Annotated in this window: 44 protein-coding genes, 1 tRNA gene and 1 pseudogene (1 of these 46 only partly in view); 31 read left to right on the top strand and 15 right to left on the bottom strand. The window is 66.0% G+C overall.

Annotated elements, in window-relative coordinates; translation table 11 throughout:
* From L6Q67_RS08835 to L6Q67_RS08850, 4 genes are all read left to right on the top strand, one after another.
* Positions 1-53 carry the final stretch of an ATP-binding protein gene (locus tag L6Q67_RS08835; protein ID WP_296568188.1) on the top strand. The gene continues 3,367 nt to the left of window position 1, outside the view, so the window shows 53 of its 3,420 coding nt (coding positions 3,368-3,420); the start codon falls outside the window, past its left edge; it ends in the stop codon at positions 51-53.
* A 226-nt stretch (positions 54-279) separates the two neighbouring features.
* Positions 280-843 (top strand): alkyl hydroperoxide reductase subunit C, encoded by a 564-nt coding sequence (gene ahpC, locus L6Q67_RS08840; RefSeq protein WP_296568191.1) that lies wholly within the window; start codon positions 280-282, stop codon positions 841-843.
* Between the two features lie 89 nt (positions 844-932).
* A complete protein-coding gene (ahpF, locus tag L6Q67_RS08845; protein ID WP_296568193.1) occupies positions 933-2,486 on the top strand; it encodes an alkyl hydroperoxide reductase subunit F in 1,554 nt (517 codons plus the stop codon).
* 116 nt (positions 2,487-2,602) lie between these two features.
* Positions 2,603-2,679 (top strand) — tRNA-Val (locus L6Q67_RS08850).
* A gap of 60 nt (positions 2,680-2,739) precedes the next feature.
* Here L6Q67_RS08850 and L6Q67_RS08855 read toward each other — a convergent pair.
* Complete coding sequence (locus L6Q67_RS08855) at positions 2,740-3,660, bottom strand: class I SAM-dependent methyltransferase (protein WP_296568195.1); 921 nt, start codon at positions 3,658-3,660, stop codon at positions 2,740-2,742.
* A gap of 144 nt (positions 3,661-3,804) precedes the next feature.
* Between L6Q67_RS08855 and L6Q67_RS08860 the strand changes: the two genes are divergently transcribed.
* The 3 genes from L6Q67_RS08860 to L6Q67_RS08870 all read left to right on the top strand — a co-directional run bounded on the left by L6Q67_RS08860 (position 3,805) and on the right by L6Q67_RS08870 (position 10,746).
* Positions 3,805-4,128: a hypothetical protein gene (locus tag L6Q67_RS08860; protein WP_296568196.1), complete on the top strand. Its 324-nt coding sequence runs from the start codon at positions 3,805-3,807 to the stop codon at positions 4,126-4,128.
* 106 nt (positions 4,129-4,234) lie between these two features.
* Complete coding sequence (locus tag L6Q67_RS08865; protein ID WP_296568198.1) at positions 4,235-6,376, top strand: methyl-accepting chemotaxis protein; 2,142 nt, start codon at positions 4,235-4,237, stop codon at positions 6,374-6,376.
* 140 nt (positions 6,377-6,516) lie between these two features.
* Positions 6,517-10,746: a response regulator gene (locus L6Q67_RS08870; RefSeq protein WP_296568200.1), complete on the top strand. Its 4,230-nt coding sequence runs from the start codon at positions 6,517-6,519 to the stop codon at positions 10,744-10,746.
* A gap of 406 nt (positions 10,747-11,152) precedes the next feature.
* Here the strand turns inward: L6Q67_RS08870 and L6Q67_RS08875 are convergent, their stop codons facing one another.
* Complete coding sequence (locus L6Q67_RS08875) at positions 11,153-12,061, bottom strand: LysR family transcriptional regulator (RefSeq protein ID WP_054019079.1); 909 nt, start codon at positions 12,059-12,061, stop codon at positions 11,153-11,155.
* A 320-nt stretch (positions 12,062-12,381) separates the two neighbouring features.
* The gene (locus L6Q67_RS08880) at positions 12,382-12,660 is read right to left on the bottom strand and encodes a hypothetical protein (protein ID WP_211926124.1); all 279 of its coding nucleotides are present in this window, start codon (positions 12,658-12,660) and stop codon (positions 12,382-12,384) included.
* Between the two features lie 226 nt (positions 12,661-12,886).
* On the opposite strand from L6Q67_RS08880, the gene L6Q67_RS08885 reads away from it, so the two are divergent.
* The 13 genes from L6Q67_RS08885 to L6Q67_RS08945 all read left to right on the top strand — a co-directional run bounded on the left by L6Q67_RS08885 (position 12,887) and on the right by L6Q67_RS08945 (position 25,185).
* Positions 12,887-13,798 carry a LysR family transcriptional regulator gene (locus tag L6Q67_RS08885; protein ID WP_034080694.1) on the top strand — a complete coding sequence of 304 codons (912 nt, stop codon included), beginning with the start codon at positions 12,887-12,889 and terminating at the stop codon, positions 13,796-13,798.
* Between the two features lie 530 nt (positions 13,799-14,328).
* Positions 14,329-15,090: an ATP-binding protein gene (locus L6Q67_RS08890; protein ID WP_166737322.1), complete on the top strand. Its 762-nt coding sequence runs from the start codon at positions 14,329-14,331 to the stop codon at positions 15,088-15,090.
* Positions 15,091-15,208: 118 nt separating this feature from the next.
* On the top strand, positions 15,209-15,427 hold the full coding sequence (locus L6Q67_RS08895; protein ID WP_134240529.1) for an AlpA family transcriptional regulator: 219 nt from the start codon (positions 15,209-15,211) through the stop codon (positions 15,425-15,427).
* A 40-nt stretch (positions 15,428-15,467) separates the two neighbouring features.
* Positions 15,468-16,334 carry a ParA family protein gene (locus L6Q67_RS08900; RefSeq protein ID WP_034050658.1) on the top strand — a complete coding sequence of 289 codons (867 nt, stop codon included), beginning with the start codon at positions 15,468-15,470 and terminating at the stop codon, positions 16,332-16,334.
* Positions 16,318-16,554 carry a type II toxin-antitoxin system HicA family toxin gene (locus tag L6Q67_RS08905; protein WP_013982111.1) on the top strand — a complete coding sequence of 79 codons (237 nt, stop codon included), beginning with the start codon at positions 16,318-16,320 and terminating at the stop codon, positions 16,552-16,554. The genes L6Q67_RS08900 and L6Q67_RS08905 overlap by 17 nt, the downstream gene beginning before the upstream one ends.
* Entirely contained in the window at positions 16,547-18,205 is a 1,659-nt protein-coding gene (locus L6Q67_RS08910) for a ParB family protein (RefSeq protein ID WP_296568217.1), read from the top strand. Before L6Q67_RS08905 ends, L6Q67_RS08910 begins: the two co-directional genes overlap by 8 nt.
* Positions 18,206-18,224: 19 nt before the next feature.
* Entirely contained in the window at positions 18,225-18,785 is a 561-nt protein-coding gene (locus L6Q67_RS08915; protein WP_134240531.1) for a DUF2857 domain-containing protein, read from the top strand.
* A gap of 3 nt (positions 18,786-18,788) precedes the next feature.
* Positions 18,789-19,982, top strand: a complete 1,194-nt coding sequence (locus L6Q67_RS08920) for an STY4528 family pathogenicity island replication protein (protein WP_134240532.1) — start codon at positions 18,789-18,791, stop codon at positions 19,980-19,982.
* Between the two features lie 238 nt (positions 19,983-20,220).
* The gene (locus tag L6Q67_RS08925; RefSeq protein WP_166737323.1) at positions 20,221-20,973 is read left to right on the top strand and encodes an OST-HTH/LOTUS domain-containing protein; all 753 of its coding nucleotides are present in this window, start codon (positions 20,221-20,223) and stop codon (positions 20,971-20,973) included.
* A 188-nt stretch (positions 20,974-21,161) separates the two neighbouring features.
* Positions 21,162-21,950, top strand: a complete 789-nt coding sequence (locus L6Q67_RS08930; RefSeq protein ID WP_296568224.1) for a PFL_4669 family integrating conjugative element protein — start codon at positions 21,162-21,164, stop codon at positions 21,948-21,950.
* Positions 21,947-22,495 carry a DUF3158 family protein gene (locus tag L6Q67_RS08935; protein WP_096219552.1) on the top strand — a complete coding sequence of 183 codons (549 nt, stop codon included), beginning with the start codon at positions 21,947-21,949 and terminating at the stop codon, positions 22,493-22,495. Before L6Q67_RS08930 ends, L6Q67_RS08935 begins: the two co-directional genes overlap by 4 nt.
* Entirely contained in the window at positions 22,492-22,875 is a 384-nt protein-coding gene (locus L6Q67_RS08940) for a single-stranded DNA-binding protein (RefSeq protein WP_032959943.1), read from the top strand. The genes L6Q67_RS08935 and L6Q67_RS08940 overlap by 4 nt, the downstream gene beginning before the upstream one ends.
* A 294-nt stretch (positions 22,876-23,169) precedes the next feature.
* A complete protein-coding gene (locus L6Q67_RS08945; RefSeq protein WP_296568230.1) occupies positions 23,170-25,185 on the top strand; it encodes a DNA topoisomerase III in 2,016 nt (671 codons plus the stop codon).
* Positions 25,186-25,703: 518 nt separating this feature from the next.
* Here the strand turns inward: L6Q67_RS08945 and arsN2 are convergent.
* The 6 genes and pseudogenes from arsN2 to L6Q67_RS08975 form a co-directional block, all read right to left on the bottom strand.
* Complete coding sequence (arsN2, locus tag L6Q67_RS08950; RefSeq protein WP_296568271.1) at positions 25,704-26,204, bottom strand: arsenic resistance N-acetyltransferase ArsN2; 501 nt, start codon at positions 26,202-26,204, stop codon at positions 25,704-25,706.
* Positions 26,184-26,534, bottom strand: a pseudogene (gene arsC, locus L6Q67_RS08955) (arsenate reductase (glutaredoxin)); the annotation flags it as partial. The pseudogene arsC and the gene arsN2, both read right to left, overlap by 21 nt.
* Positions 26,531-27,622 (bottom strand): ACR3 family arsenite efflux transporter, encoded by a 1,092-nt coding sequence (gene arsB / locus L6Q67_RS08960; RefSeq protein ID WP_011829936.1) that lies wholly within the window; start codon positions 27,620-27,622, stop codon positions 26,531-26,533. The gene arsB and the pseudogene arsC, both read right to left, overlap by 4 nt.
* Positions 27,623-27,631: 9 nt before the next feature.
* Positions 27,632-28,129, bottom strand: coding sequence for an arsenate reductase ArsC (locus L6Q67_RS08965; RefSeq protein WP_296568235.1), 498 nt, complete (start codon positions 28,127-28,129; stop codon positions 27,632-27,634).
* A gap of 12 nt (positions 28,130-28,141) precedes the next feature.
* On the bottom strand, positions 28,142-28,606 hold the full coding sequence (locus L6Q67_RS08970) for an ArsI/CadI family heavy metal resistance metalloenzyme (protein ID WP_011829938.1): 465 nt from the start codon (positions 28,604-28,606) through the stop codon (positions 28,142-28,144).
* Between the two features lie 11 nt (positions 28,607-28,617).
* Positions 28,618-28,947, bottom strand: coding sequence for a helix-turn-helix domain-containing protein (locus tag L6Q67_RS08975; RefSeq protein WP_011829939.1), 330 nt, complete (start codon positions 28,945-28,947; stop codon positions 28,618-28,620).
* A 349-nt stretch (positions 28,948-29,296) separates the two neighbouring features.
* Here L6Q67_RS08975 and L6Q67_RS08980 point away from each other — a divergent pair, with 349 nt between their 5' ends.
* From L6Q67_RS08980 to L6Q67_RS08990, 3 genes are all read left to right on the top strand, one after another.
* Positions 29,297-29,533 carry a hypothetical protein gene (locus L6Q67_RS08980; RefSeq protein ID WP_296568238.1) on the top strand — a complete coding sequence of 79 codons (237 nt, stop codon included), beginning with the start codon at positions 29,297-29,299 and terminating at the stop codon, positions 29,531-29,533.
* Between the two features lie 25 nt (positions 29,534-29,558).
* The gene (locus L6Q67_RS08985; protein ID WP_003141051.1) at positions 29,559-29,951 is read left to right on the top strand and encodes a hypothetical protein; all 393 of its coding nucleotides are present in this window, start codon (positions 29,559-29,561) and stop codon (positions 29,949-29,951) included.
* Between the two features lie 249 nt (positions 29,952-30,200).
* The gene (locus tag L6Q67_RS08990; protein WP_296568240.1) at positions 30,201-30,917 is read left to right on the top strand and encodes an ABC transporter substrate-binding protein; all 717 of its coding nucleotides are present in this window, start codon (positions 30,201-30,203) and stop codon (positions 30,915-30,917) included.
* 133 nt (positions 30,918-31,050) lie between these two features.
* Here the strand turns inward: L6Q67_RS08990 and merR are convergent, their stop codons facing one another.
* On the bottom strand, positions 31,051-31,458 hold the full coding sequence (gene merR, locus L6Q67_RS08995) for an Hg(II)-responsive transcriptional regulator (protein ID WP_134240539.1): 408 nt from the start codon (positions 31,456-31,458) through the stop codon (positions 31,051-31,053).
* Positions 31,459-31,530: 72 nt separating this feature from the next.
* Between merR and merT the strand changes: the two genes are divergently transcribed.
* Genes merT through merA form a run of 4 tightly spaced genes read left to right on the top strand, consistent with a single transcriptional unit; the run spans position 31,531 to position 34,323 of the window.
* Complete coding sequence (gene merT, locus L6Q67_RS09000; protein ID WP_134240540.1) at positions 31,531-31,881, top strand: mercuric ion transporter MerT; 351 nt, start codon at positions 31,531-31,533, stop codon at positions 31,879-31,881.
* Positions 31,882-31,893: 12 nt separating this feature from the next.
* Entirely contained in the window at positions 31,894-32,172 is a 279-nt protein-coding gene (gene merP / locus L6Q67_RS09005; RefSeq protein ID WP_134240541.1) for a mercury resistance system periplasmic binding protein MerP, read from the top strand.
* A 15-nt stretch (positions 32,173-32,187) separates the two neighbouring features.
* Positions 32,188-32,610, top strand: coding sequence for an organomercurial transporter MerC (gene merC, locus L6Q67_RS09010; RefSeq protein ID WP_134240542.1), 423 nt, complete (start codon positions 32,188-32,190; stop codon positions 32,608-32,610).
* A gap of 27 nt (positions 32,611-32,637) precedes the next feature.
* Positions 32,638-34,323 (top strand): mercury(II) reductase, encoded by a 1,686-nt coding sequence (gene merA / locus L6Q67_RS09015; RefSeq protein WP_134240543.1) that lies wholly within the window; start codon positions 32,638-32,640, stop codon positions 34,321-34,323.
* Here merA and L6Q67_RS09020 read toward each other — a convergent pair.
* From L6Q67_RS09020 to L6Q67_RS09040, 5 genes are all read right to left on the bottom strand, one after another.
* Positions 34,283-34,630 carry a hypothetical protein gene (locus L6Q67_RS09020; protein WP_191985717.1) on the bottom strand — a complete coding sequence of 116 codons (348 nt, stop codon included), beginning with the start codon at positions 34,628-34,630 and terminating at the stop codon, positions 34,283-34,285. The two genes, merA and L6Q67_RS09020, sit on opposite strands and share 41 nt — an antisense overlap.
* 309 nt (positions 34,631-34,939) lie before the next feature.
* On the bottom strand, positions 34,940-35,917 hold the full coding sequence (locus tag L6Q67_RS09025; protein WP_296568251.1) for an arsenic resistance protein: 978 nt from the start codon (positions 35,915-35,917) through the stop codon (positions 34,940-34,942).
* Positions 35,917-37,173 carry an MFS transporter gene (locus L6Q67_RS09030; RefSeq protein ID WP_134240545.1) on the bottom strand — a complete coding sequence of 419 codons (1,257 nt, stop codon included), beginning with the start codon at positions 37,171-37,173 and terminating at the stop codon, positions 35,917-35,919. Before L6Q67_RS09030 ends, L6Q67_RS09025 begins: the two co-directional genes overlap by 1 nt.
* A complete protein-coding gene (gene dmeF, locus L6Q67_RS09035) occupies positions 37,170-38,156 on the bottom strand; it encodes a CDF family Co(II)/Ni(II) efflux transporter DmeF (RefSeq protein ID WP_296568252.1) in 987 nt (328 codons plus the stop codon). The genes L6Q67_RS09030 and dmeF overlap by 4 nt, the downstream gene beginning before the upstream one ends.
* A gap of 8 nt (positions 38,157-38,164) precedes the next feature.
* Positions 38,165-38,443, bottom strand: a complete 279-nt coding sequence (locus L6Q67_RS09040; protein WP_134240547.1) for a metal/formaldehyde-sensitive transcriptional repressor — start codon at positions 38,441-38,443, stop codon at positions 38,165-38,167.
* Between the two features lie 394 nt (positions 38,444-38,837).
* Between L6Q67_RS09040 and L6Q67_RS09045 the strand changes: the two genes are divergently transcribed.
* The 4 genes from L6Q67_RS09045 to L6Q67_RS09060 form a co-directional block, all read left to right on the top strand.
* On the top strand, positions 38,838-39,389 hold the full coding sequence (locus L6Q67_RS09045) for an STY4534 family ICE replication protein (protein WP_296568254.1): 552 nt from the start codon (positions 38,838-38,840) through the stop codon (positions 39,387-39,389).
* Between the two features lie 55 nt (positions 39,390-39,444).
* A complete protein-coding gene (locus L6Q67_RS09050; RefSeq protein ID WP_059400660.1) occupies positions 39,445-40,056 on the top strand; it encodes a DUF3275 family protein in 612 nt (203 codons plus the stop codon).
* A 90-nt stretch (positions 40,057-40,146) separates the two neighbouring features.
* Complete coding sequence (locus tag L6Q67_RS09055; protein WP_059400661.1) at positions 40,147-40,974, top strand: DUF932 domain-containing protein; 828 nt, start codon at positions 40,147-40,149, stop codon at positions 40,972-40,974.
* A gap of 28 nt (positions 40,975-41,002) precedes the next feature.
* A partial coding sequence (locus tag L6Q67_RS09060; protein WP_296568258.1) for a hypothetical protein occupies positions 41,003-41,247 on the top strand: 245 nt, incomplete at its 3' end.

Genomic DNA, 41,247 nt, shown 5'->3' on the forward strand with positions numbered 1-41,247 from the left:
AGGAGATGGTGCGGGTCATCCTGCACCATACCACCGGGCGGGCGCCCGGCTGACGCGACGGGCAGGGCTGCCGGCGCCGGCGGAGGGCGTCAGCGCCGGAGGGTGCTGGCCTGGGGAGCATCGTGGTGCCCCATCCCTGGGGGCCACGCCCTGTCCTGGTTCATAGGTATTTCGTATCGACTTCATTCCATCAATCAATTAGACCAATTTCCCGGGGTTTTCTAATATTCGTCCTGTCTGCTTCAACTTCATTCAACCAAGCACTCGGGAGCGCATCACATGGCCATCATCAACAGCACCGTCAAGCCCTTCGCCGCCACCGCCTACCTCAACGGCAAATTCGTCCCCGTGACCGACGCCGACCTGAAGGGCAAGTGGTCCGTGTTCTTCTTCTACCCGGCCGACTTCACCTTCGTGTGCCCCACCGAGCTGGGCGACATGGCCGACGTTTACCCGGAATTCCAGAAGCTGGGCGTCGAGGTGTACTCCGTGTCCACCGACACCCACTTCACCCACAAAGCCTGGCACGACGCCTCCGACACCATCAAGAAGATCAACTACCCGATGATCGGCGACCCGACCGGCGCCATCACCCGCGGTTTCGACGTGATGATCGAGGAAGAGGGCCTGGCCCTGCGCGGCACCTTCGTGATCAACCCGGAAGGCCAGATCAAGGTTGCCGAGATTCACGACCTGGGCATCGGCCGTGATGCCTCCGAGCTGCTGCGCAAGGTGAAGGCCGCCCAGTACGTGGCCTCCCACCCGGGCGAGGTCTGCCCCGCCAAGTGGCAGGAAGGCGACGCCACCCTGGCTCCGTCCCTGGACCTGGTCGGCAAGATCTGATCCACCGGATTCCGGCGCCAGGCGCTTTCAGCGAGAGCGCCTGGCGACGCGATTCAACCCGAATCCCTCGCTAGAGAAAGGACACCACCATGCTCGACGCCACCATCAAGACCCAGCTCAAGGCCTACCTCGAGAAGCTCCAGCGCCCGATCGAACTGGTCGCCTCCCTGGACGACAGCGCCAAGGCCGAGGAGCTGCGCGGCCTGCTCAAGGACATCGCCGAGCTCTCCCCCAAGGTTGCCCTGCGCGACAACGGTACCCACGCCCTGCGCCCGTCCTTCGGCGTGGCCGAGCCGGGTGAGGCGCCGCGCATCCACTTTGCCGGCATCCCCATGGGGCACGAGTTCACCTCTCTGGTGCTGGCCCTGCTGCAGACCGGCGGCCACCCGCCCAAGGTGGAGCAGGCGGTGATCGACCAGATCAAGGCCCTGCCCGGCCAGTTCAAGTTCGAGACCTTCATCTCCCTGTCCTGCCACAACTGCCCGGACGTGGTGCAGGCCCTCAACCTGATGGCCGTGCTCAACCCCGGCGTGACCAGCACCATGATCGACGGTGCGCTGTTCCAGGACGTGGTCAATGAACGCCAGATCATGGCCGTGCCCACCGTCTTCCTCAACGGCGAGAGTTTCGGCCAGGGCCGCATGACCATCGAGGAGATCCTCGCCAAGGTGGATACCGGCGCTTCGGCCCGGGCTGCCGGCGAGATCAGTGCCAAGGAGGCCTTTGACGTGCTGGTGGTGGGTGGTGGCCCGGCCGGCGCCGCGGCGGCGATCTACGCGGCCCGCAAGGGCATCCGCACCGGCGTGGTGGCCGAGCGCTTTGGCGGTCAGGTGATGGACACCCTGGGCATCGAGAACTTCATCTCGGTGAAGGAGACCGAAGGGCCCAAGCTCGCCGCAGCGCTGGAGCAGCACGTGAAGCAGTACGAGGTGGACCTGATGACCCTGCAGAAGGCCACCAAGCTGGTGGCCGGGGATCTGATCGAGATCCAGCTGGAGAACGGCGCGACCCTGAAGAGCAAGTCGGTGATCCTGTCCACCGGGGCCCGCTGGCGCGAGATGAACGTGCCCGGCGAGAAGGAGTACAAGGCCAAGGGCGTGTGCTTCTGCCCCCACTGCGACGGCCCCCTGTTCAAGGGCAAGCGCGTGGCGGTGATCGGCGGGGGCAACTCGGGTGTCGAGGCGGCCATCGACCTGGCCGGCATCGTCGCCCACGTCACCCTGCTGGAGTTTGCCGACACCCTGCGCGCCGACGCGGTGCTGCAGAAGAAGCTCTACAGCCTGCCCAACGTCACGGTGATCAAGTCGGCCCTGACCACCGAAGTGACCGGCGACGGCCAGAAGGTGAATGGCATCCGCTACAAGGACCGGGTCAGCGGTGCCGAGCAGCTGGTGGAGCTGGAAGGCATTTTCGTGCAGATCGGCCTGCTCCCCAACACCGACTGGCTGAAGGGTTCCATCGAGCTGTCGGACCGGGGCGAGGTCATCATCGACGCCAAGGGCGCCACCTCGGTGCCGGGGGTGTTTGCGGCGGGGGACTGCACCACGGTGCCCTACAAGCAGATCATCATCGCCATGGGGGCGGGTGCCACTGCGTCCCTGAGCGCCTTCGACCACCTCATCCGCAGCTCGGCGCCGGCCTGAGTGAGCGGAAAAAACGGGGAGGGGGCTTGCCATGCGGCTCTCGGGCCGTATAATCCGCCCCCTTCTTTCCCGCCGCCGGACAGCCTCTGGCACTGGCGGCATTCTGGGAAAGGCCTGCGTCCTTAGCTCAGCTGGTTAGAGCGCCACGTTGACATCGTGGAGGTCGGCGGTTCGATTCCGTCAGGACGCACCAGGCCCCATTCCGAAACCCGCCCGCGTGGCGGGTTTTTGCTGTCCACCCGCCCGGTCCGGGTCAGTCCGGTGCCTTATACACCAGCACCTTCAGGGCACGGTCGGCGGATACATCCACAAAGGCGGGCGGATTGGGCAGGCGCTCCACAAACTGGAGCCCGGGGGCCAGGGTCTGCATCTGATCCTGCAGAAAGGCGACCCCCAGCTTGGGTGAATTGAGGCACAGCAGGGCGTGGCCGCCGGGGGCCAGCAGGTCGGGCAGGCGGCGCATCAGGCGGGCGTAGTCCTTCTCGGCGACGAAGCTGCCCTTCTGGTAGCTGGGCGGGTCGAGGACGACCAGATCGTAGGGGCCGCCGCGGGTGATCTTGCCCCAGGAGGCGAAGATGTCATGGGGCAGAAAGCCCGCCCCGCCGTTGATGCCGTTGAGCAGGTGATTGCGTTTGCCGATGGCCAGGGCGCCGTCGGCCATGTCCATGTTGGTCACCTGTCGCGCGCCGCCCAGCAGGGCCACCACCGAGAAGGAGCAGGTGTAGGCGAAGAGGTTGAGCACCTTCTGTCTCGGCCGCGCCGCCATCTGTGCCCGCACCCAGCGCCGGCCCTCGGCCATGTCCAGAAAGAAGCCGTGGTTGAGGCCGCGCAGCAGGTGCACGGCAAAGCGGGCGCCGTTCTCGCTGACCACATGGGGTTCGGGCACGCTGCCGGCCATCAGGCGTGTTTCGGCCCGGGCCTCGAAGCGGTACTGATAGACCCAGTTGAGGGGTACGCCCGGGTTCAGCTCGGCCCAGCGGGCCTTGAGGGCGGCGTCGATGGCGGCCAACTCGGCATCCGTGGCGGGCTGAAAGCTGGTCAGCACCCAGACGGGGGGAAAGGCGTCGAGCGTCCACTGCTCGCAGCCGGGGTGCATGCCGCCGCGGCCGTGAAACACGCGCTGGGCGTCGGTGGGGATGGGCAGGTTGGCGATGGCGTCGAGAAGGGCTTGCATGGGCGCGCAGTGCATTGGATGGGCGGCCCGCAATGTACCAGACAAGCCCGCCGGCCCACCCGGGGGTGCGGTTCTTAAGGGGGGGGGCTGGGAGAAGCCCTTCAATCCGTTTGGATATACTGCAGGCCTCCCCTCTCACCACCCATGGCCACCATGCGCACCTTCCAACGAATCCTGCTCGGATCGCTCCTTGCCCTTGCCACCCTCGCTCAACCGGCTTTCGCCCAGCAGGTATGCGACAAGGACATGTACGGCAAAGTCTTCTGCGCGCCTCTGGGTGGGGTCTTGGAGAAAGACGCGTTTGGCCAGTACGCCTGCAGCCCGGGCAAATGCGCCCGTGATGATCGCGGCCGCCTGCTGTGTTCGGCCAGGGAGGGTGGTGCCGTCGTCATCGACCCCTTCAAGGGCATCCAGTGCGTGGGCGGATGTGTGCAGCCGGATCTCAAGTACTGTCAGACGGTGCAATAGCCGGGCAGGGGGGCGCCGACTCCCGCTAATGTTCCGGGCCCGCTGGTCGTTATCTTGCAGACCTTTTGTACCGGCACGCCATTTCCGGCGGTCTCGAGGAACACGCATGAAAAAGCTGACGATCGGCAAGCGCCTGGCGCTGGGCTTCGGGTTTGTCCTGGCCTTGGGCCTTTCCGTTGCTGCCGTAGCCCTGTTCAACCTCTTTGAACTGCGACAGCAGTTCAGTGACTACGAAAACCGGATGCTGGTTCGTGAGCGGCTGGTGCTTCGTGGCCAGGTGGAGCTCGGCAATGGCATCCACTACTTCAAGAACACGGTGCTGCGGGGCGGGGACTACCCGGCCAGGTTTGTGACCAGCATGGACGCCATCGACAAGGTGGTGCAGGACTATCGGGCCGTCGGCCCCCTGCCGCCGGACGCCGATGCGGCGCTGGGGGAGATCCAGGCCGGTGGGCAGAAGTATCGGGCGGTGATCGCCCGGGTGCTTGAACTGAAGGCGGGCGGTGCTTCGGTGACCGAGGTGGACAAGGCCATCGCCGGTGCCGACAAGCCCATCGGTGCAGCCCTGGGGAAACTGCTTGCCCAGCAGACCGTGGAAACCCAGGCGGCCCGGGAGGCCTTTGATGCGGCGGTGTCCCGTGCGGCGCTGGTGCTCGGCCTGCTGGCCGCTGGTATGGTAGTGGTGGGGGCGCTGGCCTCATGGATGATCAGCCGCAGTGTCCGCCGTCCGCTGGCCCAGGCCGTGGAGATCAGCCAGGCGGTGGCCGCAGGCCGTCTGCCCGAGCACATCGAGATCTCCGTCGAGGATGAAGCCGGCCAGCTGCTGCAGTCCATGCAGCGCATGGTGGATACCTTCAAGGGCTTTGTTGAAGCCCAGCGTGAGAATGCCGCACAGCACGAGCTGGGCATGATCGACCACCGGATTGATGAGCAGCGTTTCCCGGGCATCTATGGCGACATGGCGCGCTCGATCAATGTGCTGGTGCAGGCCCATATTGCCGTGAAGATGCGTGTCGTGGACGTGGTCAAGCATTACGCCGTCGGTGATCTGTCGGTGGACATGGACCGCATGCCCGGCCAGAAGGCCCAGATCACCACCGCCATCGACGGGGTCAAGCACAGCCTGCAGGGCATGAGCGGGCAGATCCGTACCCTGGTGGAGGCGGCCGCCAGTGGCGACTTCACCGTGCGCGGTGACGCAGACGCCTTCCAGTACGAGTTCAAGGCCATGGTCGAGGGGTTGAACCGCTTGATGGACGTCAGCGACCAGGGGCTCGGCGATGTCTCCCGGATGCTCGAAGCCCTGGCCCGGGGAGATCTGACCCAGCAGATGCGCGGCAACTACCAGGGCACCTTCGCGCGCCTCCGGGATGATGCCAACCTCACGGTGGAGCACCTCCAGACGCTGGTGACCGGGCTGCAGGGGGCGGCCCGCTCCATCAACAGCGCCGCCCGGGAGATTGCCGCCGGCAACGTCAATCTCTCCAGCCGTACCGAGGAGCAGGCCAGCAGCCTGGAAGAGACGGCCAGCTCGATGGAGGAAATCAGCTCGACGGTGAAGCAGAACGCCGACAACGCCCAGCGCGCCAACACGCTGGCCAAGCAGTCCTGCGATGTGGTCAATCAGGGGGGCGAGGCCGTCAAGCGGGTGGTGGTGACCATGGCCGACATCCGCGAGAGCTCCAGCACCATCTCCGACATCATCGGCGTCATCGACAGCATCGCCTTTCAGACCAACATCCTGGCCCTCAACGCCGCCGTCGAGGCGGCGCGGGCCGGCGAGCAGGGGCGCGGCTTTGCCGTGGTGGCCAACGAGGTGCGACAACTGGCTCAGCGCAGCGCCGTTGCCGCCCGGGAGATCCGGGAGCTGATCGCCATCTCGGTCGGCAAGGTCGAGGACGGCGCCAAGCTCGCGGATGAGGCCGGCGCCGTGATGGGTGAAGTCGTGACGGTGTTCAGCCAGGTGGCCGAACTGGTCACCGAGATCAGCGGCGCCAGCCAGGAGCAGAGCCAGGGGGTCGAGCAGGTGAGCATCGCCATCGGCAAGATGGACGAAACCACCCAGCAGAACGCCGTCCTGGTGGAAGAGGCCGCCGCCGCCGCCGAAAGCCTCGAGCTTCAGGCGGAACGCCTGGTCGAGGCCATCTCCCAGTTCAAGCTGCCCGGCGGCAGCGCAGCCCCGTCAGACACCGGCCGGGCGGCCCCTCAGACCGTGGTCAGAGCGCCGATGCGCAGACGGGCTGGCTAGCTCCCCGGTCATCGCCGGTCTGGGCCTGATGGCGTATTTGCGGGCTGCCCGCTGAAGGTCCGGCATGGAGTTTCTTGAAGACACAACGAGCGGAAGCGAGACCAGGGGACGTCAAGGTGGTGAAAGGGGAATCGAAGGGGATGCATCTTGTCTGGGACTCCCTTCGCGTCCAGCTGACGCTCGGGGTGTTGCTTCTCCAGGCGATCTGCATCCTTGTCATCGCATCGATGGCCCAGGATCGCCTGGAGAGCAGCTTTCTGGCCCAGCTGGAGTTGCAGCAGAAAAGCGATCTGGGCTTTGTCACCAAATGGCTCGAGAGTGAAATCAGCGAGCGCATTGATTCGCTGCAGGCCATCGCCGATCGCCTCCCCCCCACAGACTGGTCGGACGGCACGGCCGTGCAGCATCACCTCGACAGCCAATCCAGCATTTCCCGCTTTTTCGGGCGGGATGTTTACGCGCTCTCGCCGGCCGGCATTCGTTTAGCCGAGGTACCGGCCCGCCAGCAGGTCGGGGCCGATCACCGAAACACGCCCTATCTCAGCCGCGCCCTGCAGAGCAAGCGGCCGGTCGTGATGCCCATCATCGGCCGTTTTTCAGGGCGTCCAAACCTGATCTTCGCGGTGCCGGTGGTGGACAAGGCCGGGCGTGTGATTGCCGTGATCTGTGGTTCGGACCACCTCGGACCCGGCAGCCATTTCGACATCTCCGGTTTCACCCGCGGCGGGAGCCTTGGCGGCTACCAGGTCATTGCGCTGACCGAGCGCAGTTACGTCGCCCATACCGATGCATCAAAGGTCATGAAGGACGTGCGGAGCGGCGCCGCCGACCCGCTGCTGGAGCGCAGGATCAAGGACGGATTCGAGGGAGCCGCGCGATCCATTGACGCGGCCGGACACGAGATCATCTCCCACGCCATGCGCCTCCGGGCGATCGACTGGCTGGTCGTCGCCTATGTGCCCTCGGAGCAGGCACTCGCCCCCCTGGTCGACCTCACCCAGACCATCTGGATCGGCTCGCTGCTGGCCATGCTCGTCACCGGGCTGGTGGTCTGGCGTTTCATGGGCAACCAGTTGCAGCCGCTCGAAAGCGGCGCCACCCAGATCATCAACGCCCTGCCAAGCATGGCGCCGGCGAAGCTGCCGGAAACCGGGCGCCGCGAGATCCGCGTCTTCCTCCATCATTTCAATCAGCTCTACCAGGTCATCCAGCAGCAGCTCCTGGCCTTGCAGCAGGAGCGTGACAGCCTGGAGGTGATGGTCGGCAAGCGGACTGAAGCCCTGGCCAGCAGCGAGCGTTTCACCCGGGCCATCGCCGATGCGATTCCCGGCATGATTGCCTATTGGGACACCCAGCTGCAGAACCGCTTTGCCAACCGCGCCTATCTGGACTGGTTTGAGAAGACCCCGGACGCGATCGAAGGCATCGGGATGCGCGAACTCCTGGGGGAGGAGGCCTATTCCTTCAGCGAAGCCCATATTCATGCGGCCCTGCAGGGCGAGCGGCAGTCCTTCGAGCGCATCCTGTCCAAGCCGGGCATGGCCTGCCGGCATTTCCTCACCCATTACGTTCCCGACGGACAGGCAGGGTCGGTCCGGGGTGTCTTCGTGCTGCTCTACGATATCACCGAGCGCAAGGCCGCCGAACAGGAGATCCAGAGGCAGGCCGACGAACTGGATGACTTGTACAACCACGCCCCTTGCGGCTACCACTCCCTCGATGAGCATGGCGTCGTCCAGAAGATCAACGATACCGAACTCGACTGGCTCGGTTATACCCGCGACGAGATCGTCGGTAAGCGACGCATGGTCGACTTCCTCAGCCCTTCGGCCATCGAGATCTTCCGGAATCACTTTCCCAGGGTTCGTGCCGGCGAGAAGCTGCACGAATTGCCGCTGGAGCTCATCAGCAGGAACGGCGACACCCTTCCCGTGCTCCTGTCGGCCTCAGCCGTCTTTGATGACACTGGACGATTCGTGTGTACCCGCTCGGCATTGATCGACTATTCACAGCTCCGCCGCCAGCAGGAAATGCTGGAGCAGGTGCTGTCGGCTTCGCCCATGGCCGTGCGCATTGCCCGCGTGGACGACCACCAGATCCTGTTCGTGAATCAGGCATTCTGCAGCCTGGTCCGTCGCGATAAGGACGAAGCCAATCACGAGGACGTCAGCCGGTATTACGCCGATCCACAGGTCTTTGAAGAGATCTACGCCTCCCTGGCACGGGGCGAGATGGTGCTCAATCGGCTGGTCGAGATCTACTTTCCGGACTATCCGGATGAGCCGCACCTGTGGGCCCTGGGCTCCTACATGAACATTGATTACGGTGGGAGCCCGGCCGTCCTGGCGTGGTTCTTTGACATCACCCGGCTGCAGGAAGCCAAATCGGAAGCGGAGGCAGCGACCAAGGCAAAAAGCGCCTTCCTGGCCAACATGAGCCACGAAATCCGGACGCCGATGAATGCCATCATCGGCATGGCCGAACTGGCCCTTGCCACCGACCTGAACCCCAAGCAGTTCAATTATGTCTCGAAGATCAAGTCGGCCTCGGAAAGCCTGCTGACCATCATCAACGACATTCTCGATTTCTCGAAGATCGAAGCCGGGAAGCTGGAAATGGAACATGCCCGCTTCGTGCTGGAAACCGTTTTCGACCGGCTTTCCAGCATGGTCGCCCTGCGCGCCGAGAGTCAGGGGATCGAGCTCTATTACGACATCGACGAAGATGCTCATGTCCTCGAAGGCGACCCGCTCAGGCTGGGGCAGATCCTGACCAACCTGGTCAGCAATGCCCTGAAGTTTTCAACCGGCGGGAATGTCATCGTCAAGGTCCGGACCACGCAGCTGGCCAACCAGGACGTCGAACTGCATTGCTCGGTCAGTGACGAAGGCATTGGCATGAGCGAAGAGCAACTCGGCCGGCTCTTCAAGCCCTTCACCCAGGCCGACTCGTCAACGACGCGGCGCTTTGGTGGAACCGGCCTCGGCCTTTCCATCAGCCGGCAACTGGTCGAATTGATGGGCGGACGCATCTGGGTTGAAAGCGTGCTGGGCCAGGGGAGCACCTTTCATTTCACGGTCCGGCTCAAATCCCTCAACCTTGATCGCCGCCTGGGCATCGGCGAGTTCGGAGCACGGCTGGCCGAGCAGGCGCGGCGTCCGGTGTTGATCGTCGATGACAATCCGGTTTCGCTGAGGATACTGTGCCGCCTGACCAGCCAGCTGGGTCTTCAGGCGGAGGTCGCCGCCAGCGGTTACGAAGCCGTCTGCAAAATGGCGGCCATCCCGCCGCCCGACTATCTTGCCTGCCTGATCGATTGGCGCATGGCCGGCATGGATGGCATTGAAACCATCCGGCAGATGCGGGCCATGCAGTCCAGCCATGGCATGAGCAGCCCCAAAATGATCCTGGTCAGCGCCTTCAGTCACCACAGCGAGCTCGATGGCGTGGCCCACGAGATCGACGGGGTGCTGGCCAAGCCGATCTGCGCCCGCCACCTCTACGTGGAACTGGCCAACAGCCTGGGCATGCTGGGCGACGAGGCGCCCCTGCTGGAACGCCGCAAGGCCGCAACCCAGGATTGGGCGCGCTTCCGCGGAATCGATATCCTTGTTGTCGAGGACGTTGAGATCAACCGCGAAGTGATAGGCGAACTGCTTGCCAATGCAGGCTTGAAAGCCCGCTTTGCCGTCAACGGACAGGACGGCCTGTCGGCGGCATTCGCACAGCGCCCGGACGTCATCCTGATGGACGTGCAGATGCCGGTCATGGACGGCTATACCGCCACGCGGCGCTTGCGGGAGACGGCCGGATATGCGGATCTCCCCATCATCGCCTTGACCGCCAATGCCCTGCTCGAGGAGCGCGACCACTGTCTGCAGGCGGGGATGAACGGGCACGTGGCCAAGCCCGTGCGCATGGAGCAGCTCCATGAGCAGTTGCTGGCCTGCCTGCCAGCCTGGCAGGCTAAAGATCCCCTTCAGGATCGAAGGGTTGAGCCTGGCGGGGGCAACGCTCCGGCAGCCGGCCCCAACCCGGCGTTCCCCGGCATCGACGTGGCGGTCGGCCTGACGCATGTGCGCCGGCTGCCGCTCTACCTGCGCCTGCTCGCCAAATTCCGCGACACCCACGGCCGCAGCTTCGAACCCGACTACCTCCAGGCCCGGGACGCCGATGACTGGGGCACCCAGGTGCGCCTTGCCCACACCCTGAAAGGCACGGCGCGCACCTTGGGCGCCTTCGACCTGGGCGAAGCCGCCGCCAGCCTCGAGGAAGCTGCCACCCGCCACGACCAGGACGCCTGCGCTCTGCGACTGTCAGAGACACTGGCGCAATTGCAGGTCGTGATCGACGGGCTGCAGGGGCTCTGAGCGGGCTTGGGCGGCATCACCGGGCGGTGTTTGAAGCTTTGAAGTCCATTGGTCTGGCCCGATCCACCTGTGACCAGAAATCGACAGACAACAAAAAGGCCAACCCCTGGAGGTTGGCCTTTTTGCTCCCAGATCAGCGATCTGCATGAATCCTGTCTGGAGCGGGCGATGGGAACAGCACCCGGTTTCTAGCTCGTTGATTACGCACGTCTTTTCCGATCCGGGCGTCACGGAATGGACTCGATTGTGGACTCAAATCTTCGGCCTGGTCAACGCAGGCCGTTGCGGGTGATCCAAAGCGAGCCAAGCACATCCATCGACAGCCAGAGCATCGGATTCATTCTGAAGTTTATCTGTCCTCTGGCACACCACGCCACAGGTCGCAACGGACAGGCGAGCTGCGTCCTCAAAGGACTGGCTCATCATCGACCGGCGCAGCCCCGTCTTTCACCCGCTCGATGAACCGCTTCATGGGCTCGGAGGGGTCGCCATGGCGGCGCAGCAGGTAGGTAGAGAGCATCGGTGGGGTGCCGGCCAGGGGACGAATGGAGATGTCCGGGCGCTGTAGCGTCTGCACCTGCGAGGCGATGGCGAAACCGATGCCGTAGCCGGCGCCGACCAAGGTCAGCATCACGCCCAGGCTGGTCACTTCATCGACCAGCTTGAGGGGCGTGCCTGCGTCCTGCAGCAGCGCTTGAATCTGATGGCGGCAGCCCGATCCCGATTCGGGATGGCACAGAACCAGCGGGAACTTCAAGGCTTCGGCCAGCGGCACCTGCACGTGTGCCAGCAAGGGGTGGCGTGCGGGCACGATCACCGACAGCGGATCGGTCCACACCGGCTCGGCGACGAGGCCATCATGCACCGCGTTTGACAAGCCAAAGCCGATGTCCAGAAGATCGTTGTGCAGCATCTTGAGTTGCTGCGCGAACGGCAGCTCGAAGACGCGAATCTCCAGCTCGGGCTCGTCCTCGCGGCTGCGTGCCAGTAAGGTGGCGATGCGGGGCTGCGCCAGGCTGTCGCAGATGGCGATGCGCAGGTGGCCCTGGTAGCCCTGCGCCGCCGCCTTGGCGCTCTTGACTGCCTGCTCCACGGTGGCCAGCACGCGCCGGCATTCGCCGAGGAACACCTGGCCGGCCCAGGTCAGCCGCGTCAGGCGTGTGCTGCGGTCGAACAGCTGCACGCCAAGCTGGCTTTCCAGGTCGCGCATCGCACGCGACACAGGCGATTGCTCGATGCCCAGACGCTCGGCTGCACGGGCCAGATGCAGTTCTTCCGCAACTGCGACGAAGTAACGCAGCAATCTGAAATCCAAGGCCACCTCCTGTTTGTCTTCTTCTGGTTCGGCCTCTTGGGCGCCAGCATCTCGATCCGCATCCCGTCAGCACCTCCTTCGATGGCATCGCTTCGAAGCACTCATGCCTGTCTGGAACAGTCCCGTCGCCGACACGCGCGGAACAGGCCGGCGCACACAGCCCGGGCATGGAATGCTGATGGTCAGTGTGCTGCGTCCGCAACGCTGGTAAATCAGCCAGTGTGCCGGGCACGCGCGCAGGCGCGCACGCGGGCTGGTGTCCGCGATCGGTGCAGCCGACGACGACACGCCGGCGTCAGGGCGGGCGTGCCGATGCAGTTTCATGGGGGTGTCTTTCGGCTCACCCCGGTCATGGCCTGGTCGGTCACGAAGCTCAGCTCCAACACCCCAGACTTCTGCGTAGCCGCCATCCCCTGGGCGACGCGCTCGTAGATCCACCAGGCGGTCGCCGCGGATGAAGTCCTCGGGCTGCGGGTGACGCGGCGCGGAGGCCTGCAGCCGCTGCGCGAGCTGCTCGTCGCCCATGCGTTCGTCGTCCAGGACACGCTGCCGTGGGTGGTGACGGACAGGTTCGCCACGTCGGGCTTGATCGGCTTCACTCCATTCAGACACAGATGCTAATGAGAATTATTATTGATTGTCCGTGGTTTTGTGTGATATGGCAACACCAATGGAATAACCCGGCTTTCAGACGCCGCCTCGTGCCGGCGACTGAAGGCCGGATGGCGGCAACTGGAAGCCTCTGTGACCGGCATCGCCACCGGGAAGCACTCATGCGGTTCCCTGCGGCCAGAGGAATGGACTCCACTTTCTGGGGGGAAGTACATGAACTTACGCCATCTTCGCTGTTTCATAGCCGTGGCCGAAGAGTTGCACTTTGGCCGGGCGGCGCGGCGGCTGCATGTGGAGCAGTCGCCCCTGTCGCGCACGATCCGCCAACTGGAGGCCGACCTGGGCGTGACGCTGCTGGAGCGCACGCCGCGCGGGGTGCGCCTGACCCCGGCCGGGCAGGTGTTCCTGGAGGAGGCCCGGCGCGTGCTGCTGACCCTTGAGCAAGCCCAGACCAAGGCGCGGGCGGTGGCGGCGGGACACCGGGGCACCCTGCGTATCGCCTTGGCCGGCGGCGTCGGGCGGACCCGGCTGTCGGCACTGCTCGCGCTGTGCCGGGAGGAGGCGCCGGAAGTGGGCATCCGGCTGTTCGAGGCGCCGCTGTCGCAGGTGGTGGGCGGGCTGGGCAACGACCTGTACGACGCGGCCTTTGCGATGGCCGGCGAGATGGAGGCCGGGGTGATCGCCATGCCGGTGTGGCAAGACCCACTGGTGGTGGCCATACCCGCGAGGCACCCCTTGCTGGCGCACAAGCGGGTGCCGCTGGAAGAGGTGGTGGGCTACCCGTTGGTGCTGTGCCACCCGCAGGTGTGTGAGGAGTGCAGCCGGCAATGCGAGCGCCTGCTACGCCTGGTGGAGACACCGCCGATCGTGGCCGAGTACGTGACGACCCACTCGCTGATGCTGGCCCTGGTGGCGGCCGGCTATGGCGTGGGATTTTCCACCGCGGCGCACGCGGTGGCATGCCGGCAGGCGGACGTGATCGTCCGGCCGCTGGATGAAGACTCGGCGGCGTTGACGACCTACCTGCTACATGCCGAGGGCGCGATGTCGGAGCCGCTGCGCCACTTCATCGACCGTGCGCAGCGTGTCGGCCATATGCCGTTGGATGCGCAACGGCTCGCATGAGGCTGCCTCAGGCAGGTTGACCGATTCCATTTTGGTCAAAGCGCCAGACCTGTTTTGCCACAGCGGGATTCCATTGCAGCGGTGCACGGGCGCGCTGCACTCAGGCGTTGCTCGCGGTTGCGGTTGGCATCCTGCGTGAAACTCGCATGCCCAGCGTGGCGCGTCACTGCGAAGACGCGCGGCGCAACAGTGCTTGCCGTATGCGCATCGGCTCTGGCGTGTTGAGGTGATCGCGCTTTACTGGGCCTTTTTCCCTGCAAAGACTTTGGCCTGGTTATCCGGGTCAAGCATGGTGCCCGCGAATGACGCTGGTGACAGCATGTTTCGCGGCTTGCGAATTGTGAGTGATGGCGCCATGCGCGGCAAGTCGCACATCTCGCAACGAAACCGGCGGCATCGTCGATGCCACGGTCTTCGCCGCTTCGCCACTTGCTCGTTTCGCCCGGAGATTCCTGGACAGCCACGCACGCCGCCTGTACGGCGGGTGCGCGTGCTTGGACTCGGTGCGAAGACGAATGGAGGCGCGCGATATGCCGAAGTCGAGCAGCCTGGCCGATGGCGCCAAGACCTACTACCGCCCGATCGAGGCGGCAATCCGCTGGAGCGGATTGCTGCGCTTCGAGCGGCGCATCCTGGCGACCTTGGGACAGCGGCCTCTGCCGGAGGCAACGGAGTTTCCGCGCTGGCCGATGCTGCGATTGAACGCCGAAAGAATCTTCGATGCGCTGGCTCACGGCGAGATGCCGTATGGCAAGGAGGGCTTGGTGCGGGACACGCAGGGCCTGGCGATGGACGACCCGTCGCTGACGGTGCGGCACGTCGACCTGAAATCCTGGATGGCGCACCACTACCCCGGCGAGAGACCGGCGTTTCTGTTCGATGAGATCGAGCGTGCGCTTCACCCAGCGATCAGTCTGGACACAGTGGGCGCATTGCTGGCCGAGCGGGAAGCGATCAAGGCGCGGCTGGCGGAACACCTGGGCGTGCACGAGACGCTGCGCGCCGAGCACGAGGCGCTGCTAAAAATGCACGCCGCCTGCGCGGCCGACGCGGAGCGTGCGAACACGCCGGGGCCGCGCAGTGAATCGACCTACCTGAACATCGTGGGCGGGTTGCTGACGCTGCTGCTGGGCAAGTCGCCCAGCGGCATGCCGTATTCCAGCTTCCTGACGCAGGAGGCCATCATCAGCGCGATGGTGGCGCACCACGGCAACGCGATGGGCATCACCGAGCGCACCCTGCAGGCCAAGTTCGCACTGGCTCGGCGCAATCTGCAGAGCACAACTTCCTGAGCGATGCCAAGCCATATCTGCGGTCGCGGAAACCGCATTTGCGGTGTCTTTCTTCAACGCGCCGTTCTTAATTCGAGTCACGCCAATCAGCGCCACTGAGCGTTAAGGAGTGACCCTCATGTCTTCGCAGACCGCCGCCACGGCAGCACCGACCGAACACCGCATCCTGCGCCGCGCCGAGGTGGAAGCCAAGACCGGCTTCAAGCGCGCTCACATCTACAGCCTGATGAAGGAAGGCAAGTTCCCCAAGGCGCTGCGCCTGGGCGTGCGCGCGGTGGGCTGGGACTCGGTGGAGATCGAACAGTGGATCGCCGATCGCCTCAATGAACGCGCCTGACGCTTCTTCTCGGTTCATGCCATTCGACGAGGAGAAGCCCATGCAGGTGGTGTCCATCATTTCGACCAAGGGCGGCGTGGGCAAGACCACGACGGCGGCCAACCTGGGTGGCTTCATCGCCGATGCCGGGCTACGCGTGCTGCTGCTGGACCTGGACGTGCAGCCCACGCTGTCGAGCTACTTCACGCTGGACGTGCGCGCGCCCGGCGGCATCTACGAGATGCTGGCCTTCAACGAGCGGCGCATCGAGCAACTGGTGTCGCGCACCGCGATCGCGGGCCTGGACCTAGTGCTCTCCAACGACGACCGCGGCGAACTGAACACGCTGCTGCTGCACGCTCCGGATGGGCGCCTGCGACTGCGCCATCTGCTTCCCGTCTTCCGCACGCACTATGACTTGCTGTTGATCGACACGCAGGGCGCGCGCAGCGTGCTGCTGGAGATGGCGGTGCTGGCGTCCGACCTGGCGCTGTCACCGGTGACGCCGGAGATTCTGGCCGCGCGCGAACTGCGCCGCGGCACACTGCAACTGATCGAGGACATCGCGCCGTATCGCCACCTGGGCATCGAGCCGCCGCCGCTGCGCCTGCTCATCAACCGTGTGCATCCGGTGTCGTCGAACGCGCGGCTGGTCCAGCAGGCGCTGCGACAGGTGTTCCAGGAACAGGCCGGCGTGCAGGTGCTGGACACCGACGTGCCGGCCATCGAAGCCTATCCGCGCGCTGCGACACGAGGATTGCCGGTGCACCGGGTGGAGTACCGGCGGCCGGCTGGGCGCACGGCGCCCGCGGCGCTGGACACCATGCGCACGCTGGCCGGCGAGCTGTTCCCCGCGTGGCGGGAGCGCTTCGCGCTGGTCACCGGCCGGGCCGATGCGGGAGGGGCCAGCCATGGCGAGCGCACATGAACTGGCGCGCGGCCGTGAACGGCTGCGCGCGCTGATCGAGTTCGCGCTGGGCGAAGGCTGGCGCGTGGTGCGCACGTCCGGCGGGCACCTGAAATTCACGAAACCAGGCTGCGCGTCGATCTACACCAGTTCGACTGCGAGCGACCACCGTGCCGACCGCAATGCCCGCGCGCAACTTCGCCGCGCCGACCGGCAGGCGCAGGAGAACGGCCGTGGCTGAGCTGACGCCGCAGGACATGGCTGCCAAGCTGCTGGCCACCGGCTTCGAGCGCAGCGGCCCTTCGGCCGCGACCTTGAGCGACCCCATCGCCGACACGCCGATGGTGGTGACGCTGGACCAGTTGCGGCCCTACGACCACGACCCGCGCGTGACGCGCAACCCGGCCTATGCGGAGATCAAGGCGTCCATCCGCGAACGCGGGCTGGACGCGCCCCCCGCGATCACGCGCAGGCCGGGCGAGGCGCACTACATCATTCGCAACGGCGGCAACACGCGGCTGGCGATCCTGCGCGAGTTGTGGAGCGAGACCAAGGAGGAACGCTTCTTCCGCATTGCGTGCCTGTTCCGCCCGTGGCCGGCGCGCGGCGAAATCGTGGCGCTGACCGGGCATCTGGCCGAGAACGAGCTGCGCGGCGGGCTGACCTTCATCGAGCGGGCCTTGGGCATCGAGAAGGCGCGCGAGTTCTACGAGCAGGAAAGCGGCCAGGCGCTGTCGCAGAGCGAACTCGCGCGGCGGCTGACTGCCGACGGCTATCCGGTGCCGCAGTCACACATCAGCCGCATGAACGATGCGGTGCGCTATCTGCTGCCGGCGATCCCGACGCTGTTGTACGGCGGTTTGGGCCGGCATCAGGTGGACCGGCTCGCGGTGCTGCGCAAGGCGTGCGAGCGCACCTGGGAGCGGCGTGCACTGGGCCGCACCGTGACCGTGGACTTCGCCACCTTGTTTCAGGACGTGCTGACGCAGTTCGACACACAGCCGGACGACTTCTCGCCGCAGCGGGTGCAGGACGAGCTGGTCGGTCAGATGGCCGAGCTGCTGGAGGCGGACTACGACACGCTGGCGCTGGAGATCAACGACAGCGAAAGCCGCCAGCGTGCGCTGACCAGCGAACCGGCAGCGCCGATGCCCCCGGCAGCGCCTGTCTTGCCTGCTGCACCGCCCTCGCCGGTCTCCGCGCCTCGGCAGCCACCCGCCTCGTCTGTGCCGCGCGACACCACGCCGGTCGTGCCTCCAGCGCCAGCAGCAACACCGCCTGCACAGCTTAAAGCGCCGGAGGAGCAGCACGGTCAACGCGACGAGCGCCTGCAAGGGCACATCGTGACACCGGCACCGACCACCGAGCGCCTGCTGTCCATCCAACGGATGGTCGCGGACCAGCTCGGCGACAAGCTGCCCGACTTCGAGGCCGACGCGCTGCGTGCGATCCCCGTGCAGGCTGGCGGGCTCTATCCCATCTCGGACGTCTGGTACATCGAGCCGGGGCTGGACGCGCCGGATCGCCTGCGCGTGCACATCGCGCAGTTCGCGCGCGAGATCGCCGGGGACGCGGCGGTGGCCGACCACATCGAGGCCATCGACGGCGGCATCGGCTTCGTCTGCGTGGCGCCGGCCGTGGGCCAGGCGAAAGCGCTGCCGGCGTTCGCGCGGGCGGTGCTCACCCTGCTGCATGCGCTGAGTGCGGCGCCGCCCGCCGCGAACGGCTTGGACCGCGCGCGGCTGGCCGACGAGCTGGCGGCGCTGTTCCATGGCCACGGCGGCTCTGCCACACGCCTGAGCGATGCTGCGCTGGTGAAGCTGTTCCGTCTGCTGCGCCTGGCGCGCCGGCTGCAGGACCTGCAGGCCGGCGAAGCGGGCCAGGCATCCTGAGCGCGCAGGAGGCTCTCGCATGTCGGCACCGCACCCGCTCAACCAGGCCGTGATCGCCCAGGCCCTGCATGACCTGCGCAACGGCCAGTTGCGCCGCTGCAAGGCCATGGGCTTCGGCGAGGAGGAGCTGGATGCGCTGAAGCACCCCGAACTCGTGAGCATGCTGGTGAATGCCACGGTGTCGTGGTGTTCGGTGTCGGTGAACCGGGAGGTATTGAAGCGGCTCCTGAGCCAGGTGCACGACGTGGAGCGGGAGATCGCCACGGTGGACCGCATGCTGCGCCTGGGGGCGAGCACGGAGATGGTCAGCAAGTTCTACGGCCTCACGCATCAGGAAGTGGCGCTGCGCCGTGACATCCTCGGGCTGCCCAAGCGCAAGGGCCGGCATCCGGTGCTCGATGAGGCGCAGGACGTGGCCTTGTGGGAGCGCTGGAAGGCCGGCGTCACCGAGCGCCATATCGCCCTGACCGACGACATGGCGATGCTGGCGCTGACCATGGATCTGGCCGAGGCCATGACCCTGCCCATGTCGGTGATCTGGTCGGCGATACGGAACTGGGTCGACCAGGGGCTGGTGTAGGCCATGACCACGGGTGGCGCACCACGGCGCGAAGGCCCGGTTGCGCTGTCGGCGTTGTTCGACGAGGCGCTGCGGCACCTTGAGCCAAAGGAACCGGCGCAGGGCGCGGCGCCGAGCCAGGACGGCTTTCTCTACAGCGGCAACCGGCACGAGAGCGTCCCGCGCGCGCTGTTCCTCGACCGACGCCTGACGCCGCTGGAGCGCAATGCCTGGCAGGTGTTCCGCCTGCAGCTCAACGACGACGGCGTGACCGCCTTTCCTACCTACGACCAGCTCCGCCCCTATCTGGCGTCCATGCCCTGTGCGTCGCAAGCCTCGCACGAGACCGTGGCGCGCGCCTTGACGCTGCTGCGGCTGACGCGCTGGCTCAGCCTGGTGCGGCGGCGGCGCGATCCCAGGACCGGCCGTATCCAAGGCAACCTCTACGTGCTGCACGACGAACCGCTGTCGCCCTTCGAGGCGATGCAGCTCGACCCGGACTACCTGGGCTTGGTGAGTCAGGCGCTCACGCACGCGGCGAAGGCGGTGCAGGTCGTGGGCATGAACACGCTGCGGGAGATCGCCGAAGACCCGCTGCTCAGCGGGCGCACGCTGCCGACCCGTCTGCAAGTGCTGGCGCAACGCATGGCGCGGCATGGCTGGACGACGCCGGGTTATCCACAGGAGGGTGCGGACCACGAATCCGAAGAAGGCCAGGAAGCCCTTCTTCGGAATGCTGCGCGCCTGTCTTCGGAATCCGAAGCAGGGCCGAAACCCGCGCCGGACGGCTCTCTTCGGATTCCGAAGGAGGACCGTACAGTACGTAAGGATCGTATAAATGAAGTACGTACAGTACCGCGCGCGAGGGCCTTGCAGAACCTGCGGCTGCCCGAGCGTTTCCTGCGCTTGAAGGACGAGCAGCAGGCCGGCGCGCTGATGGCGCTGCAGCAGGTGGACGAGGCGCAGAGGCAGGCCGTTCTCGACGAGTGGGCGGCACGCTGCCACAACAGCGCGGTACGCAACCCGGCCGGCTACCTGTTTGGCATCATCCAGAAGGCGATTCGCGGGGAGTTCAAGGCCTGGGCCGGAGAAAGTGCATCGGCACCGCCAGCGCCCCCGTCACCTGCGCCCTCGTCACCGCCGGCATCCCGTGCGGCTGACCCCGAGGTCGCACGAGCCTACCTGGCTCAGCTCCGAGAAGCCTTGCGTGATCGCTGATGTTGACTATCCCCAGGGGATAGCTGGAACAGACATCTTTCCGCCGCGCTCGATTGTCGCCCGCCGAACGACAGGCGAAACTGTCGCCTGTGAATCAGACGAGGACAGCCACGCACGAGCCCGGCCGACGATGGACATGACGACTTCCCCCGCCACAAACGCACTGCAACCACTACAGCAAGACGTTCAGCGCTTGCTGGGCAGATGCCTGTTGCGCCTTCAACAATACGAGCGCCTCATGAAAGCCATCGTGGCCCACCACGAGATTTCAGGCCCGGCGCATTCGCTGGAGGCCATTCGCGCAGCGCGGATTGAAGATGCCGCGACCAAGACCCTGGGCACGTTGGTCGGACAACTGTTTGGTTCGTATGTCGTCACCGATGGAAATGGCGGCGAGGAACGCGACGACGCTCTTCCCGGCGACGTGATTTCCTTTCGCACGCGCGTGCAACTGAGCCTGTCTGCGCAGGACTACGCCAACACCCAGGCCGACCTCAAAGACCTGGTATCGCTGCGCAACACCCTGGTGCACCACTTCATCGATCAGCACGATCTATGGACCGTGGACGGGTGCCGCGTTGCACAGGACGAACTCGGTTCCGCCTACACGCGCATCGATCAACACTTCGAGCAGCTGCGCGGCTGGGCCGAGCACATGGATCAGGCGCGGCGCCTGGCAGCGGAGTTCGTCCAGTCGGATGTGTTCCACGACCTGGTGGTCAATGGCATCGCGCCGGACGGCACGGTGGACTGGCCGGCCGCCGGCATCGTCCGCGCGCTGCGCGAGGCCGCCGCGCAGTTGGCCGTCGAGGGCTGGACACCCATTGCCGCCGCTGGCCGCTGGATCGCGGACCGGCATCCCGAGCAGCTTCCAGCCAAGTACGGCTGCAGCAGTTGGCGGCAGGTGGTGCACGAGTGCCGCCTGTTCGAGCTTCGCTACCGTGAGGTGGAGGGGCAACGGGCCGCCTGGTACAGACCTCGCGAGGCATAGCCCCGCAACGCGGTCTCACCTCCGCGCGAGCCGCGAACGACTCCGCCGAGCTATCTCCAGGGGATAGCCGGCACACACAGCCTTCCGTGCGGAACAAACCGGGCGCGCATGGGCTGCGGTTTGTTGACTGACAGCCTTCCGGCCGATGCCGATGCTGGCGACTCGCCAATTCACCGCGAGTCGCTCCCATGGCCAACGAACGCACAGAACCCCTGCAACTGAATCTCGGATCGCTGCGCAGCGCGATGTCTCTGACGCTGCACACGCACCACGCTTCGCGCATCTGGCACGGCCGCGCGCCGACCGAGGGGCGCCCCGGCATCATCGGTCTCAACGGCTTCATCGGCGCCATGAACAAGATGAAGCGCGGCGCCGAGCAGGACGACCCGTACTCGGACTGGTGGATGTTGCGGATCGAGGACAAGCTCGCCGACACCAAGACCCGTCTGCAGACCCTGCGCGAACAGGTGGATCAGGCCTTGGCCGACGTGCCACCGGCGCTGTCGCTGGGCGAGAACATGAACGTGCAGCCGGTGAAGCTGCCGCTGTTCGTCAATGCCCAGCTCGGTTTCATGGCGGTGTATCTGCTGGCCGACTACGACGACTTGGCACGCAAACTCATCCTGGCGCACCACACGGCGCTGATTGACCGCAGCACCTTGGAGCGCTGGCTCAATGATGGCGCGCACGCGCTGCGCAGCCTGTTCTCGCTGGCCCAGCAGTACCGCTACTCGGGCACGACGCGCGACGACTTCGCGGCGAAGAACGCCGCGGCGCGGGCGGCGCTGGAGAAGTTCGGCGAGTTGCCGCAGGACGTGCTGGAAGGCACGCGCCGCTCGCGTTTCGCGCCACCGATCGCGCGGCGGACGACCAAGCCCGGCACGCCGCCTGCTGCGCCCGCCATCGAGCCCGATGCGACGGCTCACACGGATGGCGCAGCCGATGGTGCTGCGGGTGATGAGGATGCTGGCGCATGACAGCATCGCCCCCTATCAGCCACTCCACGCGCTTCGTGGCGCTGGAACAGGCGGACTTCCAGCGGCTGGAACACGCAGGCTACCTAAAAGGCCTTTTACAGCCCTTTAAGGGTAAGGGGAGTCTGGAGACCTGGGCCAGCCTGTGCGCAGCGCTGCGCGACGACGTGATTGGCCTGGCGCAGCGGCGCGTGCTGCCCCAGGCGCGCACCTACCCATTCAGTCTGCTCGACGTGCAACTGGCCCAGCAGGCCACTGGTGCAGGGACGACCTTCCTGCGCTGGCGCAACCTCGACCGTTCCTCCATGGGCGTGGCGTTGTGGGAGGCCCTGCTGGCCAACCCCGCGACGCCGGCCTCGCTGATCGACGAACTGTACGCGATGGAACTGCAGCGCATCGTGCTGAACATGCAGATCAGCCTGACCCACAGCATCGCTCGCCAAGCGCTGGAATGCGCCAACAAGGCCGCGCAGGCCGAAGCGGCTTACCTGCGGCGCGTCCACGGGCATGCCGCGTCCGTTCCACCCACCACCAAGGAGTCACCATGAGCACGCACTTCGTCGGCGAGGGCAACATCGGTTCTTCGCCGGACTACCGCGAATTTCCGAACGGCAACGACGAGCCGCGCCGGCTGCTTCGCCTGAACGTCTACTTCGACAACCCGATCCCGAAGAAGGACGGCGAGTACGAAGATCGCGGCGGATTCTGGGCGCCCGTGGAGCTGTGGCACCGCGACGCCGAGCACTGGAAGACGCTGTACCAGAAAGGCATGCGGGTGCTGGTCGAGGGCCGCACCGTGCGCGACGAATGGGAGGACGCCGACGAGAACGAGCGCGTGACGTTCAAGGTCGAGGCGCGGCGCGTGGGCATCCTGCCGTACCGCATCGAGTCGGTGGCGCTCAGCGCCAAGCCGGCCGGCGGACAGTAATTCGCCCATCGCCGTTCCCCCGAGGGCGGCTGTAGCAACCGTCATACGCCCGCGATGCACCAGCGAGCTATCCCCAGGGGATAGCTCCAAGGTCATCCAAAGAGTTCCAGCCGCCCTCCCGTAACGACGCTCTTGCTGTGCCAGCTCCTACGGTCTATGCGCACCGCTGCGGCAACGGACCGCCTGCCGATCACAAAGCGGCGTCTGCATCAATCGGCTTCCTTGCTGCCGGCATCTCCTGGCCCTGCCAAGCTGGCGCTCATCCGACGAACCGCACATCTCCAAGGAGGCTTCATGCGCGTGTTCCTGTGCGAGAAGCCGTCCCAGGGCAAGGACATCGCCCGTGTGCTGGGCGCCGGCCAACGCGGCAACGGCTGCTACAGCGGCGCGGGTGTCGTCGTGACCTGGTGCATCGGTCATCTGGTCGAGGCGGTTCCGCCCGAAGGCTACGGCGAGCAGTACAAGCGCTGGGCCATCGAACAACTGCCCATTCTTCCCGAGCGCTGGCGTGTCGAGCCCAAGGCGGCGACCGCGGCGCAGTTCAAGGTCGTGCAGCAGCTCGTCGCCAAGGCGGGCGAGTTGGTGATTGCGACCGACGCCGACCGCGAGGGCGAGATGATCGCCCGCGAGATCATCGACCTATGCGGCTACCGCGGGCCGATTCAGCGCCTGTGGCTGTCGGCGCTCAATGATGCGTCGATCCGCAAAGCGCTGGGTGCGCTCAAGCCGTCCGCCGAGACGCTGCCGCTGTATTTCTCGGCACTCGCCCGATCGCGCGCCGACTGGCTGATCGGGATGAACCTGAGTCGCTTGTTCACACTGCTGGGGCGCCAAGCCGGCTATGCCGGCGTGCTGTCTGTGGGGCGCGTGCAGACGCCGACGCTGAAGTTGGTGGTGGATCGTGATCGCGAGATCGCACGTTTCGTCTCGGTGCCGTTCTGGGCGATCGAGGTTGCGCTGTCCCATGCCGGCCAATCCTTCGTCGCAAGTTGGACGCCGCCGCAAGGCAGCACCGACGATGCGGGCCGTTGCTTGCAACAGCCGGTCGCCCAGCAGGCCGCGGATCGCATTCGCGCGGCACGCGATGCGCAGGTCGTGTCGGTGGACACCGAGCGCGTGCGCGAGGCACCGCCGCTGCCGTTCGACCTGGGCACGCTGCAGGAGGTGTGCTCCAAGCAGTTGGGCCTCGACGTGCAGGAGACGCTGGACATTGCCCAGGCGCTGTACGAGACGTACAAGGCGACAACGTATCCGCGCTCGGATTCGGGCTACCTGCCCGAGAGCATGCTGGCCGAGGTGCCGACCGTACTCAACAGTCTGGTCAAGACCGACCCCAGCCTGCGGACGCTGATCGAGCGCCTGAATCGCCAACAGCGTTCGCGTGCGTGGAACGACGGCAAGGTGTCGGCTCACCACGGCATCATCCCGACGCTGGAGCCCGCCAACCTGTCGGCCATGAACGAGAAGGAGCTGGCCGTCTATCGGCTGATCCGCGCCCATTACCTCGCGCAGTTCCTCCCACACCATGAGTTCGACCGGACGGTGGCGCAGTTCTCGTGCGGCAGTCAGTCGCTGGCGGCCGTGGGCAAGCAGATCGCCGTCAGCGGCTGGCGCGAGGTGCTGGCGACGCCGGGGCCAGACGATGCCGATGGAGAGGATGCGCAGCGCAGCCAGGTGCTGCCCGCCCTGCATGCGGGCCTGTCCTGCCCGGTCAGCAAGGTGGATCTCAAGGCGCTGAAGACGCTGCCGCCCAAGCCCTACACGCAGGGCGAGCTGATCAAGGCCATGAAGACCGTCGCCAAGTTCGTGACCGACCCGCGGCTGAAACAGAAGCTGCGAGATACCACCGGCATCGGCACCGAGGCGACACGCGCCAACATCATCAACGGCCTGATCGGTCGCGGCTACCTGGTCAAGAAAGGCCGCGCCGTCCGCGCTTCCGACGCGGCATTCACGCTCATCGACGCGGTGCCCTCGGCCATCGCCGACCCCGGCACCACGGCGGTGTGGGAGCAGGCGCTGGACATGATCGAGGCCGGCCAGATGGCGCTGGACACCTTCATCGAGAAGCAGTCCGTGTGGGTCGGCCAGCTCGTGCAGCAGTACCGCGGCGCGACGCTCTCGCTCAAGCTGCCGCCGGCGCCGGCCTGCCCGCAGTGCGGCGCACCGATGCAGCAGCGCACGGGCAAGAGCGGCGCGTTCTGGTCCTGCTCGCGCTACCCGGACTGCAAGGGCACGTTGCCGATCGAGTCCCCGACGGGCCGGCGCAGCGCACCGCGCAAGCGGCGCGCTGCCTCCAGGGCGTCCTGATCCTCGCTTCCCCCTGCCGCGCCGGCCCTTCACTGGCGGCGAGGCAAACGTCCCGCACCGCGCGGGACTCCAAAGCGCGCGTCTCCTTCTGCAACGGTGTGCGCGCCCCGTCTGCCCGCCATCGGGCGACGGGGCGAGAAGGTCATTGCTCCACGAATCGCTCCCGCCGCCATTCCCTTGATCGGTGTGCCTTGCCTCGGTCACGAGGGGCTTCCTGACGCCTTGCCGCCGCGCGAGCCGTGAGGAGGCCCCTTGGGCCGAGGGTATTCCGTGCCGGTGCCCGCCGGCGAAACATCGGGCTCCCTTTGTGTGTGGATGCACGCCAGAGGTTTCCGGCCCCAGCCACGAAACGGGCCGGGTGCGATTGCTGACGCAGCGAACGGCTTTGACGACGGCCTGCGCTGACGCAGCCCACAGGTGGTTTTCCTTCCTCTCCAGCCGAAGGCCCGCGTGGCCTTCGGCGATTTGTCATTTCACTGATGCACCTCTGTGTCCCGGGATGTCCTTGCGAGGGCACATCACAGTGACATTCGACGTCCAAGCAGCACGGCGCTCGAAGGACAAAGGCTTGCGGCCTGCCGTGTGGCAAGGATGGTCGCCGGTGCGGCGCTGCGCTCGATTGGCTTGAAGCCCGCGCGCTCGAAGAACGGCGCAGCCGTCGTGGTCAGCAACCAGGCGTCGCGCCCGCCCTCGTCGAAGGCACGGCGCAGCAGCAGTGCGAACATTCCGCCGCCGATGCCGCGATGGCGTGCGTGTGGCAGCACCACCAGGGAGCGCACGAGCACGTCTCGGCCCAGGCGCTCGAAGCCGCCGTAGCCCACGCGCTCGCCGGACACCGTGGCATAGGCGAAGAAGCTGCGCCCTGGTTCGGCCAGGTCGTCCGTGGGAAGCACGGCCTCTTGCAAAGCCAGGGCGAGGTCCGGGTCGCTGCCGGCGATCGGCGTATCCACCAGCAGCGGCGTGCCATCCTCCTTGCGGTTCTCGCCCGCTGGTCGTTGGGGCAGCAGGTCGATCACCATGTCCGAGGGGCGGCACAGGCGCACGCCCGAGCGCGACACCACGATGGGCCGATTGATGAGGATCGGGTACGCCAGCATCTGATCGATCAACTGGTCGTCGCTCCAATGCGCGGCATCCAGGCCCAGTTCCTTGTAGGGCGTGCCCTTGATGCGCAACACATCCCGCACGCCCATGCCCATCCGCGCGATCAGCGCCTTCAAGGTCTCGCGGTCGGGCGGCGTCTTCAGGTACTCGATGACCGTGGGCTCGATGCCGCTGGCGCGGATCAGCGCCAGCGTGTTGCGCGACGTGCCGCAGTCCGGGTTGTGGTAGATCGTGACGGTACTCATGCCGGATGCCTCGCTGCGTTGCGCGGGGCCTGTTCGTACCAGGCGCGGGAACGGTTGACCACGCGCACCACCAGCAGCATCACCGGCACTTCGATCAGCACGCCGACCACGGTGGCGAGGGCCGCGCCGGAATGGAAGCCGAACAGGCTGATGGCCGCTGCCACTGCCAGCTCGAAAAAGTTGCTGGCACCGATCAACGCCGAGGGACACGCGATGTTGTGCTTCTCGCCGACCCTGCGGTTGAGCCAGTAGGCGAGGCCGGAATTGAAGAACACCTGGATCAGAATGGGCACGGCGAGCATGGCGATCACCAGCGGCTGTCGCAGGATGGCCTGGCCCTGGAAGGCGAATAGCAACACCAGCGTCAGCAGCAGCGCTGCGATTGAGAGCGGGCCGAGGCGCTCCAGCGCGCGGTCGAACGCGGCCTGTCCACGACGCAGCAGCGAGCGGCGCCACACCTGCGCGAGGACGACGGGGATGATGATGTAGAGCACCACTGAGGTCAGCAGCGTGTCCCACGGCACGGTGATCGCCGACAGGCCCAGCAGCAGCCCGACGATGGGCGCGAAGGCGAACACCATGATGGTGTCGTTCAGCGCCACCTGCGACAGAGTGAATACCGGGTCGCCGCCGGTCAGTCGGCTCCACACGAACACCATCGCTGTGCACGGTGCGGCGGCCAGCAGGATCAGGCCGGCGACGTAGCTGTCGAGCTGGTCGGCCGGCAGCCAGTCGGCGAAGACGTGGCGGATGAACAGCCAGGCCAGCAGTGCCATCGAGAACGGCTTGACCGCCCAGTTGACGAACAGCGTCACGCCGATGCCACGCCAGTGCTGGCGAACCTGGCCGAGCGCGCCGAAATCCACCTTGAGCAGCATCGGGATCACCATGACCCATATGAGCAGGCCGACCGGCAGGTTGACCTGGGCCACTTCCATGCGGCCGACGGCCTGGAACGCGCCAGGCGCGAGCTGGCCCAGGGCGATGCCGGCGACGATGCACAGCAGCACCCACACCGTCAGGTAGCGCTCGAAGATGCTCATCGAGAACGATGGCGTGGCGGCGACGGCTTCTGTCTGTACGGTCATCGTGCTACCTCACTGCTTGCCGATGGCGCGCAGCTCATGCTGCAGCGACATGGCATCGAGCCGTTGGACCGGCAGCGACAGGAACAGCTCGATGCGACGCTTGAGCGTCAACGCGGCGTCCATGAACGCCTTGCGCTGCTGTTCCTCGCTGCCTTCGACGGCGGCCGGATCGGGCACGCCCCAATGGGCCGACACCGGCTTGCCCGGCCATACGGGACACACCTCGCCAGCGGCGTTGTCGCAGACGGTGAAGATGAAATCGAACACCGGCGCACCGGGCGCCACGAATTCGTCCCAGCTCTTGCTGCGGTAGCCGGTCGTTGGCAGGCGCAGGCGCTCCAGCGTGGCGAGCGCCAGCGGGTGGACTTCGCCCTTGGGGTGGCTCCCCGCCGAGTAGGCGCGAAACCGTCCCAGGCCCAGTTCGTTGAGGATGCCTTCGGCCAGGATGGAACGCGCCGAATTTCCGGTGCAGATGAACAGCGCGTTGTAGGTGGTTTCAGTCGTCATCGATGCCTCGCGTCAGCAGCAAGAAGCAGCCCGTTTCGCGGCGGCGCGACTGTCACTCGGCGCGCAGCAAGCTGGAGCTGTGCTCGGCGCGGGCTGCGGCGCTTCGTTGAACACGGGGATGTTGCCCAGCGTGTGGAAATGCTCCCAGGCCACGCCCTGCGGGTCGGTGACCCAGTGCTTCTCACTGCGTGCATAGCAGCAGGTCGTGGTGCCTTCGTCGAGCAGCGCCATGTCGGCAGCCTGCGCGCGGGCCTTCAGGGCGGTGAGTTCGTCGGCGTCATCGGTCTGGATGCCCAGGTGGTCGATGCCCGGCTTGCTGCCGCGCGTGGAGATGGCGAAGTTGACCGGCGGGTCTTCGAGCATCCACTTCGCGTAGTCGGCCTCGATGCGAGCCGGCTGCGCGGCGAACAGTTGGGAATAGAAGCCGATGCTGCGATTCAGGTCATCGACGTGCAGGTGGACGTGGAAGCGTTTCATGGAGGTTCCTTTCAGCAGGAGGCGCAGGCACGGGTGGATTCATTGGCCTCGCACACGCCACCTTGGCAGCAGTGCTCGGTCAGGTAGCCAAGCAGCCCGTTCATGTGGGCGAAGTCGGCGCGGTAGATCAGGTTGCGGCCCTGTTGCTCGATGGTGACGAGGCCGGCGTGGGCCAGCTCCTTCAAGTGGAAGGACAGGGTGTTGCGGGCCACGTCGAGCTGGTCGGCCAGGACGCTGGGCGTGAGCCCTTCGGGGCCGGCGACGACCAGGGCGCGGAACACGCGAAGGCGCTGGGTGTGGGCCAGGGCGCTCAGGGCGGAAACGGCTTGGGTCTCGTTCATAGTTCAATAATACAACATCTATTGAATAATTGTGCAAGCACATCGCAATAGAGGACCGGGCGCGCCCGACCCCAATCGGGGACGCCACTGCGCCCGATTGCTGCGTGACGCGGCTATCTGATAGTCCGAAGCTCACCCTCATGCGTTGCTGACAGTCGTCAGCGGCATGCCCTGGCAGTCCCGGTCTTCAAGACTGCAACGCGGTTCGCCGCGTTGACCGATCCAGTCCGCTTCGCATCGCCCACCGCGGACGCTCGCCGGCCTGGCGACGATGCACTTTTCTCAACCACCCGAGGGGAACTCCATCCCCTGCGGGATGCGTGCTCCCCGACCCACCAAGGAGCACGGCATGTCTGTACCTTCCGCATCTTCCTCTGCAACCGCAGTGCGCAGTGGTGCGCTGGCGCTGACCTGGACCGGCAAGCGTTTGCCGCTACAGGTGCTGCGCAGCGCGGCCGGCCACTACATCGGCACACAAGACGACGAAGGCCCGGTATCGCGGGAGTCCGTCGAGTATTTCCCGACCCACCTCGCAGCACAGCGCGCCCTGGATACCCGTGCCTGGACACAGCGCGCTCACCCCTGATTCCCACCCTTCAAGGAGTTCTCTCATGAATCTGTCTTTGCCCGAAGACGTGCTCGATCAGATGGCGCTGGAACAGGCGCACTTCGACGCTGCACCGCAGGCCTTCTTCGAGGCCTGGAAGCGCGGCGCGCAGATCGCCGGCCACGAGTGGTTCGGCGACGGCACACGCGAAGGTCTGCAGCGTGCCACCACCAAGTGGGACCTGCGGCCCAACATGCTGATGCTCAACGACGCCCTGGGCGTGCTGAGCAGCGGTCAACGCATGTTCCTGTCCGCGATGGTGAGCTTCTACAACTCCCGCGAGGGCGGCGCGATGCTCAAGCGTTGCGGCTTCGAGGGGCTGTCCGACTTCGGCGGCCTCGATCTGGAACGGCGCCAGGTCATCGCTGACCTCACGCTGCACTACAACGGCTGGTGAGCCGCGCCTGGCAACCACCGTCCTTTCATCCCACCCCACGAGGGACATGCGTCCCCGTTCGGGGCCATGTCCCTCCTTCCTTTCGCAGGAGCGGCCATGTCCCGAATCACCATCTTCCACTGACCTGCACCGCCCGCCACCAGGGCGGCCCGACGCCGCCGCCGGCTGACCGGTTGCCACTTCATCCACTCGCTGGGGTTCAATCCCCGGCAGGGGATTGCCTCGGCCATCCTCTGCTGGAGGAATCCCATGTCTCATTCCAAAAACCCCTTCGTCCGCGGCTACGATGGCCTGTCCGTGCAGCGGCTGCTGGCGATTTCCTACGACGACGACTGCCCCCTGAGCTATCTGCCGCTGCACGTCTCGCAGTCGCACCTGCCGGACAGCCAGGTCGAGCGCCATGCCTGCGTCTTCTGCGACGACTTCGCGCTGATCACCGAGGGCCAGAACGTGCCGCCCGAGCTGGACGCGCAGTGCCCCAGCCACGGTATCGCCCGAAACCTCGTCTACGCCGTCATGGCCGAAGAAGCCGGCCAGCCGCTGCACGTCGGGGATACCTACTCCGAGGAAGCCGCGCGCGAGGTGGTACGCCGCCTGCGCTTCGAGACCGGCTTCTACAGCCGTGCTTGGGAAATCAGTTCGGCGCATATCACCGAGGAGGCCGGCCGCTATCTGGCCAACCTGGCCGACATCGACACGCCGACCCGTTTCCTGTTCGTTGCCTTCCGCATTCCCTACAGCCCCGCGGTCGGCGTGAAGCTGATCGCCACGCCCTGGACGGACGAGAACCTGCAACGGGTCGAAGGCATCACCGCCGAGCGGTTGCGGCGGGCGCATCGCCGGAAAGGCATGCCGGAGTCCCTCGTCGAGGTGCTCCACCTGGCCGCGCTCGCCGACGTGCGCCTGCTGATCTTCGATGCCGACGCGCCCGTGCTGGACGGGCTGACGCTCTACGACGACGAGTAACCCGCAACCCATTCGAGCCCCCATGTCGGGGCTCTTCCTTTTCACGGAAGGCGGTGGCGGCTGCCGTGTTCAGAAAACGATTGCCCGCAATGCCCGAAATCCATGACGTCTGATGCCCAGGCCAATCCGTGAACTATCGGCAATGCAAGGCGGCGATCAGCGGACAGGACACATTGCCTTGATGCGCGTGGCATTCACCGACCAACTTGGACAAGGCTGCCTCGATCCGGGTCAGGTCGGCCAGCTTGGCTTGCACGTCGTCCAGCCGCTGCGACGCCAGTTCCGCTGCCTCGCTGCAATGGGTGCCATCCTCCAGCCTCAGGAGCTGCCCGATCTCGTCCAGGTTGAAGCCCAGACGCTGGGCGGCCTTCACGAACCTCACCCGCGCCACATCAGCGCCGCTGTAGCGGCGGATGCTGCCGTAGGGCCGGTCCGGTGTCGCCAGTAGCCCCTTGAGCTGATAGAAGCGGATTGTCTCGACATTGACCCCGGCCGCCTTGGCGAAGGCGCCGATGGTCAGGCTATCCGGTTCGGTGTTCATCGCGCTTGACTCCGTAGTTAACTACGGAAGTAACGTTACAGCATCAAGCGAAACCTCGAAAGGAGAAACCTCATGTCGGAACCGCAATCCGGGCGCGGTGCCTTGGCCGCCGGCGGCCTCGCCGCCATCCTTGCCTCGACCTGCTGCCTCGGCCCGCTGGTGCTGGCCGCGCTCGGCTTTTCCGGCGCCTGGATCGGCAACCTCACCGTGTTGGAACCGTACCGGCCGGTCTTCATCGGTGCAGCGCTCGTCGCGCTGTTCTTCGCCTGGCGCCGCATCTTCCGGCCGGCCAACGCCTGCAAGCCGGGCGAGGTCTGCGCGATTCCGCAGGTTCGCACGACCTACAAGCTCATTTTCTGGATCGTGGCTGCCCTGGTGGTGGTCGCGCTCGCCTTTCCCTACGTCCTTCCGCTGTTCTACTGACAGGAGATCATCATGAAGAAACTTGCCGCACTCGTGGCCCTGGCCGCCACCCTTGCCACACCCGCCTGGGCCGCCGTCCAGACCGTCACGCTGTCCGTGCCCGGCATGACCTGCGCGGCCTGCCCGATCACGGTGAAGAAGGCGCTCTCCAAGGTCGAGGGCGTCAACCAGGTCGACGTGAGTTTCGACAAGCGTGAAGCGGTCGTGACCTTCGACGACGCCAAGACCACCGTCCAGAAGCTGACCGAGGCCACCACCAACGCCGGCTATCCGTCCAGCATCAAGCGCTGAACATGGAGTGACGCCATGACACCGATTGCGCGTATCGCCGACAAGGCCGGGGCATTGGGTACCGTCGTTTCCGCGATGGGCTGCGCGGCCTGCTTTCCCGCGCTCGCCAGTCTGGGTGCAGCCATCGGGCTGGGCTTCCTCCAGCAGTACGAAGGCCTGTTCATTTCCCGGCTGCTGCCGCTGTTCGCCGCCCTGGCGCTGGTGGCGAACGCGCTGGGTTGGCTGCGCCACCGGCAATGGCACCGCAGTCTGCTCGGCATGGTCGGCCCAGCCATCGTCATCGTCGGCACGGTCTGGCTGCTTGCCACCGCGTGGATGCGGCCCCTGGTCTACACGGGAATCGCCTTGATGGTCGGTGTGTCGATCTGGGATCTGGTGTCACCGGCCAACCGCCGCTGCGGGTCGGAAGAGTGCGCACTCCCCCCGAAACACGGATGAAGCGGTCACGACAAGAGGAATGAGACCATGACACAACTGAGAATCACCGGCATGACCTGCGAATCGTGCGCGGCCCATGTCAAGGAAGCGCTGGAGCGGGTGCCCGGCGTGCGTTCGGCCGAGGTGTCTTACGCCAAGGGCAATGCGACCCTGGCCATGACCGCAGAGACTTCGACCAACGCTCTACTCGCCGCCGTCGTCGGGCTCGGATATCGGGCCGCGCTGGCTGACGCACCAAGCGCGCCGCCGCGCGGCGGGCTGCTCGACCGCGTGCGCGAATGGGTTGGTGGCGGAAGCCAAGCCGGTCACGGCAACGGCAAGCTGCACATCGCCGTCATCGGCAGCGGCGGGGCGGCGATGGCCGCTGCGCTCAAGGCCGTCGAACAGGGTGCGCGCGTCACGCTGATCGAGCGCGGCACCATCGGCGGCACCTGCGTGAATGTCGGCTGCATCCCGTCCAAGATCATGATCCGTGCCGCCCACATCGCCCATCTGCGCACGGCGAGCCCGTTCGACGACGGCATCGCAGCGGCAACGCCGGCCATCCTTCGCGAGCGGCTGCTTGCCCAGCAGCAAGCGCGCGTCGAGGAACTGCGCCACGCCAAGTACGAAAGCATTCTGGACAGCAATCCAGTCATCACGCGGCTGGCGGGCGAGGCCCGGTTCAAGGACGCGCGCACGCTGACCGTGGCGACCGCAGACGGCGGCACGCGCGAAGTGAGTTTCGACCGCTGCCTGATCGCGACCGGCGCAAGTCCGGCGATCCCGCCGATCCCCGGCCTGAAGGACACGCCGTACTGGACCTCGACCGAGGCGCTGGCGAGCGACACGATCCCTGTGCGGCTGGCGGTGATCGGCTCGTCGGTGGTGGCCGTTGAACTGGCGCAAGCCTTCGCCCGGCTGGGCAGCCAGGTCACGGTCCTGGCGCGCAGCACGCTGTTCTTCCGCGAGGACCCGGCCATCGGCGCGGCTGTGACCGATGCCTTCCGCGCCGAAGGGATAGCCGTGCTGGAGCATACCCAGGCGAGTCAGGTGGCTTATCAGGACGGTGAATTCGTGCTCACGACCGCCCAAGGTGAGCTGCGTGCCGACAAGTTGCTGATCGCCACCGGCCGCAGCCCGAACACGCGCAGCCTGAATCTCGAAGCCGCCGGCGTGACGGTGAACCCGCAAGGCGCCATCGTCGTCGATGACGGCCTACGCACGAGCGCGCCGGACATCTATGCTGCCGGCGACTGCACCGACCAGCCGCAGTTCGTTTACGTCGCGGCGGCCGGCGGCACGCGCGCGGCCGTCAACATGACCGGCGGCGAGGCGGCGCTTGATCTCACCGCAATGCCGGCCGTGGTCTTCACCGACCCGCAGGTCGCCACCGTCGGGCTGTCCGAAGCCGAGGCCCACCTCAAAGGAATCGAGACCGACAGCCGCACGCTCACGCTCGACAACGTGCCGCGTGCCCTCGCCAACTTTGACACGCGCGGCTTCATCAAGCTGGTGATCGAAGAAGGCTCACGTCGCTTGATCGGCGTGCAGGCGGTCACGCCAGAGGCGGGCGAACTGATCCAGGCGGCCGCGCTGGCGATCCGTGCCCGCATGACGGTGGAAGAACTTGCCGACCAGTTGTTCCCTTACCTAACGATGGTCGAGGGGCTCAAGCTCGCGGCGCAGACCTTCAAGAAGGACGTGAAGGCGTTGTCCTGCTGCGCCGGGTAACGGAAAGGAGGAAGCGATGGACGGTTACACCATTTCCAGGCTCGCCGGCGTGGCCGGTGAGCGAGCGGAACCGCCGCAGCAACGCTAGGCAGGTCAGATTGGCGATCAGGGCAATGCTGCCGAAGGTCAGCATCAGGGTGCTGGACGGCGTTACGCCATGCAGGAGCTTCTGAACGATCTCGGCCACGATCACGCCGAAGAAGCCCAGGATGATTACGCCCTTTGCGAGTGCCGCGCCGGCTTCCCACTTCGCACCGCGGTGCAAGGCAAAGAGGCTCAATCCGTAGACCAGCGCGTCGCCGAGCATGTCGACCGAATCCCCCATGAGAGCGGAGGGAGTGGGAAACGAGGCCGGCGCTGAACTCGACCAGAAACATCACCGCGTTGATGGCGAGGACCACCATCAGCACGCGGTGCGTTGGCTGGCCTTGTCCGCCAGGGCGGCCAGCTCGGCGCCTTTGTTGGTGCAGCACTCGTCCATGTCAAGCCTCCTGGGACGCGGTTTCGCCCTTTTCTTCACTTGCGACCGGCACCCCGATGGGACGGGCAATGGCCTCGCTCAGCGACAGCGCCTTGAGGTGGTCCCACTTGGAAGCACGATATCGCTTTGACCTGCTCATGCCCCAGCCTTCATCGGTTCCCGGAACAGATGACGCGGCAGCCACCAGAGGTAGAACACCATCCCGAACAGCTCCACCAACGACTGGAACACGATCACCACCACGGTGGTGTCCCAGCCGGCAGGCAAGGCCAGCGCGAACGGCAGCACGACGAAGGAATTGCGGGTGCCGAAGCTGAAGGCCAGCGTGCGGCCGGTGTCCATCGGCAGCCGCAACCACCGGGTGAGACCGCGCGCCAGCAGCGCGGCAACCAGCAGGAAGCCGACGAACACCGGCAGCACCATCAGCAGCACGGGCCCGGCATCGAGCACCGTACCGACCTGCGCACCGGCGATCAGGAACACCACTACCGCCAGCAAGGGCACCGGCCACCAGCCGAGTCGCTCGCGCCAGATGGCCCGCTCTGTCCGCGCCTCGACCCAGCGTTCGCTGAGCGCGGCGGCCACGAGGGGCAGCCCGATCAGCGCGAGTGCAGCGGGCAGCATCTCTTCGGTCTTCAGCGCCGCGCTGAAATCGGCCACCGGCAGCATCAGCCAGAGGTAGACCGGCAACAGCAACAGCTGTGCCAGCAGATTGAGCGGCGTGACGGCGATGGCTCGTGCCGGCGTGCCGCGGCCGAGTTGGGTGAAGGTGATGAACCAGTCAGTGCACGGCACCAACAAGACCAGCAGCACGCCGAGGCGCAGGGCCGGGTCGCCCGGCAGCCACTGGAGTGCCAGCCACAGCACCAGCGGGATCAGCACGAAGTTCCCGAGCAGGATGGCCAGCACGAAGCGCCGGTCCCGGAAGGCGTCGCGTACATGGAGCAACGGCACCTGCACGAAGGTCGTGTAGAGCAGCGCGGCCGGCACCGACCACAACAAGACCTCGAAGCGCGGCCCGATCTCGGGCGCAACGGTGCCCAGCACCAGGCCGCCTGCGATGGCGGCAAGGTAGATCCAGACCTGGCGGCGTTCGAGGGTCAGTCGGTCCATCAGTCGCGCACCCGCAGGATGGCGAGCGTGCCGGCCAGCATGAAGGTGGCCGCCAAGGCAAACGCCAACACCGGCGAGACCGCCGTCCACACCACGCCGACCGTGGCGCTGGAGAGAAACTTGGCCGTGCCGTTGACGGTGCCCAGCGCGCCCATGCTCATGGTCATGGTCTCGGCCGGCACCATTTCGGCAGTCACGGTGGATTCCAGCGCCTCCTGCACGGCGACATACAGACCGGCGATGCAGAAGATTCCCGCGAGCAGCGCCACGCTGTCGAGGTCAGACCAGAAGGCCAGCGCGGTCAGCACCGCCGTGGCAACACCCAGGCCGTAGCCCGCCACCAGCACGGGCAGGTGGCCGACGCGATCGGCGAGCCAACCCACCGGCCACGACGCGGCCACTTGCACGACATTGCGCCACACATAGAGCAGCCCGGCCACCTGCGCGGCCTGCACCACGCCCATCGACGGGGTGAGCAGCGTGGTGGCGGCGAGGATCAACAAGGTGTGGGAGAAATCACCGACGCCGAACAGTCCGACAGCGCCGAGATAGCGCTTGAACCGGGACGGCAGCCCGCGCAGCGAGCCGAAGAACTTGAGCGCCGGATTCGGCGAATGCTGCGGGTCCTGCACCAATGCGAGGAAGGCCAGCAGCGCCAGCAGGCCGGGAATGAGCGAGAGCCACAGCACGAAGCGGAAGGGGCCGGCGTCGTCGCTCCAGTGCCAGCCCTGAGCGAGCCCCAGCAAGACCACGCCCAACAGCGGGCCGAACACTGCGCCGACGGTGTCCGCCGCGCGATGAAAACCGAAGGCGCGCCCGCGCGTCGCGGGGCTGACCGCCTGGATCACGATGGCGTCGCGTAACGGGCCGCGCAGGCCCTTGCCGAACCAGGACACCATGCGCCCGAGCAGGATCAGCGGCCAGCCCGCGGCCAGGGCGATCAGGGCCTGGCCCAGCGGGGTGAGCCCGTAACCGACCAGCACCAGAAGCTTGCGGTGGCCCAGTTTGTCGGCGATGTACCCCGACACCATCTTGGTGAAGCTCGCCACCGCATCCGCAATGCCCTCGATGATGCCCAGCGCGGCGGCCGGAATGCCCAGCACGGCCAGGAAGCCGGGCAGGATCACGGTGGTGGTCTCGTAGCAGAAATCGCCGAGCGCGCTGGTGATCCCGGCGCCGGCGACGGTGCGGTTCAGCCACCCGTTCCCCTGGACCGAGTTGTCATTGTTGGTGATGTTTTCTGTCACGGTCTTCATGTCGTCGCCCGGACTGCATCTGTCGGCGCATCGGGACAGTGGTGGATCTCGATGGTCGAATGGACGATCTCCTCGTGCACCGACAGGCGCTCACGCACGACGTCCGGCGTCAGCGCGCTGTCGTGGGTCACCACGGTCAGGGCGCACGAATAGACCTGCTTGCCCACGCGCCAGACGTGCAGGTCGGTGATTCGCGCGTCACCGGCGTCCGGCCCGGTTTCCACCACCTCCCGAATCTCATCGACCACGGGGTGATCCATCTCGCGGTCGAGCAGCACCTTGCCCGTATCGGTGATGAGACCCTTGGCCCAGACGGCAACCAACACGGCACCGACGATGCCCATGACCGGGTCCAGCCAGGACCAGCCGTAGATCCACCCACCGACCAGGGCCACGATGGCGAGGACCGATGTGGCGGCGTCGGCGATGACGTGCAGGTAGGCCGACTTCAGGTTGAGATCGTGATGGTCGCCGTGGTGATGCACATGGCCATGATCGTGCCCATGAGAATGACCATGGTCATGATGGTGCGCCTTGCCGAGAATCAATGCGCAAATGACATTCACCGCCAACCCGAGGACGGCGATCACAATCGCTTCCTGGTACTGGATGGGCTGCGGCGAGACGATCCGCTCCACCGAGCCCACCACCATCATCACGGCCCCGCCCAGTAGGAAGATGGCGCTGGCGAAGCCCCCCAGGATTTCGATTTTCCAGGTACCGAATGCGAAGCGCGGGTCCTTCGCATAGCGCCGGGCGGTGGCATAGGCCATCGCGGACAGACCGATCGCGACGGCGTGGGAACTCATGTGCCAGCCGTCGGCCAGCAGAGCCATCGAGTTGAACCACCAGCCCGCAGCGATCTCGACCACCATCATCACGGCCGTGATCCACATCACCACCCGCGTGCTGCGCTCGGCGGCGTCGTTACCGGTATCGAAGACGTGGCCGTGCATCCAGTTGGACAGGTTTTCGGTATGCATGGCGGTTCTCACTTGATGTAGGCGCGCAGTACGTCGATCAATTCTTTGGCCCCCTGCGTTCGCTCGGCGTCGCTGCTGATCGACGGGTCGGCGATATGCGTGCGAACGTGCTCCTCCAGGACTTCTGTCATCAGTCCATTGATGGCCCCCCGCACCGCGGCGATCTGGTGCAGGACTTCGGCGCACCCTTTTTCGGCGTCCAGCGCGCGTTCCAGCGCCTCCACCTGGCCGCGTATGCGGCGCACGCGGCCCAGCAACTTGGATTTTTCGCGGATGGTGTGGCTCACGGCGCGCTCTCGGAGTATGGCATAGGGGGGTATGGTATCAGGAGCGCGTGTCGAAGGCACTTCGCTCAGGCGCGCATCGTCACTGAGGCCCCACCAATGCGGGCATTGGCGAATGCCGATATCCGCTCGGCCCGTCGCTTTCTTCGTGCCACGCTTCCGGCCATGTTCCGCTGACGTCCGTCAGCGACATGCCCAGGCAGCCACGATCTTCAAGGCTGCGATGCGGTTCCGACCGCGTTGATCACTCCAGTTCGCACCGGCATCCATGCGCGAACGCCCATCGGTTCTCGATGGCGATGCCACGAAGCTGTTCCATCAACCCACGCGGGGGTTCCACACCTTCCCCGCCTGGGTCGGGTGTGTCTCCGCAACCTTGTCCTTCAGGAGATTCACCATGACCACTTCCACCGAAAAGTCCTATTTCGATCTGCACATCACCGGCCTCGGGTACCTCAATCGCATCCGCGAAGTGAAGCCCAAGAAAGGCGATGCGTTCCTGGCCTGCGACATCGCGGCTCTGAACGGTCCCAGCGACGACGTCTCGTATGTGCGTTTCGACACGCGCGTATCGGGTTCGGAAGCGCAGCACCTGGTTCGTCGCTGCATCGATGCCGTCGAGGCGGAGAAGAAAGTGATGATCGGCTTCCGCCTGGGCGACCTGTGGACCGACACCTTCACCTATTCCAAGGGGAAGCGTGCCGGCGAGCAGGGTGTGAGCCTCAAGGCCCGCCTGCTGTTCGTCAGTTGGATCAAGGTCGACGGCAAGCTCGTCTACAAGGCCGAACCCAGGCCGACCGAGACCGACGGGCGCGACCCGGAAGTCCCTGTGACGTCCGACGTGCCCGCCGCGCAGCATGCCTCGGCACCGGAGCCTTCCAAGCCCGTCGCCGATGCTGCCGACGACTCTGCCGATGCCCCCGCATTGGCCGCTGCCGAGTCGTTCTGATCCGCAAGGCCCCGTTCCCTGGGGCCTTCCCTCTCATCATCAGCAGGAGACCTTCATGATCACCCTCCCAGGCCAATTGGCCATCAAGACCATCCACGGCAGGAACGGCGACTTCAACGTCGGCCGCCTTGCGACCTCCATCGGCGAGTTCGTCGTGAAGAACGCCGAGCTCGATCAGTACACCGAAGGCAAGTACGAGGGCGATTTCGTCATCGCCGAAATCCGTCCCTCCACGTACAACGCCAACGGCCGCATGGTCATCGAGATCCGCGCCCTCCTGGGCGGGATGACCTTGTCCAACATCGACGCCCTGAGCCGTGACGAAGCCCGCCGGCTGAGTCCACAGGAAGTCGATCCGATCGACGAGGAAGCGCAGGCTCCCGCGCCGGCAGTGCCCCAGGCCAAACCGAAGGCGAAGCCTCGAAGCCCGCGCGATCCGCTGGTCGATACCACGCCGTTCGGCAGCGAGCCGGCCGCCGCATCCCCCGAGGCCTCGGCCGAGGCGGACGACGCGGCGCTGTTCGGCGCGCTCTGGCCGCTGGGCGAGGTCGTCAAGCTCGACGCCACCGTCGATCGCCGCGTCCTGCGTCAGCAGCGCGACCGTCTCGGTACGTTGGGCTACGAGTTCGCTCCCCTGTCCCAGGACTGGCATCTCGCCAAGGCCTGATTCCAACCGCCGCGCCAGCGGCGTTTCACCACCCGCCGGGGTTCCTCCCCGGTGGGGCGGGGCTCCGGTCTCTTATCCAAGGAGATCGTCATGCAACTCGCATCCCGCTTCGCTTATCGCTCCCCGGTGCTGCGGTCGAATCATCCGCTGTCCGATGACCAGATTCGCACTGTCGCGCCCTCCATCTTCGCGGACACCCCGCACGAGAGCCGCTCCGAGCGGTACAGCTACATTCCCACGGCGGCTGTGCTGACCGAACTGCGCAAGGAAGGCTTCCAGCCGTTCATGGTGTGCCAGACCCGCGTGCGCCAGGAGGACCGCCGCGACTACACCAAGCATATGCTGCGCCTTCGCCATGCGAGCCAGATCAACGGCGCCGAGGCCAACGAGATCATCCTGCTCAATTCGCACGATGGCACCAGCAGCTACCAGATGCTGGCGGGCATGTTCCGCTTCGTCTGCCAGAACGGCCTGGTGTGCGGCGACACATTCGCCGACGTGCGTGTGCCCCACAAGGGCAACGTCACCGACCATGTGATCGAGGGTGCCTACGAGGTGCTGCATGGCTTCGAGCAAGTGCAGGACTCGCGCGACGCCATGCGCGCCATCACGCTCGACGACGGCGAGGCCGAGGTCTTCGCCAAGTCGGCCCTGGTCCTCAAGTACGACGAGCCCGGCAAGACCCTGCCGATCACGGAAAACCAGGTCCTGCATCCCCGTCGCTTCGACGACAACCTTGCGGATCTGTGGTCCACGTTCAACCGGGTCCAGGAGAACCTCGTCAAAGGTGGCCTGACCGGCCGCGGTGCCAACGGGCGCCAGCAGCGCACACGACCTGTCCAGGGCATCGACCAGAACGTCCGACTCAACCGGGCACTCTGGCTGCTTGCGGAAGGCCTGCGCAAGCTGAAAGCCTGACCCTCAAGCGGATCGTGCCCATCGCGGCATGGTCCGCTTCTTCTTTGTGCGCCCAGCATGGGCGCCCTCCTGCGGGTGGAAGTCCCGCCGTAAGTTGATCACAGCGAACGAAGTGAAGCGCAACTGCGTGAGGGCGACCGAGCGTGGGGAGGAAGCGTGGATCGTAATCTGCGAGCCGATGGACAAGAACCGGATAGAAGGCGCTGCGGAGCAGGGCGAGTGGGCAAGGAACCGTGAAGCTCTCGTGATCAAGGCGAAGTGGCGTAAATCCGG

This window comes from Zoogloea sp. (assembly GCF_023150065.1).
Classification (GTDB): domain Bacteria; phylum Pseudomonadota; class Gammaproteobacteria; order Burkholderiales; family Rhodocyclaceae; genus Zoogloea.

What these genes read in the sequence shown, in the direction of transcription:
- ahpC (WP_296568191.1), top strand. Translation starts at nt 280, where the DNA reads ATGGCCATCATCAACAGCACCGTCAAGCCCTTCGCCGCCACCGCCTAC.
- ahpF (WP_296568193.1), top strand. Translation starts at nt 933, where the DNA reads ATGCTCGACGCCACCATCAAGACCCAGCTCAAGGCCTACCTCGAGAAG.
- L6Q67_RS08855 (WP_296568195.1), bottom strand. Translation starts at nt 3,660, where the DNA reads ATGCAAGCCCTTCTCGACGCCATCGCCAACCTGCCCATCCCCACCGAC.
- L6Q67_RS08860 (WP_296568196.1), top strand. Translation starts at nt 3,805, where the DNA reads ATGGCCACCATGCGCACCTTCCAACGAATCCTGCTCGGATCGCTCCTT.
- L6Q67_RS08865 (WP_296568198.1), top strand. Translation starts at nt 4,235, where the DNA reads ATGAAAAAGCTGACGATCGGCAAGCGCCTGGCGCTGGGCTTCGGGTTT.
- L6Q67_RS08870 (WP_296568200.1), top strand. Translation starts at nt 6,517, where the DNA reads ATGCATCTTGTCTGGGACTCCCTTCGCGTCCAGCTGACGCTCGGGGTG.
- L6Q67_RS08885 (WP_034080694.1), top strand. Translation starts at nt 12,887, where the DNA reads ATGAACTTACGCCATCTTCGCTGTTTCATAGCCGTGGCCGAAGAGTTG.
- L6Q67_RS08890 (WP_166737322.1), top strand. Translation starts at nt 14,329, where the DNA reads ATGCCGAAGTCGAGCAGCCTGGCCGATGGCGCCAAGACCTACTACCGC.
- L6Q67_RS08895 (WP_134240529.1), top strand. Translation starts at nt 15,209, where the DNA reads ATGTCTTCGCAGACCGCCGCCACGGCAGCACCGACCGAACACCGCATC.
- L6Q67_RS08900 (WP_034050658.1), top strand. Translation starts at nt 15,468, where the DNA reads ATGCAGGTGGTGTCCATCATTTCGACCAAGGGCGGCGTGGGCAAGACC.
- L6Q67_RS08905 (WP_013982111.1), top strand. Translation starts at nt 16,318, where the DNA reads ATGGCGAGCGCACATGAACTGGCGCGCGGCCGTGAACGGCTGCGCGCG.
- L6Q67_RS08915 (WP_134240531.1), top strand. Translation starts at nt 18,225, where the DNA reads ATGTCGGCACCGCACCCGCTCAACCAGGCCGTGATCGCCCAGGCCCTG.
- L6Q67_RS08920 (WP_134240532.1), top strand. Translation starts at nt 18,789, where the DNA reads ATGACCACGGGTGGCGCACCACGGCGCGAAGGCCCGGTTGCGCTGTCG.
- L6Q67_RS08925 (WP_166737323.1), top strand. Translation starts at nt 20,221, where the DNA reads ATGAAAGCCATCGTGGCCCACCACGAGATTTCAGGCCCGGCGCATTCG.
- L6Q67_RS08930 (WP_296568224.1), top strand. Translation starts at nt 21,162, where the DNA reads ATGGCCAACGAACGCACAGAACCCCTGCAACTGAATCTCGGATCGCTG.
- L6Q67_RS08935 (WP_096219552.1), top strand. Translation starts at nt 21,947, where the DNA reads ATGACAGCATCGCCCCCTATCAGCCACTCCACGCGCTTCGTGGCGCTG.
- L6Q67_RS08940 (WP_032959943.1), top strand. Translation starts at nt 22,492, where the DNA reads ATGAGCACGCACTTCGTCGGCGAGGGCAACATCGGTTCTTCGCCGGAC.
- L6Q67_RS08945 (WP_296568230.1), top strand. Translation starts at nt 23,170, where the DNA reads ATGCGCGTGTTCCTGTGCGAGAAGCCGTCCCAGGGCAAGGACATCGCC.
- arsN2 (WP_296568271.1), bottom strand. Translation starts at nt 26,204, where the DNA reads ATGGTGATCGACCTGCTGCCCCAACGACCAGCGGGCGAGAACCGCAAG.
- arsB (WP_011829936.1), bottom strand. Translation starts at nt 27,622, where the DNA reads ATGACCGTACAGACAGAAGCCGTCGCCGCCACGCCATCGTTCTCGATG.
- L6Q67_RS08965 (WP_296568235.1), bottom strand. Translation starts at nt 28,129, where the DNA reads ATGACGACTGAAACCACCTACAACGCGCTGTTCATCTGCACCGGAAAT.
- L6Q67_RS08970 (WP_011829938.1), bottom strand. Translation starts at nt 28,606, where the DNA reads ATGAAACGCTTCCACGTCCACCTGCACGTCGATGACCTGAATCGCAGC.
- L6Q67_RS08975 (WP_011829939.1), bottom strand. Translation starts at nt 28,947, where the DNA reads ATGAACGAGACCCAAGCCGTTTCCGCCCTGAGCGCCCTGGCCCACACC.
- L6Q67_RS08980 (WP_296568238.1), top strand. Translation starts at nt 29,297, where the DNA reads ATGTCTGTACCTTCCGCATCTTCCTCTGCAACCGCAGTGCGCAGTGGT.
- L6Q67_RS08985 (WP_003141051.1), top strand. Translation starts at nt 29,559, where the DNA reads ATGAATCTGTCTTTGCCCGAAGACGTGCTCGATCAGATGGCGCTGGAA.
- L6Q67_RS08990 (WP_296568240.1), top strand. Translation starts at nt 30,201, where the DNA reads ATGTCTCATTCCAAAAACCCCTTCGTCCGCGGCTACGATGGCCTGTCC.
- merR (WP_134240539.1), bottom strand. Translation starts at nt 31,458, where the DNA reads ATGAACACCGAACCGGATAGCCTGACCATCGGCGCCTTCGCCAAGGCG.
- merT (WP_134240540.1), top strand. Translation starts at nt 31,531, where the DNA reads ATGTCGGAACCGCAATCCGGGCGCGGTGCCTTGGCCGCCGGCGGCCTC.
- merP (WP_134240541.1), top strand. Translation starts at nt 31,894, where the DNA reads ATGAAGAAACTTGCCGCACTCGTGGCCCTGGCCGCCACCCTTGCCACA.
- merC (WP_134240542.1), top strand. Translation starts at nt 32,188, where the DNA reads ATGACACCGATTGCGCGTATCGCCGACAAGGCCGGGGCATTGGGTACC.
- merA (WP_134240543.1), top strand. Translation starts at nt 32,638, where the DNA reads ATGACACAACTGAGAATCACCGGCATGACCTGCGAATCGTGCGCGGCC.
- L6Q67_RS09020 (WP_191985717.1), bottom strand. Translation starts at nt 34,630, where the DNA reads ATGCTCGGCGACGCGCTGGTCTACGGATTGAGCCTCTTTGCCTTGCAC.
- L6Q67_RS09025 (WP_296568251.1), bottom strand. Translation starts at nt 35,917, where the DNA reads ATGGACCGACTGACCCTCGAACGCCGCCAGGTCTGGATCTACCTTGCC.
- L6Q67_RS09030 (WP_134240545.1), bottom strand. Translation starts at nt 37,173, where the DNA reads ATGAAGACCGTGACAGAAAACATCACCAACAATGACAACTCGGTCCAG.
- dmeF (WP_296568252.1), bottom strand. Translation starts at nt 38,156, where the DNA reads ATGCATACCGAAAACCTGTCCAACTGGATGCACGGCCACGTCTTCGAT.
- L6Q67_RS09045 (WP_296568254.1), top strand. Translation starts at nt 38,838, where the DNA reads ATGACCACTTCCACCGAAAAGTCCTATTTCGATCTGCACATCACCGGC.
- L6Q67_RS09050 (WP_059400660.1), top strand. Translation starts at nt 39,445, where the DNA reads ATGATCACCCTCCCAGGCCAATTGGCCATCAAGACCATCCACGGCAGG.
- L6Q67_RS09055 (WP_059400661.1), top strand. Translation starts at nt 40,147, where the DNA reads ATGCAACTCGCATCCCGCTTCGCTTATCGCTCCCCGGTGCTGCGGTCG.